36 protein-coding genes and 1 other RNA gene (1 of these 37 running past the window's edge) are annotated in these 57,671 nt (G+C 33.5%); 23 read left to right on the plus strand and 14 right to left on the minus strand.

The window, feature by feature from the left end:
- On the minus strand, positions 1-8,709 hold an 8,709-nt coding region (locus tag ACZ098_RS14555), incomplete at its 3' end, for a DUF7507 domain-containing protein (RefSeq protein WP_487312496.1).
- Between the two features lie 423 nt (positions 8,710-9,132).
- On the opposite strand from ACZ098_RS14555, the gene ACZ098_RS14560 reads away from it, so the two are divergent.
- From ACZ098_RS14560 to ACZ098_RS14575, 4 genes are all read left to right on the plus strand, one after another.
- Positions 9,133-9,615 carry a SixA phosphatase family protein gene (locus ACZ098_RS14560; protein ID WP_487312497.1) on the plus strand — a complete coding sequence of 161 codons (483 nt, stop codon included), beginning with the start codon at positions 9,133-9,135 and terminating at the stop codon, positions 9,613-9,615.
- A gap of 3 nt (positions 9,616-9,618) precedes the next feature.
- Positions 9,619-11,739 carry a polyphosphate kinase 1 gene (gene ppk1, locus ACZ098_RS14565; protein WP_487312498.1) on the plus strand — a complete coding sequence of 707 codons (2,121 nt, stop codon included), beginning with the start codon at positions 9,619-9,621 and terminating at the stop codon, positions 11,737-11,739.
- Between the two features lie 87 nt (positions 11,740-11,826).
- Positions 11,827-12,717 (plus strand): Ppx/GppA phosphatase family protein, encoded by an 891-nt coding sequence (locus tag ACZ098_RS14570; protein ID WP_487312499.1) that lies wholly within the window; start codon positions 11,827-11,829, stop codon positions 12,715-12,717.
- 27 nt (positions 12,718-12,744) lie between these two features.
- Complete coding sequence (locus ACZ098_RS14575) at positions 12,745-13,740, plus strand: proline iminopeptidase-family hydrolase (protein ID WP_487312500.1); 996 nt, start codon at positions 12,745-12,747, stop codon at positions 13,738-13,740.
- A gap of 29 nt (positions 13,741-13,769) precedes the next feature.
- Here ACZ098_RS14575 and ACZ098_RS14580 read toward each other — a convergent pair whose 3' ends face one another.
- The 3 genes from ACZ098_RS14580 to ACZ098_RS14590 all read right to left on the minus strand — a co-directional run bounded on the left by ACZ098_RS14580 (position 13,770) and on the right by ACZ098_RS14590 (position 16,149).
- Entirely contained in the window at positions 13,770-14,456 is a 687-nt protein-coding gene (locus ACZ098_RS14580; protein WP_487312501.1) for a DNA polymerase III subunit gamma/tau, read from the minus strand.
- A 38-nt stretch (positions 14,457-14,494) separates the two neighbouring features.
- A complete protein-coding gene (gene dnaX, locus ACZ098_RS14585) occupies positions 14,495-15,577 on the minus strand; it encodes a DNA polymerase III subunit gamma/tau (RefSeq protein WP_487312502.1) in 1,083 nt (360 codons plus the stop codon).
- 257 nt (positions 15,578-15,834) lie between these two features.
- Positions 15,835-16,149, minus strand: a complete 315-nt coding sequence (locus ACZ098_RS14590; RefSeq protein ID WP_487312503.1) for a hypothetical protein — start codon at positions 16,147-16,149, stop codon at positions 15,835-15,837.
- 192 nt (positions 16,150-16,341) lie between these two features.
- Here ACZ098_RS14590 and rnpB point away from each other — a divergent pair.
- Positions 16,342-16,637, plus strand: an RNA gene (gene rnpB / locus ACZ098_RS14595) — RNase P RNA component class A.
- Positions 16,638-16,651: 14 nt separating this feature from the next.
- On the opposite strand, the gene ACZ098_RS14600 is transcribed toward rnpB, so the two are convergent.
- Positions 16,652-17,236: an RsmD family RNA methyltransferase gene (locus ACZ098_RS14600; protein ID WP_487312504.1), complete on the minus strand. Its 585-nt coding sequence runs from the start codon at positions 17,234-17,236 to the stop codon at positions 16,652-16,654.
- A complete protein-coding gene (locus ACZ098_RS14605) occupies positions 17,233-18,030 on the minus strand; it encodes a DUF3822 family protein (RefSeq protein WP_487312505.1) in 798 nt (265 codons plus the stop codon). Before ACZ098_RS14605 ends, ACZ098_RS14600 begins: the two co-directional genes overlap by 4 nt.
- A 576-nt stretch (positions 18,031-18,606) precedes the next feature.
- Here ACZ098_RS14605 and ACZ098_RS14610 point away from each other — a divergent pair.
- From ACZ098_RS14610 to secDF, 6 genes are all read left to right on the plus strand, one after another.
- The gene (locus ACZ098_RS14610; protein ID WP_487312506.1) at positions 18,607-20,031 is read left to right on the plus strand and encodes an ATP-dependent DNA helicase; all 1,425 of its coding nucleotides are present in this window, start codon (positions 18,607-18,609) and stop codon (positions 20,029-20,031) included.
- Positions 20,032-20,058: 27 nt separating this feature from the next.
- On the plus strand, positions 20,059-20,346 hold the full coding sequence (locus ACZ098_RS14615; RefSeq protein ID WP_487312507.1) for a hypothetical protein: 288 nt from the start codon (positions 20,059-20,061) through the stop codon (positions 20,344-20,346).
- A 229-nt stretch (positions 20,347-20,575) separates the two neighbouring features.
- Positions 20,576-22,516 carry a DNA topoisomerase (ATP-hydrolyzing) subunit B gene (gene gyrB / locus ACZ098_RS14620; RefSeq protein WP_487312508.1) on the plus strand — a complete coding sequence of 647 codons (1,941 nt, stop codon included), beginning with the start codon at positions 20,576-20,578 and terminating at the stop codon, positions 22,514-22,516.
- A 2-nt stretch (positions 22,517-22,518) separates the two neighbouring features.
- Positions 22,519-23,511, plus strand: a complete 993-nt coding sequence (locus tag ACZ098_RS14625; protein WP_487312509.1) for a DUF6588 family protein — start codon at positions 22,519-22,521, stop codon at positions 23,509-23,511.
- Between the two features lie 33 nt (positions 23,512-23,544).
- On the plus strand, positions 23,545-24,480 hold the full coding sequence (gene mdh / locus ACZ098_RS14630) for a malate dehydrogenase (RefSeq protein ID WP_487312510.1): 936 nt from the start codon (positions 23,545-23,547) through the stop codon (positions 24,478-24,480).
- 221 nt (positions 24,481-24,701) lie between these two features.
- Positions 24,702-27,740, plus strand: a complete 3,039-nt coding sequence (gene secDF / locus ACZ098_RS14635; protein ID WP_487312511.1) for a protein translocase subunit SecDF — start codon at positions 24,702-24,704, stop codon at positions 27,738-27,740.
- 69 nt (positions 27,741-27,809) lie between these two features.
- Here secDF and coaD read toward each other — a convergent pair whose 3' ends face one another.
- Positions 27,810-28,268: a pantetheine-phosphate adenylyltransferase gene (gene coaD, locus ACZ098_RS14640; RefSeq protein WP_487312512.1), complete on the minus strand. Its 459-nt coding sequence runs from the start codon at positions 28,266-28,268 to the stop codon at positions 27,810-27,812.
- 44 nt (positions 28,269-28,312) lie between these two features.
- The gene (locus ACZ098_RS14645) at positions 28,313-29,290 is read right to left on the minus strand and encodes a D-alanine--D-alanine ligase (RefSeq protein WP_487312513.1); all 978 of its coding nucleotides are present in this window, start codon (positions 29,288-29,290) and stop codon (positions 28,313-28,315) included.
- A 103-nt stretch (positions 29,291-29,393) separates the two neighbouring features.
- Here ACZ098_RS14645 and ACZ098_RS14650 point away from each other — a divergent pair, with 103 nt between their 5' ends.
- The 3 genes from ACZ098_RS14650 to ACZ098_RS14660 all read left to right on the plus strand — a co-directional run bounded on the left by ACZ098_RS14650 (position 29,394) and on the right by ACZ098_RS14660 (position 34,339).
- Complete coding sequence (locus ACZ098_RS14650) at positions 29,394-30,017, plus strand: PASTA domain-containing protein (RefSeq protein ID WP_487312514.1); 624 nt, start codon at positions 29,394-29,396, stop codon at positions 30,015-30,017.
- Positions 30,007-31,047 carry an RluA family pseudouridine synthase gene (locus tag ACZ098_RS14655; RefSeq protein ID WP_487312515.1) on the plus strand — a complete coding sequence of 347 codons (1,041 nt, stop codon included), beginning with the start codon at positions 30,007-30,009 and terminating at the stop codon, positions 31,045-31,047. The genes ACZ098_RS14650 and ACZ098_RS14655 overlap by 11 nt, the downstream gene beginning before the upstream one ends.
- A gap of 115 nt (positions 31,048-31,162) precedes the next feature.
- On the plus strand, positions 31,163-34,339 hold the full coding sequence (locus ACZ098_RS14660) for a cytochrome c biogenesis protein (protein ID WP_487312516.1): 3,177 nt from the start codon (positions 31,163-31,165) through the stop codon (positions 34,337-34,339).
- Between the two features lie 74 nt (positions 34,340-34,413).
- On the opposite strand, the gene ACZ098_RS14665 is transcribed toward ACZ098_RS14660, so the two are convergent.
- Positions 34,414-35,631, minus strand: coding sequence for an aminotransferase class I/II-fold pyridoxal phosphate-dependent enzyme (locus tag ACZ098_RS14665; RefSeq protein WP_487312517.1), 1,218 nt, complete (start codon positions 35,629-35,631; stop codon positions 34,414-34,416).
- 191 nt (positions 35,632-35,822) lie between these two features.
- On the opposite strand from ACZ098_RS14665, the gene ACZ098_RS14670 reads away from it, so the two are divergent.
- The 7 genes from ACZ098_RS14670 to ACZ098_RS14700 all read left to right on the plus strand — a co-directional run bounded on the left by ACZ098_RS14670 (position 35,823) and on the right by ACZ098_RS14700 (position 44,804).
- Positions 35,823-36,275, plus strand: coding sequence for an Lrp/AsnC family transcriptional regulator (locus tag ACZ098_RS14670; RefSeq protein WP_487312518.1), 453 nt, complete (start codon positions 35,823-35,825; stop codon positions 36,273-36,275).
- 68 nt (positions 36,276-36,343) lie between these two features.
- Complete coding sequence (locus tag ACZ098_RS14675; RefSeq protein WP_487312519.1) at positions 36,344-36,769, plus strand: META domain-containing protein; 426 nt, start codon at positions 36,344-36,346, stop codon at positions 36,767-36,769.
- A gap of 176 nt (positions 36,770-36,945) precedes the next feature.
- Positions 36,946-38,349 (plus strand): dihydrolipoyl dehydrogenase, encoded by a 1,404-nt coding sequence (lpdA, locus tag ACZ098_RS14680; protein ID WP_487312520.1) that lies wholly within the window; start codon positions 36,946-36,948, stop codon positions 38,347-38,349.
- Positions 38,350-38,632: 283 nt separating this feature from the next.
- A complete protein-coding gene (locus tag ACZ098_RS14685) occupies positions 38,633-40,081 on the plus strand; it encodes a hypothetical protein (protein WP_487312521.1) in 1,449 nt (482 codons plus the stop codon).
- 91 nt (positions 40,082-40,172) lie between these two features.
- Positions 40,173-41,465 (plus strand): anthranilate synthase component I family protein, encoded by a 1,293-nt coding sequence (locus ACZ098_RS14690; RefSeq protein ID WP_487312608.1) that lies wholly within the window; start codon positions 40,173-40,175, stop codon positions 41,463-41,465.
- A gap of 19 nt (positions 41,466-41,484) precedes the next feature.
- Positions 41,485-42,792, plus strand: a complete 1,308-nt coding sequence (gene tilS, locus ACZ098_RS14695; RefSeq protein WP_487312522.1) for a tRNA lysidine(34) synthetase TilS — start codon at positions 41,485-41,487, stop codon at positions 42,790-42,792.
- Positions 42,792-44,804: a protein-disulfide reductase DsbD family protein gene (locus tag ACZ098_RS14700; protein ID WP_487312523.1), complete on the plus strand. Its 2,013-nt coding sequence runs from the start codon at positions 42,792-42,794 to the stop codon at positions 44,802-44,804. Before tilS ends, ACZ098_RS14700 begins: the two co-directional genes overlap by 1 nt.
- Before the next feature lie 73 nt (positions 44,805-44,877).
- On the opposite strand, the gene ACZ098_RS14705 is transcribed toward ACZ098_RS14700, so the two are convergent.
- Both ACZ098_RS14705 and ACZ098_RS14710 read right to left on the minus strand, forming a co-directional pair.
- Positions 44,878-46,176, minus strand: a complete 1,299-nt coding sequence (locus ACZ098_RS14705) for an amidohydrolase family protein (protein ID WP_487312524.1) — start codon at positions 46,174-46,176, stop codon at positions 44,878-44,880.
- A gap of 1 nt (position 46,177) precedes the next feature.
- Positions 46,178-49,171: an amidohydrolase family protein gene (locus tag ACZ098_RS14710; protein WP_487312525.1), complete on the minus strand. Its 2,994-nt coding sequence runs from the start codon at positions 49,169-49,171 to the stop codon at positions 46,178-46,180.
- Positions 49,172-49,349: 178 nt separating this feature from the next.
- Between ACZ098_RS14710 and ACZ098_RS14715 the strand changes: the two genes are divergently transcribed.
- Together ACZ098_RS14715 and ACZ098_RS14720 are read left to right on the plus strand one after the other, a co-directional pair.
- Positions 49,350-50,885, plus strand: a complete 1,536-nt coding sequence (locus ACZ098_RS14715) for a YifB family Mg chelatase-like AAA ATPase (RefSeq protein WP_487312526.1) — start codon at positions 49,350-49,352, stop codon at positions 50,883-50,885.
- A gap of 16 nt (positions 50,886-50,901) precedes the next feature.
- Positions 50,902-51,825: an alpha/beta hydrolase gene (locus ACZ098_RS14720; protein ID WP_487312527.1), complete on the plus strand. Its 924-nt coding sequence runs from the start codon at positions 50,902-50,904 to the stop codon at positions 51,823-51,825.
- Between the two features lie 10 nt (positions 51,826-51,835).
- Here the strand turns inward: ACZ098_RS14720 and ACZ098_RS14725 are convergent, their stop codons facing one another.
- The 3 genes from ACZ098_RS14725 to ACZ098_RS14735 all read right to left on the minus strand — a co-directional run.
- Positions 51,836-53,158, minus strand: a complete 1,323-nt coding sequence (locus ACZ098_RS14725) for a hydroxymethylglutaryl-CoA synthase family protein (RefSeq protein ID WP_487312528.1) — start codon at positions 53,156-53,158, stop codon at positions 51,836-51,838.
- A gap of 296 nt (positions 53,159-53,454) precedes the next feature.
- The gene (gene ypfJ, locus ACZ098_RS14730; protein WP_487312529.1) at positions 53,455-54,315 is read right to left on the minus strand and encodes a KPN_02809 family neutral zinc metallopeptidase; all 861 of its coding nucleotides are present in this window, start codon (positions 54,313-54,315) and stop codon (positions 53,455-53,457) included.
- Positions 54,316-54,339: 24 nt separating this feature from the next.
- Positions 54,340-57,671, minus strand: partial view of a PAS domain S-box protein gene (locus ACZ098_RS14735; RefSeq protein WP_487312530.1) — the 3' portion only. The gene runs 640 nt beyond the window's last position; 3,332 of the gene's 3,972 nt are visible here — the last part of the coding sequence; its start codon lies off the right edge, out of view — the gene reads right to left on this strand; its stop codon occupies positions 54,340-54,342.

A 57,671-nucleotide genomic window follows, 5' to 3' on the forward strand; every position in this document is an offset into this window, starting at 1 on the left:
AGTACAAGGCGTTGGATCAGAAGAAGTATCTGTAACGTTTGGACCAGTTGGCGGAGTTGCCGTAGCGATAGCTAAGTTGTAGACAAAACCAGCATTGATATCAGCTTGTGTAATTGTATGAACAGCAGTAAATGTAGTAGCATCGACAGCACCAACAGCAAGAGTTGCAATTGGACCACCAGTTACCACTGCATTGTTATCAGTCACAGTTACGTTAGTTAATGTTACGTTTCCAGTATTAGTTACCACAAAGTTGTAGTTGATTACATCACCTACGTTGGTGATACCGTCGTTATTAGAATCTACATATGTTCCATCTTTGGTAATTGTAACCGAAGGAGTTTGAACAAATACTGTTACTATTGCTGTATCGCAATTATTTGGATTTAATATTTCACATATTTGATATGTAACTTCATAATTTCCTCCTAATGTTCCAGGCGCAACATTCACCGAACCATCAGCAGTATTCAAAGTCACACCAGGATTGGTAGTAGACACTTGAGTTAACGTTACCATTGCAAGCGTTGCAGGATTTCCGTTTAATGTATCATTTACTAATACATTAGGGAACGATTGACCACCAGTTGCACCAATAATTGGAGCACCAGCATCGTTCACTGCATCAATATTTGCATTGTTTACCACTACCGTTACAGTAGCTGAATCACAATTGTTAGGATTTAATATTTCACAGATTTGGTAAGTTACTACGTACGAACCAGAAGGCGTACCAGGCGCAACATTCACCGAACCATCAGCAGGATTCAAAGTCACACCAGGATTGGTAGTCGACACTTGAGTTAACGTTACCGTTGCAAGCGTTGCAGGATTACCGTTAAGTGTATCATTTACTAATACATTCGGGAACGATTGACCACCAGTTGCACCGATAATTGGAGCACCAGCATCGTTCACTGCATCGATTACAGCATTGTTCACCACTACCGTTACAGTAGCTGTATCACAATTGTTAGGATTTAAGATTTCACAGATTTGGTAAGTCACTACATACGAACCAGAAGGCGTATCAGGCGCAACATTCACCGAACCATCGGTAGTATTCAAAGTCACACCAGGATTGGTAGTAGACACTTGAGTTAACGTTACCGTTGCAAGCGTTGCAGGATTTCCATTAAGTGTATCATTAACTAATACATTCGGGAACGATTGACCACCAGTTGCACCAATAATTGGAGCACCAGCATCATTTACTGCATCGATATTTGCATTGTTTACCACTACCGTTACAGTAGCTGTATCACAATTGGTTGGATTTAAGATTTCACAGATTTGGTAAGTCACTACATACGAACCAGAAGGCGTATCAGGCGCAACATTCACCGAACCATCGGTAGTATTCAAAGTCACACCAGGATTGGTAGTAGACACTTGAGTTAACGTTACCGTTGCAAGCGTTGCAGGATTTCCATTAAGTGTATCATTTACCAATACATTCGGAACTGATTGACCACCAGTTGCACCAATAATTGGAGCACCAGCATCGTTCACTGCATCAATATTTGCATTGTTTACCACTACCGTTACAGTAGCTGAATCACAATTGTTAGGATTTAATATTTCACAGATTTGGTATGTTACTACATACGAACCAGAAGGCGTACCAGGAGCAACATTCACCGAACCATTAGTAGTATTCAAAGTCACACCAGGATTGGTAGTAGACACTTGAGTTAACGTTACCGTTGCAAGCGTTGCAGGGTTTCCGTTAAGTGTATCATTTACCAATACATTCGGGAACGATTGACCACCAGTTGCACCGATAATTGGAGCACCAGCATCGTTCACTGCATCGATTACAGCATTGTTCACCACTACCGTTACAGTAGCTGTATCACAATTGTTAGGATTTAAGATTTCACAGATTTGGTAAGTCACTACATACGAACCAGAAGGCGTATCAGGCGCAACATTCACCGAACCATCAGCAGTATTCAAAGTCACATTAGGATTGGTAGTAGACACTTGAGTTAACGTTACTGTTGCAAGCGTTGCAGGATTTCCGTTTAATGTATCATTAACTAATACATTTGGAACTGATTGACCACCAGTAGCACCAATAATTGGAGCACCAGCATCGTTTACTGCATCGATATTTGCATTGTTTACCACTACCGTTACAGTAGCCGAATCACAATTGTTAGGATTTAAGATTTCACAGATTTGGTAAGTCACTACATACGAACCAGAAGGCGTACCAGGAGCAACATTCACCGAACCATCAGCAGTGTTCAAAGTCACACCAGGATTGGTAGTAGACACTTGAGTTAACGTTACCGTTGCAAGCGTTGCAGGATTTCCGTTTAATGTATCATTAACTAATACATTTGGAACTGATTGACCACCAGTAGCACCAATAATTGGAGCACCAGCATCATTCACTGCATCAATCACAGCATTGTTTACCACTACCGTTACAGTAGCTGAATCACAATTGTTAGGATTTAATATTTCACAGATTTGGTATGTTACTACGTACGAACCAGAAGGCGTACCAGGCGCAACATTCACTGAACCATCAGCAGGATTCAAAGTCACACCAGGATTGGTAGTCGACACTTGAGTTAACGTTACCGTTGCAAGCGTTGCAGGGTTACCGTTAAGTGTATCATTAACTAATACATTTGGAACTGATTGACCACCAGTAGCACCAATAATTGGAGCACCAGCATCGTTTACTGCATCGATATTTGCATTGTTCACCACTACCGTTACAGTAGCCGAATCACAATTGTTAGGATTTAAGATTTCACAGATTTGGTAAGTCACTACATACGAACCAGAAGGCGTACCAGGAGCAACATTCACCGAACCATCAGCAGTGTTCAAAGTCACACCAGGATTGGTAGTAGACACTTGAGTTAACGTTACCGTTGCAAGCGTTGCAGGATTTCCGTTAAGTGTATCATTTACCAATACATTTGGAACTGATTGACCACCAGTTGCACCAATAATTGGAGCACCAGCATCATTCACTGCATCAATCACCGCATTGTTTACCACTACCGTTACAGTAGCCGAATCACAATTGTTAGGATTTAAGATTTCACAGATTTGGTAAGTCACTACATACGAACCAGAAGGCGTACCAGGAGCAACATTCACCGAACCATCAGCAGTGTTCAAAGTCACACCAGGATTGGTAGTAGACACTTGAGTTAACGTTACCGTTGCAAGCGTTGCAGGATTTCCGTTAAGTGTATCATTTACCAATACATTTGGAACTGATTGACCACCAGTTGCACCAATAATTGGAGCACCAGCATCATTCACTGCATCAATCACCGCATTGTTTACCACTACCGTTACAGTAGCTGAATCACAATTGTTAGGATTTAATATTTCACAGATTTGGTAAGTCACTACATACGAACCAGAAGGCGTACCAGGAGCAACATTCACCGAACCATCAGCAGTATTCAAAGTCACATTAGGATTGGTAGTAGACACTTGAGTTAACGTTACCGTTGCAAGCGTTGCAGGATTTCCGTTTAATGTATCATTAACTAATACATTTGGAACTGATTGACCACCAGTAGCACCAATAATTGGAGCACCAGCATCGTTTACTGCATCGATATTTGCATTGTTCACCACTACCGTTACAGTAGCCGAATCACAATTGTTAGGATTTAAGATTTCACAGATTTGGTAAGTCACTACATACGAACCAGAAGGCGTACCAGGAGCAACATTCACCGAACCATCAGCAGTGTTCAAAGTCACACCAGGATTGGTAGTCGACACTTGAGTTAACGTTACCGTTGCAAGCGTTGCAGGGTTACCGTTAAGTGTATCATTAACTAATACATTTGGAACTGATTGACCACCAGTTGCACCAATAATTGGAGCACCAGCATCGTTCACTGCGTCGATTACATTTACAGGTAGTGGTGTAGATGTAGAAGTATTGTTATTTAAATTTGGGTCGGGTTGACTACCACTGATAACAGCAGTATTAGCATAATTACCAGTAGCTTTAACAATACAAGTGATAGTTAATGTAGCATTTGCACCACTATTTAAATTTCCAATTGTCCAAACTCCTGAAGTACTGTTATAGGTTCCAGTTGATGCACTAGAATTAGATAGTGTATATCCAGATGGTAAAATATCGTTAACAACAACATTAGTTGCATCGGTTGGACCCGCATTTGAAGCCAATATTGTAAATGTTACAGTAGAACCAACAAATGGTGTTGCATTATTAACAGTTTTTACAATGCTCAAATCAGAGCTTGCACAAGATAAAGAACCTGTTCCACCATCGTTACTATCTTTAGTATTTACAAATGCACCAAATACATTAATATTATTTATTACACTTGCTAAAGATCCAACTCTAATTCGAATTTCATCAAAAGGTAAAGTTGCTTTAAATCCTACGTTGTAAATTCCTGCCGTTTGGTTAATATAAATTATACCAAGTGCTGATAAGTTTAATAATTGCGAACCACCTCTTGTTTCTTGAAGAACTCCGTTGTTATAAGTTGATATACTAAGTGAATTGAATAAATTTAATTCTATTAAACCGTTTAAATCACGAATTGTGAACCCAGCATAAGTTCCAGCTGGATAAGTAAATAATTGATCAGCAACTGCTATTGATCCTGAAGCTAATACTCCAGCAGTTATAGAAATATTTGCGAAGTCAGCAGTATTGGCAGTTAGAACGTTGTTAGTATTGCTAACAGCACAGGCAACGCAAGCTACTCCACTAATACCAGAATTTGAACCATTAATTACTACTGGGAACGTTGGATTAGTTAATTGATACGTGGTATTACATGAAACTGTTGTAGGGCAAAATTTTTGGAATACTGCATTGTATACTTTAGTTGTACCTAAATTAACAGATACTAGATTCGTTAATTTAATTTGAACTTCATCAAATGCTAATGTAGAAACGAACCCAATTGTTTGTCTACCATTTCCATTCAATAAATTTGTGTTTAGAGAAATCAAAGCACTATTGCCTGACTTGCTTTCTCTTTGCACACCGTTTAAGTAAGTAGTAATTGTTATTGCATCAAATGCATTTACGTTTAAAAGTGATAAATTTTCAATTTCATAACCAGCAAATGTTCCAGCAGGATAGTCCGTTATTTGATCTTTAACAGCTATTTTTCCACTTGTACCTACACTTGCAGTTAAATTTATTTGAGCAAAATTAGTTGCATTTGTATCAATTAAATTTTCAGTAGCACTTACATTACATAAGGCACATACTAATCCATCGATTCCTGTATTTACTCCATTTATAAAAACTGGATAGGTAGGAGCTGTTGGAGCAAAAGCTGTATTACAAGGTAAATCTGGACCAGCGCAAAATTTCTCAAATACTGCATTATAAACTCTCGTAGTTCCTAGATTTATTCCAACAGTTTGATTGATTGAAATTTGAACTTCATCAAATGCTTGCGTAGAAACAAATCCAATTTTATATCGTCCAGTTGTATTAAGTAATGTTCCGTTTACTAATAAATTAGAACCAGAAAATTGCTCTTTTAAAACTCCATTTAAATACGTTTTAATTTGTATGTTTCCTAATGCAGATACACTGACTAAATTAGTATTTTCAATTTCAAATCCTGCATAAGTTCCTGCTGGATAATCGGTTACTTGGTCTTTTACAGCTAAACTTGCAGATCCTAAAACACCTACAAGTAAATTTAATGAAGCAAAATCTGAACTACTAGCCGAAATAACATTTTCTGCATTACTAACACTTCCAACGCTTACTCCGCTTAAACCAGTATGCGTGTATTGAATTGTTGTTGGAAAAGCAGGATAGTTCATCGCAGTTGGTACATTACAATCTAATGCTGGACCAGCACAATAAGTAGAAATTACTGGATAGAAAATATTTGTAGAAGTTAAGGCACCAACTAAACTATTTAACGAAATTTCAATTGCGTCAAAAGTTTGATTTGTATTAAATCCAATAACATAACTACCAGCATTTCCTAATAAACTTACATTAACTAAAGAACTTCCAGAAAAAGTTTCTTTAATAGCACCATTTAAAAATGTTCTAATTGTAACACTATTTAATAAATCGGCAGATAACAACCCTCCATTTGGAGCAATTCGGTATCCAGCAAAAGTTCCAGCAGGATAGGTTGTGTTTCCATCAGTTACTCTAAGATTGTGCGTAACGCCAACTCCAATAGATGTTGATGCAGTGGCAAAATTGGTTAAATTATTGTCTATAAGTCGTGAAGAATTTGAAATTCCACAACCTAAAACACATAATCCTGATGTAGATGTTGTAACATTTAGATTATCAAATACTGCAGAAGTAAACGGCATTACATCTGGAGTGTTACAAGGTATATTTCCATCATTTACTGATATTGTAACTACTGCTGTATCGCAGTTTGTTGGATTAACAGTTTCACAAATTTGGTAAGTTAAACTGTAAACTCCGTTTGGAGTTCCTGGTAAAACATTTACAGAACCATTAGCATTTAAGACTAAATACTGGTTTGGTGTAACCGTAGTAAGGATTACTGATGAATTTGTTGGTGCAGTTCCGTTTAAAGTGTCATTTGTGAAGACATTTAATACATTGTTTAATCCAGATATTCCGTTAATCGGTCCAGCACTATCATTGTTGGCATTAATAATTGCATTTACTGGTGATGGAGTGGATGTCGAACTATTATTATTCAAATTCACATCAAAATTGCTTCCAGTTATCGTTGCAGTATTGGCATAATTTCCAGTTGATTTAACAGTAGCAACAATTGTCAAAGTTAAAGACGCTCCAACATTTAAATTTCCAATTGTCCAAGTCGAACCAGATACTGTTCCAGCAGAAACGTTAGCAGATACTAAGGTATAACCAGAAGGTAAAACATCAGTAACGACAACATCACGAGCAATGCTTTGTCCAAGATTTTCCGCCACGACAGTAAAAGTAACGTTTGTGCCAATTATTGGATTTTGATTATTATTTGTTTTAATTATATTTAAATCGCTACAACCTCTTAATTGTATTGAAGTCATGGCAGTACAGCCATTAGAAGTAAAGGTAAAATTATAGGTACCAATAGTAGCGCTATCTGCAAAAGTTACTGTAGCATTTCCATTACTAGATGTACCCAAATTTGCTCCAACAGGATTACCCGAATTTTGCGACCATATGCCAGAATTATTATTCCCATTTAAAACAAAAGAAGTACCAGCGCAAATATTTGTTTGAGAACTAGTAACGATAGGAGCAGTTTTAGGCATCGCTACAACGCTAGACGGTGCGCTTGTGCAGCCATTTGATGCGGTTTGAGTAGCAGTATACGTTCCAGCAGAATTGACTGTTATAGATGGCGTTGAAGCGCCTGTACTCCATAATAAAGTTCCAGTATAATTCGAAGCTGTTAATGTAGAAGTGCCATCACAATTATTGATTACTGTTAAGGTTGGACTTGCTGGAGTTACTGGTTGTGGATTTATAGTTGCAGAAGTTGCAGTAGAGATACAACCATCACTATTTCTAACCGTTACTGAATACGTTCCAGGTGCAACAGAATTAAATATTCCTGTCGTATTAGTATATGTAGAGCCATTTATGCTATAACTTAGACCCGATCCCGTAGGAGAAGATACAGTAATAGTCCCAGTTGAAACTGCACAAGTTGTTTGTGTTATCAATACAACTGGTGTAGCAGGCTTATATTTAATAGTAACAAGTGCTTGATTTGAAATTAATGAAGTAGTATCGTTAATCGTATAGGAAATTGGTGTTGGATTACCTGTAAAACCTGACGCAGGTGTAAAAGTTACTACACCTTGAGTATTTACAGTCCATACTCCTTGACCTGATACAACTAGTGAGTTTTGAATACCAGATACAGATTGATTTAAGTCAACAGTACTTACATTAATATTACTATTAGGATCTACATCATTTGTGGTGACGTTTAAACTCACTACTCCGGGATTATTACATAAACTAGAATCATTGTTAGCTATAGGTGGTTTAGGAACGTTAAAAGTAACTTCACCAAAACTGATAGAGCTTTGTCTGTTTGAAGAAACATTTGCATTTCCTAGTCTGAAACGTAACGTGTTAATGTTTGAATAAAATACTGCAGCTATATAACGAGTATTTGCAACACTAATTGGATCAACAGAATTACTCGGTCCTTGAAATCTCGTGAAAGGATTTATATTTTGAACCGTTAAAAAAGAGTTAGCCTCAATAGCATAATTTTCATTGTTTGGTCTACGTACATCAAAAAATTCTGTCCCATCGATATCTAATGCTTCTATGGTTAATTGTTCTAATGCAATTTGAAGTGGTGTTGATGTATTGTAAGTTCCAGCAACATAAAAACTGAATTCAAATTCAACATTCCCTCCTGCAGATAAAGAGTTGATTACAGGTTGAAAACGGTTGATCAAACCACCATTGAATGGATTATCAACATCAACAACTGTTGCACTATTTATTGCAAAAATTGTTAGAATGGCATCAACACTAGTTCCGTTTACAGTGGTCACATTTGAGTAACGATATCGAGCCCCAACTTGTTTATCGACCCCAGAAATTAAAGTAGGTGTCGTAAAAATTGGTGCCTGTTGTGAATAAATATTTAACGAAACAAAAATTAAAAAAAACGAGAGTAAAAACTTCAAATTATTCATAATTTTATTATTTACTGATGATTGCATAATTTTTCTCATGCTTATATTTTTTTATTTGGATATTTGATATCTTATACATAAAATGTCATTTTAACAAAAGTTTGACATGATATAGTAAACAAAAGTAGATACCAATTTTTATTTAAAATCATATAATCTACCAATTACATTAATACTCGATTAAATGCTATTTTTAGTATATTTTTTGCGGTATGTCTTGATATAATTGGATTTAGCGCAAAGAAATAAATTATAAATAATCGAAATACAACTTTCATTTTATTCATCTATTTTTGAAATAAATTTTAACTTTTAATTTGTAAAATAGTAAACAAAACTAAATACTTTATTTAAAGCTTCCAAATAAATAATCGATTAAATGCAATATTTTGACGATTAATGACATAATTAGGTTTTTATTGTAAGTTTAATAATACAAAATAACTACTAATTCAATTAAAAATGAAAAATTTAGTTCTTATTCGACATGGAAAATCCAGTTGGGAACATCAAGTTGCGGATTTCGAGAGAGTATTAATTCCGAAAGGTGTGAGAAATTCTAATAAAGTTGGTTCGTACACTTCGAAATATATTCATGAAAATGCTCAAATTTGGTCTAGCTTCGCGACAAGAGCATTCGAAACGTCAAAAATTTTTATCAACGCTTGGCATTTGCACGAGGATAAAATTAAAGTAAAAGCAGATTTATATACTTTCAACGTACAGCAACTTGAAGAAATTGTTAAATCTGCGCCAAATGATTGCAATCAGCTAATTATTTTTGGTCACAATGGTGCTATTACCGATTTTGTTAATAAATTTGGAGATGTTTACATTGACAATGTTCCAACGTCTGGGTTTGTTTCTTTACAACTCAAAATCCAAGATTGGAAAACAATAGAAAAAGGAAAAACGGATAAAATTATTTTTCCCAGCCATTTATAAATTATGAATTTAGATAAAAAATACCGTTACATCGATAGAGAAAAAAGTTGGTTAGCCTTTAATGCAAGAGTACTTCAAGAAGCTGCAGATGAGTCAGTTCCATTACTTGACAGGCTAAGGTTTTTAGGAATTTTTTCAAACAACTTAGATGAGTTTTTTAGAGTACGTTTCGCTGCAATAAGACGACTAAGTCTTTCTGGAGTTTCTGGTGAGAAAATTTTAGGCGGTATATCTTCACAACAACTGGTAAAAGATATTACAGATATTGTTATAAAACAACAAGATGAAAGTTTGAACATCTTGAAAATAATTGAGGAAAAATTAAAAACTGAAAACATTTTAATGATTAACGAGAAGCAACTCTCCATGGATCATCAAAATTTTATTCACGATTATTTTATTCAAACAGTTAGTCCTGCACTTGTTACAATTATCCTAAATGATTTAGCAGAATTTCCATTACTAAAAGATACTTCCGGTTATTTAGCGGTAAAATTAGTAATGAAAACCGATGAAAAACCCAAAATGTTGGGCTTGGTAAAACCCAAAAAAGAAGTGCGTTATGCCGTAATTGAAATACCAAATACTATCAACAGGTTTGTTGTTTTACCATCCAATGATGAAAAACAATATATTATTTTTCTTGACGATGTTATCCGATTTTCATTAAGTAGTATTTTCAATATTTTCGATTACGAAAGCATCTCAGCGCACATGATTAAAATTACTCGTGATGCGCAACTCGATATCGATTCTGATATGAGTAAAAGTATGTTAGAAAAAATTGCATCATCTGTAAAAGACCGAAGAATTGGCGAGCCAGTTCGATTTGTATACGATCAAGAAATAGGAAAAGATACACTTAAATTTTTTCTAGAAAATATGGGTATTGAATCGACTGATGGTATAATTCCTGGTGGACGCTACCACAACCGTCGTGATTATATGAACTTTCCGAGCCTTGGCAGATTCGATTTATTATACCAACAGAAAACCCCATTACCAGTTCCTGGATTGTCGTTAGACGGAAGTATTCTTAATAAAATTGCCCAAAAAGATTATTTAAATTGCGCACCATACCAGTCATTTTCCTATCTTATTAAGTTTTTAAGAGAAGCTGCTTTAGATCCAAAGGTAACCTCAATAAAAATTACGTTATACCGATTGGCTAAGAATTCTCAAATTATTAGTTCGCTCATCAATGCAGCAAAAAATGGTAAAAAAGTTGTGGTACAAATAGAGCTTCAAGCCCGATTTGATGAAGCCAGTAACATTTCATATGCCGAACAAATGCAAACGGAAGGCATTCAACTCATTTTCGGAATTAAAGGGCTAAAAGTTCACAGTAAAATATGTGTAATTGATCGTATGGAAAACGGTAAACTAAAACGCTACGGTTTCATTTCGACTGGAAATTTTAATGAATCTACTGCCAAAGTATATACCGATGTAACTCTTTTTACCTCGCATCAGCAAATCTTAAAAGACGTTACCAAAATTTTCGAATTTTTCGACATTAACTACCGTTTACACCGCTACAAACACCTAATTGTTTCACCACATTATTCTAGATCAAGAATTTATAAATTAATTGATAGAGAGATTCACAATGCTAATGCCGAACGCCCAGCATTTATAAAACTTAAAATGAACAGTTTGTCCGATTTTGCCATGATTGATAAATTGTACGACGCGAGCAATGCTGGAGTAAAAATTCAACTTCAGGTTCGAGGTATATGCTCTTTAATCCCAGGAGTAAAAGGCATGTCAGAAAACATTGAAGCAATTAGTATTGTCGATAACTTTCTTGAACATTCGCGCATTTTCATTTTTGGTAACGACAACAATCCTGAGGTTTACATTTCATCAGCCGATTTTCTTACTAGAAACCTCGATGGTAGAGTAGAGGTAAGCTGTCCTATTTACGATGAAGATATAAAAAAACAATTGCTTGATAATTTTGAATGCGGCTGGAAAGGCAACGTAAAAGCTCGATTTCATTCCGAAAAGCTAGACAATAAGTACCGAAAACGAAAAGAAAATGAGCCAGTTTTTCGTGCACAATTAGAAACTTATAATTATTACAAAAATAATCTCGAAGAAAACCACGAAAATAATTTGTAATTTTATCATGTTTTACAACAGTTTTTGGTTGATGTCTTTAATTCAATCTGATACAAGATGCACTAAACTAAAATTCAATACCAATTAATGATTTCAATAAAAAAATACGCAGCAATAGATATTGGTTCCAACGCCATGCGATTACTAATATCAAATGTTGTCGAACAAGACGATAAAGAAACTCAATTCAATAAATCGGCACTTATTCGTGTTCCTATTCGATTAGGTCAAGATGCCTTTACTGTAGGTGAAATTTCTCAAGAAAATATCGACAGAATGGTCGATGCCATGGAAGCGTTTCGATTATTAATGAAAGTTTACAAGGTCGAAAAATACAAAGCTTGCGCCACATCAGCCATGCGCGAAGCCTACAATGGTAAAGAAGTTGTTGAAATAATCAAAGAAAAATCACAAATCGATATTGATATTATTGACGGAAAAATTGAAGCATCAATCATTGCATCTTCTGATTTGCACGGATTATTATCTACAGACAAAACCTATCTTTATGTTGACGTTGGTGGCGGTAGTACTGAATTTTCAATATTTTCAAATGGAAAAATGTTGCAATCCAAATCGTTTAAAAATGGAACCGTTCGATTGCTAAACAATATGGTAAACGATGTCGTTTGGCATGAAATCGAAAAATGGATTAAAACCAATACCGAAGATTTTGAAAATATTACATTAATTGGTTCTGGTGGAAACATCAACAAATTATTTAAAATGTCGGGTAAGCAGCAAGACAAACCTTTATCATACATGTATTTAAATGCACAATACCAACATTTAAACTCCCTAACTTACGAGCAAAGAATTGCCGAACTAGGTTTGAACACTGATAGAGCAGACGTAATAATTCCAGCAACACGAATTTATCTTAATGCCATGAAATGGAGTGGTGCAAGACACATTTATGTTCCAAAAATTGGACTTTCAGATGGTATTGTAAAAGCAATGTATTTCGGAACAATCTAACTAGTTATAATAATAATTTAAAGAAACATGAAAAAATTATTCTGCATAATTGCAACTTTACTAACATTAGTTTCTTGTAAAAAAGAAGGTACGGTTAACGAATATTTTCAAAATGCCAGTTCAGAAATTCAAAATGGCGGTGTCAAACAAGTAACGATTAAAACTCCCAAAGGTGATTTTAAAGTTTGGACAAAGCGTATTGGAAACAATCCTAAAATTAAACTGTTGTTACTAAACGGTGGTCCAGGAATGAGCCATGAATATTTCGAATGTATGGAAAGTTTTCTTCCAAAAGAAGGAATTGAATTTATTTATTACGATCAGTTAGGAACTGGTTTTTCCGACAATCCTAACGATACTACAATGTGGGATTTGCCTAGATATGTTGAAGAGTTAGAGCAAGTTCGAGTGGCTTTAAATTTAAATAAAGACAATTTCTATTTATTAGGTCATTCTTGGGGCGGAATTTTAGGAATGCAATATGCTTTAAAATATCAAGATAATCTAAAAGGATTAATAGTTTCCAACATGATGGCAAGTTGTCCTAAATATGGAGAATATTCTAAAGTTTTAGCTAAACAAATGAATCCAGAAATCTTAAAAACTATCAAAGATTTAGAGGCAAAAAAAGATTATAATAATCCAAAGTATATGGAATTGCTAATGGCCAATTTTTATAATCAACACATTTTGAGAAAGCCTGTTAATGAATGGCCAGAGCCAGTTAACAGAGCGTCAAGTAGATTGAATCAGTCACTTTACATCACAATGCAAGGTCCAAGCGAACTTGGAATTTCAGGAAAATTAACCAATTGGGATGTTTCTAAAGAATTAAAAAATATTACAATTCCGACCTTAGTGATCGGTGCAAAATATGATACAATGGATCCTGAATACATGAAATGGATGGCAACTCAGTTTACAAAAGGTTCGTACTTATTTTGTGAAAAAGGCAGTCATATGAGCATGTATGATGACCAACAAACCTACATGAACGGTTTGATAAAATTCTTAAAAAAATAATTTATAAAACGTTCGATTTGGAGTATTGTTTAAAATTCCAAATCGAATAATTTTTTAAAAATTTCTAAATTCGGATTTATCTCGTTCAATCGGTTGAACTTGTCTTGAGGTGTAAAAGCTACTTTACTTTTCACATTTTCATTTACAATTACATCAATTGTGATGTCATGATTGTGTAAATGTCCTCTCAAATATCCAAGAAGTTCTGGTTTTTCCTTTTCAAAGTCTATTTTGGAACCTTCATTAGGCAATTCATAAGAGATTTTGAATCCGTCTAACTTTGGATCACTAATTCGTAAAAGCGATGCCATAATCATCAAACCTTTATCGGTTAATCGTTGGGCGTATTTAAACCAAAACTCTAGCATTTCTGTTTCTGTAAATGTTTCGGTTGGAAACTTAACCTCTTCTTTTACAATGCCTTTTTGAGATTCTAACAGTTCTTTTTTGGCTCGAATACTAGCCATAGAAAGTGCATTTACCTTTCCTGTTGAAAGTTCTGAATTTCTCGTTTCGCTGCTTATCGGAGTTTCAGATTTTGCGTTTTGGGTTATGGGTTTAATTTCCGTTTCTGATTCCGAGTTTGGTGTTTTGTTTTGAGTCTCATTAACAGAGGTATTCAATGTACTATCCGAAGTCACAACTTCGAATTCCGAAGTTGAAATTAATTTTTCCGAATTTGGAATTTGAGTTTCCGGTTTTGGAACTGTTTCCACAATCGAGTAACTCGAATTTCTAAAATAAGTTGGAGGAATTATAAAGTCAACTTTTTTTTTTCTCCATCAAAGTTGATAGAGCAAAGTTGCATTAGTGTAAGTTCTACTAATAAGCGTTGGTTTTGAGAAACCTTGTATTTTAAATCACAATCGTTAGCAATTTCAATTGATTTTAGTAAAAAATCGTAGTTGCATTTTTGTGCTTGTTGTCCGTAAAGTAGTTGCGCTTGTTCACCTGCTTCCAATAAAACTAAAGTTGCCGGATTTTTGCAAACCATCAAATCTCTAAAGTGCGATGCCAATCCAGATACAAAATGATGACCATCAAATCCTTTAGATAAAATATCATTATACGTAACTAAAATCTGTGGAATATTATTTTCCAAAATTAAATCGGTAACTTTAATATACGTTTCATAATCTAAAACGTTCAAGTTTTCAGTTACTGCTTGTCGAGTTAAGTTAGTTCCACAATACGAAACTACTCGATCAAAAATAGACAAAGCATCACGCATTGCACCATCAGCCTTTTGAGCAATAATGTGCAAAGCATCGTCTTCAAATTGTACACCTTGACTTTGAGCTACTTCTGCCAAATGTTCTTTAGCATCTTTAACCGTAATTCGTTTAAAATCAAATATCTGACAACGTGATAATATCGTTGGAATAATTTTGTGTTTTTCTGTAGTTGCTAAAATAAAAATAGCATGTTTTGGTGGTTCTTCTAATGTTTTCAAAAACGCATTGAAAGCCGCCGATGATAACATATGAACCTCGTCTATAATATAAACTTTATACTGACCAGTTTGTGGTGGAATTCGAACCTGATCAATCAAACTGCGAATATCATCTACAGAATTGTTTGAAGCAGCATCCAATTCGAATACATTAAAAGCGAAATCCTCATTCGGGTCATCATAACCTGATTGATTGATTTTTCGCGCCAAAATTCTAGCACAAGTAGTTTTTCCAACACCTCTTGGACCAGTAAATAATAGGGCAGAAGCCAAGTGATTGGTTTCTATAGCATTCAACAAAGTGTTCGTAATAGCTTGTTGACCCACTACGTCTTTAAACGTTTGCGGGCGATACTTACGAGCAGATACTACAAATTGTTCCATAGAATTATATTGGTTTACAAATATAGATTTAAAAAAATCAATTTCAAAAATCAAATGCAATAACAATTCAAAAAAACAAATTCTTTTTTCTAGAAGCAACTTCCAGCTTTTCATTCCAAGATTTTTTGCAAAAAACTTTTTTTGTAAGCCATAAAAAGAGCTTCTAGGGTCGCTTTTTTATACCAACAAAAAATAGTTTTTTACTAAAAAATGCTTTCCATTGCAATCTGGGCTAGGCAAGTACTAACGTTCAAGTTCTAGTTGTTTTCAGAACTTTCATGACCTTTAATAGTCAATTCATGTAAAACCATAGCGGCACTTTTTTCAGTATAAGCCGATAATCCTGCAACAAAAACACCTTTCTCGCCAGTACTAGATTTTATTCCATAAACCGTTGCTTCATCTCCAGGATCACTTTCGCCTTCGTACCTATACAAGTGTACAATTTCAAAATCATCGGGACTATCAATAATTCTTTTCTCCTGAATGTTAAAATCTACAGTAAATCCTTTTTTGTTCAATTCCTCGAGAGCTTTAGTAACTGTTGCGTAGTGGTACATTTTAGAATCCATTTTGTTTATTTTTAAATTGATTTATAAATTTACAACTGTTTAAAAAATAATACATTACACAATTATTACTTAAAGTTGTAATTTTATGAGCCAATTTCTAGTTACTAATTGAGTACATTTGCACCGCAGACCGCCTTATCGCTTTATGCTGAACTTGTTTCAGCATCTTATGTTTTTAGTTTAAAATTCATGAGATTCCGAATCAAGTTCGGAATTAAGAGGAAAGTCCGGACACCAAAGAGTAGCATAGCGGATAACATCCGTCAATTCAATAAATTGGATTAGGACAAGTGCAACAGAAAGTATGTACAGGTAATGCTGTAGTGAAACCAGGTAAACTCTATGCGGTGAAATTTCAAGTATATCGACATTTAAGGATTACTCGTCCGTTGTCGAAGGGTAGAAAGATGGAACTTGTGAGTAATTGCAAGTCTAGATAAATGATAAGGCATCTTTTAGATGACAGAATCCGGCTTACAGGTCTGCTTTTTTTTAGTTTAATTTATTCTTCTTCAGCATCTTCGAGGTCGTCCTCATCTTCGTTTTCATTTTCAAATTCAAAGAATGAAAATACAGAGCCTCCATAGTTTTTTTGAAATGAAAAATTTGCAAGGTGATTCAGTTTGGTATGTTTAGAATGTTCTATAACCATCATTCCTTCTTCATCCAACAATTCATTTTCAAATACTAAACCTACAATTTTTTCAAACTCCTTCTGATCAATATTATAGGGCGGATCGGCAAAAATAATATCGTAACTGGCTTTGTGTTTCTCTAAAAATTTAAAAACATCACTTTTTATTGCTGTAATATCAAACTGAAATTCGTCTGCTGTTTGCTTTATAAATTTTACACAACCAAAATCGCCATCTACTGAAGTAATCGGGCCAGAACCTCGAGAACCAAACTCAAAACTTATGTTTCCTGTTCCAGAAAATAAATCTAAAATACGTAACTCATCAAAGTTGAAGTGGTTGTTCAATACGTTAAACAACGCTTCTTTACTCATGTCGGTCGTTGGACGAACGGGCAGATTTTTTGGCGGACTGATGCGACGACCTTTGTATTTTCCAGATATTATTCTCACGTGTTAAGTAGTATAAAATGTTCACGATATTGCGAAGCACTATAGGTTGAATCATGCTCTTGATTGAACAAGCTCACGTTGCGTATGTATTTAAATGCAATTTTGAAAAAGGCATCGTCCTCTGAAATTTTCCCTAATAACTCCAATTTGAAATTCTCAGGATTCAACTGCAATTGTTCTGCAGTAAAAAGAATGCAGTAAATAAAGTCTTCAGGAGTTTTATAATCAAATGAATTGTATAAATGCAGCTTCTGATTTTGAACTACCACAATTTCAAAATGACTTTCAGTAAGATGAACAAACATTTTTCGTTCGTCGTTATTTTTAGAAAACACCAATAATTTATCGACTAAAATAGTGCTCGAGTGTTTGTAGGTAAAAGAACCAAATTGATCTATGAAAAAGTTATTCATATTCACATAAGGTATGTAAACCGAAACCATTTCATGATTTGGTAACGCATCATGTGTGAAAAAATCGGTTTCAAAAACTTTAGTGTTGAATTGAAGAAAACTACCAATATATTCTTCATCAAAAAGTGCAATCGGTACAAATGTGGATAAATTATTACTATGAACTATTTGAATCTCATCATATTTATCGCTTAGTTCTCTATTTTCTCTAAAAACTTCAGTAAATAAATCTTCAATCTTAGCACTCTTTTGAAAAGTATCAAATGGAATATTTTTTAACGAAATTACCTTTCCCGACAAAGTATCAAAACTACTAAAAGACAAACCATTCAAAGAAACTTGAATAGCTAATTTTTTATAAGTTTTGTCTGTAATACTCATTTTTTATCCCATTTTAACACCGCAAACTTACGAAGAAAAAGCGCAATTTCAATATCAAAAAGCAACTTCAAAAGTCAATATCAAAAATCAATATCAAAAATCAATTTCAAAAAGCAATATCAAAAATCAACTTCAAAAATCAATATCAAAAATCAATATCAAAAATCAATATCAAAAATCAATTTCAAAAAGCAATATCAAAAATCAACTTCAAAAATCAATTTTAAAAATCAATTTTAAAAATCTACACTAAAACTTCAATTCACACTAACGTCACTTCGAGTGATTTTTTAAAAATTGCGATAAACTATTTTAAAAAATTGTATCGAGAACTTTTGAAAACTAATTTGTCTTAAATGAGTTCTAAGTACATTTTATATAAAGCTAAACATATTTTTATGAAAATATTTAAATAAAATATAATGAAAATCAATATCAAAAGTATAATGTAATTTGGATAGGTAAGTTTTAGAATTGATTTAATTTTTTTGATATAATTTAATAGGAAACATTTATCTTTACAATTAATATTTGATTTTTGAAATTACCATTGATTTTTGAAGTTGAAATTGATTTTTGCCCTTGAAAAACTTCTATTCCATTCTGTCCCAAAATTTTCCGTTTAATCCTACGATTAAACAAGATGCTTTCTTTCAAAAGATTGCAGTTTTCATTACCAATGTCAACAACGACAGCATTTTTGTTCTAAAAGGTTATGCAGGAACCGGAAAAACTACCGTAATATCTACTATTGTAAACAATTTAATCGAAGTCAATAAAAAATACGTTTTGTTGGCTCCAACAGGTCGCGCTGCCAAAGTCATTGCCAATTATTCCAATAAGCCGGCTTTCACGATTCATAAGAAGATCTATTTTCCAAAGAAGTCGAGTGGTGGCGGAGTGGCTTTTACCATGCAACAGAACAAACATAAAAACACCATTTTCATCGTAGATGAAGCCTCTATGATTTCGGATGTTGCTGCCGAAAGTAAACTCTACGAAAACGGAAGCTTACTAGATGATTTAATATCTTATATCTATAGTGGTGAAAATTGCAAAATGATTTTGTTAGGAGATACAGCGCAGCTTCCGCCAGTGAATTTAGATATTTCACCAGCTTTGAATACCGATACTTTAGAACTCAATTACGACAAAAAAGTAGATTGGATTGAACTCGACGAAGTAATGCGTCAGGAACTCAATTCCGGAATTCTCTACAACGCAACCGAATTGCGTGAATTGTTGAAAGAAAGTTTCATAACTGAATTCAAATTCAAATTAAGAGGTTTCAAAGACATCGTACGACTTACTGATGGTTACGATATTCAAGATGCTATTAATCAAGCTTACAGCAATTATTCTATAGAAGATACGGCTTTTATTGTGCGTTCCAACAAAAGAGCCAACCAATACAACGAGCAAATTAGAACTAAAATTCTAGACAAAGAAAGCGATTTGTCTACGGGCGATTTCTTAATGGTCGTGAAGAATAATTATTTTTGGTTGAAAGAAAAAGACGAAGCGGGTTTTATTGCCAATGGCGACATCATTGAAGTTTTGGAAATTTACAGTTTCAAAGAATTATACGGATTCAAATTTGCCAAAGTCAAAATACGAATGGTAGATTATCCCAATCAAATTCCGTTCGAAACCGTTTTGATTTTAGATACCATTAAAAGCGAATCACCATCTTTAACCTTCGAGCAATCCAATCAATTGTATGAAGAAGTGATGAAAGATTATGAGCATTTGACGAGTAAATACGCTAAATTTCAAAAAGTAAAAGAAAACGAATACTTCAATGGGTTGCAAGTAAAATTTTCTTACGCAATTACGTGTCACAAATCGCAAGGAGGTCAATGGAATACCGTATTTATAGAACAACCTTATTTGCCCGATGGCATTGATCGAGATTACATACGATGGTTGTATACGGCAATAACACGTGCCAAGGATAAACTATATCTTATCGGATTTAAAGAGGAGAGTTTTTTGGAATAAATAAGTAGATTCAATTAAAATTATTTTATGGATACATTTTTTACAGCTTTTGTAGTTTTTTTTACAGCAGTAGTCATTTATATAGTGATTAAAAAAATTCTTGGTTCAGATCAAGTTGCAACTGATAAAAAATCGAAAGGAGTTGATTTGCAAAATCCTTTATTTATGCAACATAGCAGCAATCAACCTAATAATCACGATTTTTTTTCAAATAATTTTATGAATGATTTGACACAGAGTTCGCATTCCACTGATGTTAGTTCTAGTACAAACGACGATTCTATTTCTTCAAATCACTCCTCAAGTGATTTTTAATTTTAATTCATTTTAATAGTTTGTAGCTTCGAAATACCAATGTTTTTAAAAATTAAAGTAATATAATTTCTTATAAAATTTAACAACTGTAACATATTAACAATTGATGTCATTTATAACTTAAAATGTTGATAACTTCATTTTCAAAATACAAGATTAAAAGGGTTATTCTCTTTCAAATTTGTATATTTGCCTGTTAGACAAAAATCATACTTACGATACAAATTATATGAGCGACGAGATTAAAAAAAATAATTATTCAGCCGATAGTATTCAAGCATTAGAAGGAATGGAGCATGTTAGAATGCGTCCTTCCATGTACATCGGAGATACAGGAGTTAGAGGTTTACATCATCTTGTTTATGAAGTAGTTGACAACTCTATTGATGAAGCATTAGCGGGTCATTGTGACACCATTTCATTGTTTATAAACGAAGACAATTCGATTACCGTAGAAGATAACGGTCGTGGTATTCCTGTTGATATGCACAAAAAAGAAGGCGTTTCTGCTCTTGAGGTAGTTATGACCAAAATTGGTGCCGGAGGAAAATTTGATAAAGATTCTTATAAAGTTTCTGGAGGACTTCACGGTGTTGGAGTTTCTTGTGTAAATGCACTTTCTAATCATTTGCGTGCAACTGTTTTTAGAGAAGGAAAAGTTTACGAGCAAGAGTACGAAAAAGGAAAAGCAATGTATCCTGTAAAGCAAATCGGCGAAACCGACAAGCGTGGTACAATGGTAACTTTTAAGCCAGATGATACTATTTTCACACAGACTACAGAGTACAGTTATGATACTATTGCAGGTCGTATGAGAGAATTGGCATTTCTTAACAAAGGAATTACAATTACACTTACAGATAAAAGAGATGTAAACGATAAAGGTGAATTTGCTTCAGAAATTTTTCACTCTGATGAAGGTTTAAAAGAGTTTGTTCGCTTCTTAGATAAAGGTCGTGAAGCCATTATTTCTCATGTAATAAGCATGGAACACGAGAAAAGTGAAATTCCAGTTGAAGTTGCCTTGATATACAATACAAGTTACTCTGAAAATATTTTCTCTTACGTAAATAATATCAATACGCACGAAGGAGGAACGCATTTGCAAGGTTTCCGTATGGGATTAACGCGTACGTTGAAGAAATATGCCGATGCTTCTGGACTTTTAGATAAGTTAAAATTTGAAATCACTGGTGATGATTTTCGTGAAGGTTTAACAGCTATTATTTCTGTTAAAGTTCAAGAGCCACAATTTGAAGGTCAAACGAAAACGAAATTAGGAAATAGAGAAGTAGTGTCTCCTGTATCTCAGGCGGTTTCTGAAATGCTAGAAAACTACCTTGAAGAAAACCCTAATGATGCTAAAATCATCGTTCAAAAAGTAATTCTTGCTGCACAAGCACGTCACGCTGCTAAAAAAGCACGTGAGATGGTTCAGCGCAAGACTGTTCTTGGTGGTGGTGGTTTGCCAGGTAAATTATCCGATTGTTCTGAACAAGATCCAGCGAAATGCGAAGTATATCTTGTCGAAGGAGATTCGGCTGGTGGTACTGCAAAACAAGGTCGCGATCGAAATTTTCAAGCAATTTTGCCATTAAGAGGTAAAATCTTGAACGTTGAAAAAGCAATGCATCATAAAGTTTTTGAAAACGAAGAAATTAGAAATATATTTACAGCTCTTGGCGTAACTATTGGAACCGAAGAGGATTCTAAAGCTCTTAACCTTGAAAAATTACGCTACCATAAAGTAATTATTATGTGTGATGCCGATGTCGACGGAAGTCACATTTCAACATTAATTCTTACATTCTTCTTCAGATTTATGAGAGAATTAATTGAAGGCGGACACGTATATATTGCTGCACCACCTTTATATTTAGTGAAAAAAGGAAACAAAAAAGAATATGCGTGGACAGATGATCAGCGCGATATTGCTAACGAAAAAATGGGCGGAAGCGCTGCAATTCAACGTTATAAAGGTCTTGGAGAGATGAATGCCGAACAATTATGGGAAACCACAATGGATCCAGAATTCAGAACGCTTCGTCAAGTTACTATTGACAGTTTAGCTGAAGCCGATAGAGTATTTTCTATGCTTATGGGTGATGAAGTTCCACCAAGAAGAGAGTTTATTGAGAAAAATGCAGTGTATGCAAATATTGATGCGTAGTAATGAGGAAGTATTTAGCTTTAGTATTACTATTTTCAAATCTTTCATTTTCTCAATCTGAAGAATTATTACAACAATTAGGGTATCTTATAAACGATGCCCTATTTTTTTCGGATAAATACATAACTCCGGCTACCGATGCTGCGGTGTATCAAGCATCTTCAGGTTGGGTTGATACTCCAAAAAAGAAGAAGTTGTGGGATGTTAGCTTTAGTCTTCATACAAATTTGTTTTTTGTTCCAAATGAAGATCAAAGTTTTCAAATTAAGAATTCTGATTTTTCTTTTTTTCAAATAGAAAATGGAACTACTGCAACGGTTCCGACAGCGATAGGAAATAAAGATCAGGTATTTTTGGTTGGAGAAATTGATAATAACCCTGTGCGATTAGAAACGCCTCAAGGAATTAATCAAGAAACTGTAATTTATCCCTACATTCAAGCAGGTCTTGGTTTGTGGAAAGGTTCAGAATTAGTTGTTAAATACTCCTCAAGAGTAAAACTTAAAAAAGGAGAGTATCAAGTTTACGGAATCGGTGTACAGCACAATTTAGATCAATACTTCCCATCTTTAAAGAAAGCAAATTTTAACCTAGGAACGCTTTTAGCCTATTCTAAGGAAGACATTAGTTTTGATTTTTTAGATGTATCAACATCCTACGGAACTTTGGGAATCAATAGATTATCAGGTTTGGTAGATACTTGGCAAGGTCAAATTTCTGCTTCCAAAGGTTATCATAAATTTGAATTTATAACTAGTTTTATATCCAATGTGAGTAATTTCAAATATAAATTAACAGGTAAACGTGGTGGAATTGAAGATGTGCTTCCGTTTCAACAATTACTGAATGAACGATTGAAAGAAATTTATAAAACCAAAATCAATTTTCTAGGTGAACTTTCTTGTAGATATCAAATTAGCAAATTATATTTACAAACTACATTAGGATTTGGTAAATTTGTAAATTCGAATTTTTCAGTTCAATATAATTTTTAAAAATATTTTTAACAAACAAATAAACACAATACAATGAAAGTAACAATAGTAGGCGCAGGTAATGTTGGCGCTACTTGTGCAGATGTTATTTCTTACAGAGGAATTGCAAGCGAAGTAGTATTATTAGACATCAGAGAAGGTTTTGCAGAAGGAAAAGCATTAGATATTATGCAATGTGCAACCACTACAGGTTTTAATACCAAAGTAACAGGAGTAACTAATGATTATTCTAAAACTGCTGGAAGCGAAGTAGTAGTTATAACTTCGGGAATTCCTAGAAAGCCAGGAATGACACGTGAGGAACTTATTGGTATTAATGCAGGAATTGTAAAATCGGTTGTTGAAAATTTATTGCAGCATTCACCAAATGCTATCGTAGTAGTAGTTTCAAATCCAATGGATACGATGACCTATTTAGCGTTAAAAGCTACTGGATTACCTAAAAACAGAATTATAGGAATGGGTGGAACTTTAGATAGTTCTCGTTTTAAAACTTACTTGTCGTTAGCTTTAGACAAACCTGCTAATGATATTTCTGGAATGGTTATAGGTGGTCATGGAGATACAACTATGATTCCTTTAACACGATTAGCTTCTTATAACGGAATTCCAGTTTCTCAGTTTTTAACTGAAGAGCAATTGTCGAAAGTAGCAGCCGATACTATGGTTGGAGGCGCAACTTTAACAGGTTTGTTAGGTACTTCAGCGTGGTATGCACCTGGAGCTTCTGTAGCATATTTAGTAGATAGTATCCTGAACGATCAAAAGAAATTAATTCCATGTTCTGTTTATGTTGAAGGAGAATACGGACAAAATGATATCTGTATCGGAGTTCCATGTATTATTGGGAAAAATGGTGTTGAGGAAATTGTTGATATCAAGCTAAACGATGCCGAAAAAGCATTGTTTGCTAAAAGTGCAGATGCTGTAAGAAGTATGAATGACGCTTTAAAATCAATATTAGAATAAGATAATAGTTAAACTCATAAAAAGACTGCAAGTTTGCAGTCTTTTTTTTGATATTAATGTGTAAATAATTTGTTAATCTTTCGGTTAATTATATATTTGCACGTTTCAAAAAATGCGCAATTCAATAAACTAATGCTTTTTCCTTGAAAATCAATAGTTTACTGATATTTTCGCTTTTTTTTAATCCAAACCAAACAAAAATTAATTAATTTTTAGTAATAATGCAGAATAAAGGACTTATTAAATTTTTTGCAATTCTATTTGCACTGGTAAGTATTTACCAACTCTCTTTCACATTTGTTGCCAACAACATAAAAGATGATGCCAAAGCATTTGCAACAAAAAAACTTGGAGAATTAAAATCTAAAGGAATTACTGGTGATAATTTGCCAGAAGTCAACGAATTAGAAGTTAAATACCTAGACTCTCTTAAGAAAGTTGAAGTTTTTAATATGGGTTTTACAAGTTTCAACTATGAAGAAGTTAGTAACAAACAAATCAATAAAGGTCTTGACCTTGAAGGTGGTATTAACGTAACACTTCAAATTTCTGTAAAAGACGTGTTGATTGGACTTTCTAACAAATCAAAGAATCCTGTTTTCAACAAAGCTTTGGCCGATGCTAAAACTATTCAAAAAGGAAATCAATCGTATTTAGATGCTTTTTTTGAGGCATTTGATGCTGCTTCTGCTGGAACTAGTACTAAATTAGCTTCTCCAGATATTTTTGCTAATAGAAATTTTGATGATAAAGAAATCAATTTCAATTCAACTAACGACCAAGTTAAAAAAGTTCTTAGAGCTAAAGTTGACGAGTCGGTAGAAAGTGCTTTTGGAGTATTGAGAAGTCGTATAGATAAATTTGGTGTAACACAGCCAAACATTGCTAAACTTGGACAAACAGGAAGAATTCTTATCGAATTACCAGGTGCTAAAGATGAAAACCGTATCAAAAAATTAGTTTCTGCTAAGGCGGAACTAGAATTTTGGGAAACATATAAAGTAGAAGAGGTTGGAAATTTCTTGTTAGCTGCTAACAATTTATTAAAAACAACTGAGAAAAGCGTTAAAGAAGTTGCTGCTGCAAAGCCTACCGATACATTAAGTAATTTGATTACAGATAAATCTAAAGATTCTGTTGCTGCTAAAGAAGCTGGAGCTGGACCATTATTAGATAAATTTGTAGGTCAAGGTGGTGGACCAATATTAGGAATAGTTGCTGTAAAAGATACGGCAAAAATTAATTCTTATTTGAAAAGACAAGATGTTCGTGCATTGATTACGCCAGACATTCGTTATGCTAAATTCGTATGGGGTAAAGCAACTGAAACTGTTGACGAGAAAACTAAAAAAGCAACAGAAACTGTAGAACTTTATGCATTAAAAAGCAATAAAGATGACGCTGCGCCATTAAGTGGAGGTGTAATTACAGATGCTAGAGATACATTTGATCAAGGTGGTAAACCAGCTGTTTCAATGCAAATGAACAGTCAAGGTGCTAAAGCTTGGGAAGATTTGACAGGTAACGCATACAAAACTAAAGGATATATTGCAATTGCTCTTGATGATGTAGTGTATTCTGCACCAGGAGTAACTAGCGGTCCAATTGCTGGTGGTAGATCTGAAATTTCTGGAAACTTTATCGTTTCTGAAACTAAAGATTTAGCTAACGTTTTAAGAGCTGGTAAATTACCTGCAACTGCTGAAATTGTTCAATCGGAAGTTGTTGGACCATCTTTAGGAGAAAAAGCAATTCACGCGGGTTTAATTTCTTCAATTGTTGGATTTTTACTAGTTTGTTTATGGATGGTTTTCTACTATGGAAAAGCTGGTTGGTATGCTAACATCGCTTTATTAGTAAACTTACTTTTCTTATTCGGAATTTTAGCAAGTTTAGGTGCTGTATTAACATTGCCTGGGATTGCTGGTATCGTGTTAACTCTAGGTACTGCAGTGGATGCGAACATTATTATTTATGAACGAGCAAAAGAAGAATTGCGCGAAGGAAAATCATTAGGCGAAGCAGTAAAAGCTTCTTATGGTTGGCACGGTGCAATGCGTTCTATTATTGATGCTAACGTGACGCACGTTTTAACTGGTGCGATTTTATTTATATTTGGTACTGGACCAATTCAAGGTTTTGCGACTACATTATTAATAGGTATTTTTACTTCATTATTCACGTCAATCTTTATCGCAAGAATTTTTATTGATAAAGATGTGGCTAACAATAAAGAGTTGACTTTCTCTACTCCAGTTACTAAAAATTGGTTTACCAATTTCCATTTTGACTTCTTAGGTGCTAAAAAATGGACTTATGCAATCTCTTCTATAGTTGTAATTGTAAGTTTTATTTCATTTTTCACAAATGGTTTAGACGAAGGTGTTGATTTCGTAGGAGGTAGAACGTTCCAAATTAAATTTGAAAAACCAGTTGAAGCTACTCAAGTTTCAGAAGAATTATCAAATGCATTTGGTACAACTGTTGAAGCGAAAATCTTTGGTGACGATGATCAATTGAAAATTACAACCAAGTACAAAATTGAAGAAGAAGGTGCTGCCGTAGATAAAGAAGTTAACGATAAGTTATATGTAGCTTTAAAAAAATATTTTGCTCCAAGTTTAACTAACGAGCAATTTATTAATTCATATGATGGTAAAAAAATTGGAGTATTGCAATCTACCAAAGTTGGTGCTGCAATCTCTGAAGATATCAAAACCAATTCATATTGGGCGGTTTTAGGTGCAATGGGTGTAATATTTTTATACTTAATGATATCGTTCCGTAAATGGCAGTATTCTCTTGGAGCAATAGCAGCCGTTGCACACGACGTTATTTTCGTATTAGGTATCTATTCTCTTTGCTATAAATTTATGCCATTCCACATGGAAATGGACCAACATTTTATCGCTGCGATACTTACCGTTATTGGATACTCAATGAACGATACAGTAATTGTATTCGATAGAATTAGAGAGTTTGTTGCTGGTCAAAGAAAAGGAACTTTCAAAGACGTTGTAAATGCGTCAATTAATACAACTTTATCAAGAACTATCAATACGTCATTAATGATGATTTTAGTATTACTTACAATGTTCTTGTTTGGAGGAGAATCAATTAGAGGATTTATCTTCGCAATGTTGATTGGTATTATAGTAGGTACTTATTCTTCATTGTTCATTGCAACACCAGTTTTAGTTGATTCGATGAGTAAAAAAGATATTGCAGAAATTGAAAAACGCCACGCTGACGCTGTTTAATTTCTGATTAAAATCTATAAAAAAACCACCTTAGCGATAAGGTGGTTTTTTATTTTTATAACTTTTTTTTTAAATTTTAACGCGAACCGATTCTGGAACTAACATTTCATATTCGCCTCCGTTGCGAATTACATCACGAACTATACTTGATGAAATATAAGAGGTTTTAGCCGCGGTCAATAAAAACACAGTTTCAATTTTAGACAATCTTCTGTTGGTATGGGCTATTGCTTTTTCAAATTCAAAGTCGGCAGGATTTCGCAATCCACGAAGTATAAATTGTGCCTTTTCTTTTTTGCATAAATCTATAGTCAATCCTTCATAAGTAATAACCGAAACATTGGGTTCGTCTGCAAAAGCTTCTTCAATAAAGCGCTTACGTTCTTCTAATGAAAACATGTATTTTTTCTCTGCATTGATACCTATTGCAACTATTATTTCATCAAACAAGGGTAAACTTCTTTTAATGATATCGAAATGACCAAGGGTAATAGGATCAAACGAACCTGGGAATATTGCTTTTCTCATGAATTACTTTTTTAGCGAGATGATTTTTTATAGTTAATACCAAACTAGCGTTTGTTCAAAGCCAATTCAATTGCATTTGTAAATAAGTCTTGTAAAGAAATTCCAGCTTCTTTAGCTTGTTGCGGAATTAAACTCTCCGTTGTTAAACCCGGAATGGTGTTCATTTCTAACATATAAGGTTCATCGTTTACTAAAATAAATTCACTACGAGAAAACCCATCCATTTTTAAAATGGTATAGGCTTTTTTAGCTACAGTTCTAACTTTTTCTGCTAGTTCTTCAGATATTCTTGCAGGTGTAATTTCTTGAGATTTCCCTAAATATTTGGCTTCATAATCAAAGAAATCATTTTCTGAAACAATTTCGGTAATTGGTAAAACAATAATTTCACCTTGATAGTTAATTACTCCAACAGATACTTCTGTGCCGTCAAGAAAGCTTTCAATAATTATTTCATTGTCTTCTTTATAAGCATTTGCAATAGCATACAACAATTCGTCTTGTGTTTTTACTTTAGAAATTCCAAAACTTGAACCCGACTTATTTGGCTTAACAAAACAAGGCAAACCTACTGTGGCTAGTATAGCATCTTGATTTATTTCATCACCTAAATTCAGATAATATGAGGTTGCCGATTTTATGCCGTAGGGTTTCAAAACCGATAACAAATCTCGTTTATTGAATGTTAACGCTGCTTGATAGTAATTACAAGATGTCTGCGGAATATGTAACAATTCAAAATAGGCTTGCATAAGTCCGTCTTCACCTGGAGTGCCATGAATTGCATTGAAAACTGCATCAAAAACAATTTTTTCGCCATTAACGGTTATAGAAAAATCATTTTTGTCAATTGGAAATTCAATATCGTTAGTATCTACATAAACCCATTTTTCTTTTAAAATATGAATACGATAACCTTGGTACTGAGCTGAATCTAAATTATTAAAAACCACATTTCCACTGGTTAAAGAGATTTTATATTCGCTAGAATAACCTCCCATAATTATCGCAATTTTTTTCATCTATTCTTTATTTTAGTTTTGATTAGGATAAAACAAAATTATCATTTTTTTTCAAACCAAATACCTTTAGGAATTTATATCTTTGCGTTAAATATAATTTAGTATGAGTTTTACAAAATATATAACAAGTAGAGTATTTTTCGCTCAAGTGTTAGCAGCAATTGCTATTGTTGCTGTGGTAACTTATTTGTTTTTCCATTGGATCACATTTATAACCAACCACGGTGCCGAGATTACAGTTCCTGATTTAGCTAGATTAACTCCAGAACAAATTGAAGAAAAACTAGATGCTCTAGATTTATCTTACGAGATTATTGATACCGTTGATTATCAATCTGATTTTCCAAAACTAACCATTGTGCAGCAAGAGCCAACAGCAGGTTCTAAAGTAAAAGGCGGAAGAACAATTTATATAAAATTAAATGCTTCGACTTTTACTAAGGTTGCAATACCTGATTTAATTGAAAAAACATACCGTCAAGCTGTACCTACTTTAAAGGCAGCTGGTCTTGAAGAAGGAACCATAACTTACGTTCCTTATTTAGGAAAAGATATGGTTTTAAAAATGATGATGGATGGAAAGGAAGTTAAACCTGGTCAAAAAGTATTAAAAGCATCCAAAATTGATCTAGTTCTTGGTGACGGAAAAGTAGTATTTGACGAAACAGAAATTGATTCGATAATTGAAAGTGAAACGCCTACAGACACAATTCCAAATGAACAATAACGCCGAATCACAAGATCTTGAAGAAGATTTATTTGAACACTTTAAAGTAGAAGTTCCCAAAGGCCAAGCGCTGTTAAGAATCGATAAATTTTTAATGGGATTTATTCAAAATGCAACACGAAACAAAATTCAAAATGCTGCAACCAATGGTGATATTTATGTAAATGATGTACCAGTAAAATCAAATTACAAAGTAAAACCACTTGATGTTGTGCGAATTATGTTATCGCATCCTCCATATGACAATACTGTTTTACCTGAAAACATTCCGTTAAACATTGTATATGAAGACGATGCCCTTTTGGTGATTAATAAACCGCCAAACTTTGTTGTGCATCCAGGTCACGGAAATTATACAGGAACTTTAGTTAATGCTTTAGCTTATCATTTTGAAAATCTTCCAATGAACAGCTCTGAACGTCCTGGATTGGTGCATCGAATTGATAAAGATACTTCTGGACTTTTGGTAGTTGCTAAAACCGAAGCTGCAATGACGCATCTTGCTAAACAGTTTGAAGCCAAAACTTCAGAACGAGAATATATTGCTCTAGTGTGGGGAAATGTTAAGGATGATGAAGGAACGATTGAAGGAAATATTGCACGTCATGTAAAAGACCGAATGCAAATGGCGGTTTTTGCCGATCCTGAAATAGGAAAACCAGCAATTACACACTATAAAGTTCTTGAACGATTGGGTTATGTAACTTTAATTTCTTGTAAGTTAGAAACTGGTAGAACACATCAAATTCGTGTACACTTAAAACACATTGGTCATACATTATTTAATGATGAACGATATGGAGGAAATCTTATTTTGAAAGGTACTACGTTTACTAAGTACAAACAATTTATTGACAATTGTTTTAAAACGCTGCCAAGGCAAGCGCTTCATGCTAAAACACTAGGTTTTGAACATCCAACTACCAAAGAGTTTATGCGATTTGATACCGAAATTCCAGCCGACATTGCAGAATGTATTGAAAAATGGAGAAATTATACTAAATCTCATGATGTTGAAGAAGAAGAATAACAATTAATATTCAAGTCAACACGTCTTAAAAAACACTTAAAAACGGTACAATTACACGATTTTCATTTGCAATATCTGTACTTTTGTACAACTTAAAAAATACCATTCCTTTATCATGGAAAAAAAGATACTTTCGATTTTATTCTCAACACGTTTAATGGCAATATTATTTCTGGTTTATGCAACTGCAATGGGAATCGGAACTTTTATAGAAAGCGAATACAATACAGATACGGCTCGAATACTTATTTACAATTCGTGGTGGTTTGAAGCAATTCACATTTTTTTTCTAATCAATTTTTTCGGAAATATCAAGCGTTATCAGTTGCATAAAAAGGCGAAATGGGCAACCTTGCTTCTGCATCTATCTTTTATTTTTATTTTAATTGGAGCGGGTATCACAAGGTATATCAGTTACGAAGGAATGATGCCTATTAGAGAAGGTGAAAGTTCCAATCAATTTTTTTCTGAAAAAAGTTACCTTACTATTTTTATTGATGGAGAATACAAAGGTCAAATGCGCCGCAAGATTATTGAAAAACCATTACTATTATCGCAAGCAACTTCTAACAATTTTAACATAGCGCAACAATTTGATCAAACTCCATTTGAAATTAACTATAAGAATTTTGTGATGGATGTTAAAGAAACTGTCAAGAAAACAGCCGACGGTAAGTTGTACTTAAAAATGGTTGAATCTAGTGATGGCGAACGACATGAACATTATCTTATAGAAGGTGAAATTCAAAACATTCATAATATTTTAATGGCATTTAATAAACCTACTAAAGGTGCTATAAACATTACTTCGGATGGGAATGTTACCACAATCGATGCTCCATTTGAAGGAAGTTTTATGAGAATGGCAGACAAGTTACAAGGTAAAGTTGTAAAAGATGCGCAACAACCCTTGATGTTTAGATCGTTATATAATCTTGGTGGTGCACAATTTGTATTTCCAGATCAGCCTATAAAAGGTGCTAAAGATTACAAATCAAGTGGCGATTATAAAAATAAAAATGGCGAAGATGCTTTAACCGTAACTGTTCAATCTGAAGGTAATTCAAAAGAAATTACACTTTTAGGATCTAAAGGAAAGCAAGGAGAACCGCAAGTTTTTAAATTAGGAAAATTGGAGTTTACCGTGTTTTTTGGAAGCAAAATTTACAAGTTGCCATTCAGTATAAAGTTGAATGATTTTATTGCTAATAAATATCCTGGAACCGAAAAAAGTTATTCGTCTTACGAAAGTAAAGTAACAATTCAGGAAAAAGGAAAAAATGCAGATGCCGAAATTTATATGAATCATATTTTAGATAAAGAAGGATATCGATTTTTTCAAGCTTCATTTAGTCCTGACGAAAAAGGAACAGTTCTATCTGTGAACCATGATTTTTGGGGAACTTTAATTACGTATATTGGATATTTCATGTTGTTTTTCGCTATGATGGCAATTTTGTTTACTAAAAATACTCGATTTGATGATTTAAAACGAAAATTAGAAGTAATCAAGCAGAAGAAAGCAAAGCTTATCACAATAGTAGTATTCTTTTTATCGTTTAGCGGATTGGCACAAACTCATGATGAGCACGATGGTCACAATCATGGTGAAATTATTCCGCAACACGCCAAGCCAATAGCAAAACCAAAATTTAATTTTCTAGATTCAATTATCAAATATAAAGTTCCGGAACAGCAAGCCGAAAAATTTGGTCGTTTGGTTATTCAAGATGCTGGCGGACGAATGAAACCCATCAACACATTTTCGTCTGAGTTGCTTAGAAAAGTAAGTAAAAGCGATACTTTTAACGGAATGAATTCGGATCAAGTTTTTCTATCTATGAAGCAATTTCCTTTTGCATGGATGGAAGTTCCGCTTGTTTATTTAAAACCGGGTAACGACAGTATTCGAAAAATTATTGGCATCAAGCCAGAAGATAAATATGCACCTTTTAAAAACTTTTTTGACAGCAAAGGAAATTATAAACTTTCTAAATTTCTTGAAGACGCTGCAAGATCGGCAGTAAAAGATAATTTTCAGAAAGATTTTATAGAAGCTGATCGAAAAATTGTATTATTAAATTCTGCTTTGTTTGGCGATATTTTAAAAATTTATCCAATTCCAAATGATAAAAATAATAAATGGCTTTCTAACCTTGAACTAAGTCAGCCAACTAGAAGTGCATTAGATACAATTAAAACCGCTTTTCCAGTTTATTTAGATGCATTAGTGCGTGCTAACAAAAGTAACGATTATACCATGGCCAACACAATGCTGTTGGGAATCGAAAATTTTCAGAAAAAATTCGGAAGTTCGGTAAGACCATCAGATGAAAAGATTAACTCTGAAATACTGTACAATAAGTACGATGTATTCAAGAATTTATTTTGGTTGTACATGACTTTTGGGTGCACAATGTTATTGCTTGCAATTGTAAACATCTTTTTTGAAAGTAAAAAAGTTCATTTTGTGATCAACATTTTTCATGCAATAATTGCTTTATTATTTGGGATTCATACACTTGGATTGATTGCGCGTTGGTACATTTCAGGTCATGCTCCTTGGAGTGATGCTTACGAAAGTATGATTTATGTTGCTTGGGCAACCATGTTTTTTACATTAGCATTTGATAAAAAATCTAAACTTACAGTTGCTTCTGGTACTTTTGTAGCTTCCATGATTTTGATGATTGCGCATTGGAATTGGATGGATCCAGCAATTGCCAACCTACAACCAGTTTTAAATTCTTATTGGTTGATGATTCACGTTGCCGTAATTGTTGCAAGTTATGGTCCATTTGCCTTAGGAATGGTACTCGGAATTGTTGCTTTAATCTTAATAATTTGTTCAAATGATAAGAACAAGGTCAAAATGGATTTGCATATAAAAGAAATTACCTATATCAATGAAATGGCATTGACTATTGGTCTTGTGATGCTTACAATTGGAAATTTCCTCGGCGGACAATGGGCAAACGAATCTTGGGGTAGGTATTGGGGTTGGGATCCAAAAGAAACTTGGGCATTAATTAGTATTATGGTTTATGCTTTTGTAATTCATGCTCGTTTTGTTCCTGCTTTGCGTGGTAAATGGATTTATAATTTAATGAGTATTATGGCTTTTTATTCTATTATGATGACTTATTTTGGAGTGAATTTTTACCTCACCGGATTGCATTCTTATGCTTCTGGTGATAAAGTTGTAACTCCAAACGAGTTTTATTACTCACTAGTTATTCTCACAATTTTGGCAGTTATATCGTTTGTAAAGAACAAAAAAGTATATAAATAAATTAAATATCAAAAGTAAAAAATCCGTTAAAGAAGTTCTCTAACGGATTTTTTTTTTTATAAAATAGTTTACATCTAGCTCATCACATTTTCCAAAACTCCCAATTCCATCATACAACCTTTCATCATTTGATACGTACGTTCAATATCATTGTCCAAACCAATTGAAAAACGAATCAATCCATCGGTCAATCCCATTGCTTTTTGCTCTTCCAAAGGAATTTCGCTAGATGTAGATGTTCCAGGTGCCGAAAACAAGGTTTTATAGAATCCTAAACTCACGGCCAAATATCCCAAATTGCGTTCTTGCATCAATTCCATCAATTCGTTGGCTTTGTCAATCGAACCTACATCAACCGTCATCATTCCGCCAAAACCATATTCGTGATTAATCATGCTAGCATATAAGTCATGACTCGGATGGCTTGCTAAACCTGGATAAACGACTTTCAATCCGTCGTTTTCAAATTTAGTAGCCAAATACATTGCATTGAAACTGTGTTGTTTCATTCTAATGTGCAATGTTCTTAAGTTTTTCATCACCGAAGCACTGCGCAAACTGTCCATGGTTGGTCCAAGTAACATACTCGCACCACTATTAACGTCTTTTAAACTATTGATGAATTCTCTCGATGCACAAGTTACGCCACCAACCGTATCGCTACTTCCATTGATGTATTTCGTCAAACTGTGAATTACAATATCGGCACCTAATTTTGCTGGAGCAACACTCAAAGGCGAAAACGTATTGTCTACAACCAATTTCAAATTATGTTTTTTTGCAATTTTTGCCAAACCAGCAATATCAGCCACTTCCAACAACGGATTACTTACTGTTTCACAATATAAAACTTTCGTTTTATCAGTAATTGCAGCTTCGACAATATCCAATTTTGTTATGTCTACAAACGATGTTTTGATGCCAAATCTTGGTGTGAAATTCTTCAAAAAAGCATACGTACCACCATAAATTGTGCGACTCGAAACGATGTGATCGCCGTGACTGCACAATTGCAAAAGAGTAGGGGTAATGGCTCCCATTCCCGAAGCCGAAACATTCGCAGTTTCTGTTCCTTCCATTGCAGCCAAAGCTTGATCCAAATATAAATTACTTGGCGACGAATGTCTCGAATACAAATAACAGCCTTCGGCATTGCCTTCGAACGTATCAAACATAGTTTTAGCCGAAAGAAACGTATAAGTTGAACTGTCTGAAATAGATGGGTTAACACCACCGAATTCACCAAAATATTGTAAGTCTTGAATTTTATCTGCAGGATTGAAGTTTTTCATAGGTTTATTGTTTAATAAAGTTCAAAGTTGTTCAAATTGGTTTATATTTTCAATACATTTGAATAAAATTAGATTTTAAAATTAGTATTACTATATTTTGTAGATTTTTAATCTAAAATAGATTTAGAATTATCAATTTTTACTAACTATTTTAAACTTTAAAACATATTTAACTTTTAAGCACTTTTATAATGGATTTAATTGATAAAAAACTTCTTCATCTTCTTCAAACGGATACAAAAAAAACGACAAAAGAGTTGTCTTTGAAACTTAATTTATCTGTTACAGCAGTATACGAACGCATCAAAAAATTAGAGCGTGAAGGAATAATAGATAAATATGTAGCACTTTTAAATCGAAATAAAATCAATAAAGGGTTTGTTGTTTTCTGTCATTTGAAATTGTTACAACACACCAAAGAATTCATAAACCAATTTGAGAAAGAAGTAGTCAAACTAAACGAAGTTCTGGAATGTTTTCACGTTAGTGGCGATTACGATTATATTCTAAAAATTTGCGTAAAAGATATGGAAGAATACCGCGAGTTTATGGTTACAAAGCTTACAACTTTACAACACATTGGTAGCACGCACAGTACATTTATGATTGGTGAGGTTAAGAATACTACAGTTTTTACAGTTTAGTTTAATTACGTTTTTTATAATTAATTTGAGGAAATTTGTGAAATTTGTGTTTAAAAAATAATTCCATCATGAAAAAGCTATCAATCCTAATTTTAGCATCAATCCTATCATTATCATGTGCTTGCACAAAGAATATTACAGAAACTCCAACTCAAATCATCAATAGAGTTTGGATGTTAGTAGAATTCAAAGACTTCAAAAAAGAGTATTTTGTTGAGAAAAAAGCATTTTTAGACATGACAAATCCTGAAAGCGCAACCTCTATAATGGGTTGTAATAATTTATCTTTTTCGTATTCCATTAAAGAGGGAAAATTAATTCAATTTTCTCAAGGAACTGCAACAAGAATGTATTGCCAAGACAATATGAAATTGGAAACTGAATTTTTAGCATCAATTATAACGATGAATTCATTTTCTATAAATGCACACAAGTTAATCTTAACTACATCAAATGGTGAAAAGATGGTTTTTGTGGCTCAAGATTGGGATTAAAGTTTTGAAATTGAATTTTGAAATTGAATTTTGAAGTTGAACTTGATTTTTGAAATTGAATTTGATTTTTGACATTGAATTTGATTTTTGACATTGAATTTGATTTTTGATATTATAATTGAAATTGAATTCGTAAATTTGTGCAACTTTTATAAACACACACAAAAAGATATAACATGAGTTCATTTGACGTAGTCATTATAGGTTCAGGTCCAGGCGGATATGTTTCGGCAATTCGTTGTGCACAATTAGGTTTTAAAACCGCAATTATAGAAAAATATTCAACACTTGGTGGAACTTGCCTTAATGTAGGTTGTATTCCGTCAAAAGCACTATTAGCATCATCGCATCATTATGAAGAATTACAACATTTTGCTGATCACGGAATAGAAGTTTCGGGCGAAGTGAAAGTAAATCTTGAGAAAATGATTGCTCGTAAGCAGGCTGTTGTTGATCAAACATCTGGTGGAGTAAAGTTTTTAATGGATAAAAACAAAATCGCGGTTTTTGAAGGATTAGGTTCTTTTGAAGACGCAACTCACGTTAAAATTACAAAAGCCGACGGAACTGCTGAAGTTATCGAAGCTAAAAATATCATTATTGCAACGGGTTCTAAACCATCAAATCTGCCTTTTATCAAAATCGATAAAGAACGAATTATAACATCAACCGAAGCATTAAAATTGCCAGAAGTTCCTAAACATTTAGTAATTATTGGTGGTGGCGTTATCGGAATTGAATTAGGACAAGTGTATTTAAGATTGGGTGCTCAAGTTTCGGTAGTAGAATTTATGGACCGAATTATTCCTGGAATGGATGCTGCTTTGTCGAAAGAATTGACCAAAGTATTGAAAAAACAAGGAATGAAATTCTACACATCTCACAAAGTTCAATCGGTTGAGCGAAAAGGTGATGTAGTAACCGTTCAAGCAGAAAATGCAAAAGGTGAAACTATTACATTAGAAGGAGATTATTCGTTGGTTTCTGTGGGTCGTCGTCCTTATACTGACGGACTTTCGGCTGATAAAGCTGGTGTAAAAATCACCGATAGAGGAATGGTAGAAGTAAACGACCACTTGCAAACTACTGTTTCTAATATTTATGCAATTGGCGATGTAGTTCGTGGAGCAATGTTAGCACACAAAGCCGAAGAAGAAGGTGTACTAGTTGCCGAAATTTTAGCAGGTCAAAAACCACATATCGATTATAATTTGATTCCTGGAGTTGTGTACACATGGCCAGAAGTTGCTGCTGTTGGTAAAACGGAAGAACAATTAAAAGCAGATGGAGTAGCGTACAAAGCAGGAAGTTTTCCATTTAAAGCGTTAGGAAGAGCAAGAGCTGGTGGAGATACTGATGGATTCGTAAAAATCTTAGCTGATGCAAAAACAGATGAAGTTCTTGGTGTGCACATGATTGGTGCAAGATGTGCCGATTTAATTGCAGAAGCCGTTACAGCAATGGAATTTAGAGCATCTGCTGAAGATATTTCTAGAATGTCACATGCACATCCAACATTTGCAGAAGCTATAAAAGAAGCAGCTTTGGCGGCTACAGATAATAGAGCGTTACACGTATAAAATATGTTAAAATATTTAACAAAAAAACTCGTTACTCAACGAGTTTTTTTGTTTTTTGTCGGTTTTGTTGATTTCGTTATTATTTAGTATATATAGTAATGATTCTATTTTTTTTTATATTAAAAAATAAAAGTATCTATTTTTTATTGTTTAATTTATGCAAATATTTTGGTGATTTTTAGTTGTTTTCGGGTGTTTTTAAAGTCTAAATAAAACCAGTCTAGGATCTAGTTCGTATTGTTACTTGTTAACAATATTAATTTTGTCCCAAACTTATTTTATTATGATGACTAAAAAATTACTAGCCTTATTTTTATTATTATTCCAATTTTCATTTGCTCAAGTGGGAATTGGTACAACAACTCCAAGTGCTTCATCAGCATTAGAAATTAAAAGCGCCAATTCGGGATTATTAATTCCAAGAGTTGCATTAAATTCGACTACAGACATTACTACAATTGTAAATCCGGCTACGAGTTTGTTAGTTTACAATACCAATGCAACTAATGATGTTACGCCAGGTTTTTATTATTGGGAAGGTAGTTGGAAAACCTTAAAAGGTACTGCTACGAATAATTCAGGTGGCTGGAATTTGACAGGTAATACAACAACTGCAACCGATTATTTAGGAACTAACAATTACAATTCACTAGTTTTTAAAGTAAATAATAATCAATTCTCAAAATATCATCCAAACGGTGGGATTTCAATTGGAAATTCAGCTAGTGGAAATGATAATAATTCAGTTGCAATTGGAACTTCTGCAAATGCTTCTGCCAGTAATCAAGCAACTGCAATTGGTCCAAATACAACGGCATCGGGATTTCAATCAACGGCTTTAGGATATTTAGCGACAGCTAGCAATAACAGTACTATAGCTATGGGAATATCATCTAATGTTTCTGGTTTTCAATCAATCGGAATTGGTGTAAACGCTACTTCTAATACAAATAATTCGCTAGCTTTAGGAAATAATACGAGAGCATCAGGACAACAAGCTACGGCGTTAGGTTTTAATGCACAAGCTTCAGGACAAAATGCAACAGCTTTGGGAGTGGAATCGAATGCTTCTGCTGCAAATGCAACTGCAGTTGGATATCAGGCATCTGCAAGTCAAGTCAACTCTATCATACTTGGAAATTCTGCTAACAATAATAACAAAATTGGAATTGGTACAAATACACCAGACGAACGTTTGCATGTTGCAGGTTCTGTTAAAATTGTAGATGGTACACAAGGTACTGGTAAAGTGCTGACATCAGATGCAAATGGTCGCGCTACATGGCAAACACCATCAATCGTAAAGTCGTATGCAGATATTTATTTTTCAGGAAATAATGCGCAAACATTAGCACATAATGGAACAGTAATCTTTGGTACTACTGGAGTTGCCGTAAATAATACAGTGACAAATACAACTATTCAAGTTCTTACAGCCGGAAGATATAGAATTTCGTATAAAATTACTTTTTATGAAGGTAACGAAGACAATGCTTTTAGATTTAATTTATTTAGAGGTACTACAGTAATACCTGGAACCTTAACAAGTACTGGTAGACTTAATAATAATAATGCAGCCGATAGAGCATTGTCTATCTCTAATAGTTCAATAGTAGTACTAAACGCCAATGATGTTATATCAGTTAGATGTCAAAGTACAGATAATGAAAACAGTGATAATATAATTTTGTTGCCAAACGGTTGTTCTTTATCTTTAGAACTTATCGATTAATAATTTAATAATTTAGATTCACAACCCATTCTTAGTAATGGGTTTTTCGTTTTATAAATTTATCGTATTTTTGGATTCTTATTACATACAATTGAGAACTTCTAGTACCAAATCAATTCTTAACGTTTCTGAATTTAAAAATCAACTGTTAAATTGGTCCAATCAATTTAGGGAAGTTGTTTTTTTAGATAGTAATTCCAATCAGAATGGAAACCAGAAATACGCCAGTTACGATTGTATAGTAGCGGTCGACGCTTTTACATCTATAAAAACCGATTACAGCAATGCTTTTCAAGATTTGCATCAATATCAAAGTCAAACAAAAGATTGGTTGTTTGGCTATTTATCCTACGATTTAAAGAATAATGTCGAAGATTTAAAGTCCAATAATTTTGATGGATTACAGTTTCCTGATTTGTTTTTCTTTCAACCGAAAAAACTTTTTTTACTGAAAGATAATCAAGTAGAAATTTGTTATTTGAAAATGTGCGATGACGAGATTGATTTTGATTATGAAGAAATTACACAAGGTTCGATTACCGATATTGAACATTCTGGTGCTACAATTGAACAGCGAATTTCAAAACAAGATTATATTTATAAAGTATCAAAAATTCTACAACACATTCATCAAGGCGATATTTATGAAGCCAACTTTTGTATGGAATTTTATACCGAAAACGCCAAAATAAATCCATTAGAAGTTTATAAAAAACTTAATAAAATCTCAGAACCTCCATTTGCAGTATATTTCAAGAACGATTTCCATTTTTTAATGTGTGCTTCACCCGAACGCTATTTAAAAAAAGAAAATTTAAAAATAATTTCGCAACCTATAAAAGGAACTTCAAAACGATTTACCAACGAAATTGAAGATAATTTATCTAAATCCAATTTAGAAAATGATCCTAAAGAACGTTCAGAAAACATCATGATTGTTGATTTGGTTCGAAATGATTTATCTCGTACTGCAACCAAAAATTCGGTACAGGTCGAAGAGTTATGCGCTATTTATTCGTTCAAGCAAGTGCATCAAATGATCTCAACAATAGTATCTGAAGTCGAAAATACTACAGCTGCAGTGGCAATTTTACAAACTACCTTTCCTATGGGAAGCATGACTGGCGCACCCAAAATTGCAGCTATGCAAATTATGGAAACAATGGAAGAAACCAAACGTGGATTATACAGTGGCGCAGTAGGCTATTTTACGCCAAATGGTGATTTCGATTTTAATGTTGTCATCCGAAGTATTTTGTATAATTCTAAAAATAAGTATCTTTCTTTTTCAGTTGGTAGTGCTATAACGTCATTATCGACTCCTGAAAATGAATACGAAGAGTGTTTATTGAAAGCTAAAGCGATGTTTGAAGTTTTGAGTTAAATATTTCTTACTTTTGAAAATGCTTACAAAATTCGAAAATCATCTTAACCAAAATTTTTCTTTTCTTCGCGATAAGAAGATTTTTCTTGCCGTAAGCGGCGGAATTGATAGCCTAGTTTTGCTTGAACTGTTTTATCAATTAAAATATGAGATTGCAGTTCTTCATTGTAATTTTTCATTGCGTGATTCCGAAAGTGATGGCGATGAAAATTTTGTAATTGCATCTTGTAAAAGTAAAAATATTCCAATAGTTGTTCAAAAATTTGATACGAAGCAATTTGCTTCCGATTATAAATTGTCGATTCAATTGGCTGCAAGAAAGTTACGTTACGATTGGTTTTACGAGCAACTGCGTGAGCAAAATTTCGATTATATAATTACCGCACATCATCTTGATGATAGCTTGGAAACGTTTCTTATAAACCTAACTCGTGGCACCGGAATCGACGGATTAACAGGAATTCCAAATCAGAATGATAAAATAGTTCGTCCGTTATTGTCTTTTTCAAGAGAGCAAATTGAAGTCTTCGCAAAAGAAAATGATATCCTTTGGCGCGAAGATTCAAGTAACTCTTCTAACAAATACCTCCGAAATAAATTACGCCATGATGTAATTCCTATTTTAAAAGAAGTACAACCCAATTTACTTTCATCGTTTGAAAATACGTTAGAAAATTTAAAGAAAGCACAGTCTTTGATTTACGATGCATCGCGAATTATATATAAAGATGTTGTAGCAGAAGTTGATAATCAGATTAAAATTAATAGTAAAAAATTATTGCAATTACCCAATTACCAAGCCTATTTGTACCAATGGTTAAAGCCTTATAATTTTTCTGCTTGGAACGATATTTATGATTTGGTGCATGCTCAATCTGGGAAACAAATATTTTCTGAAAACTATATTTTACTTAAAGATAGAGATTTTTTAATCCTTTACCACAATGAAAACGTAAATGATGAGAAGGAGTTTCTACTTGAGAAGAATCAGTTAGAAGTTAAAATTCCCTTAAATCTTTCGATTTGCAAGGTTGCCGACATTTCTCAAATGACTTCTAATTGTATCTTTGTTGATGAAAATAAATTACAATTTCCGTTGACACTTAGAAAGTGGAAGGAAGGAGATTATTTTTATCCATTCGGAATGCAAGGAAAAAAGAAGTTGAGTAAATTTTTTAAAGATGAAAAGTTTAGTATAATCGATAAATCTTCAACTTGGCTTTTGTGTTCTAATAATGAAATAGTGTGGGTTATTAATAAACGATTGGATGATCGATTTAAAGTAACCACCGAAACAACTAATATTTTAAAAATTTCAGTACCATAATGAAAAAAATCATAACCCTATTTTTAGTATTTATTTCAATTGCAAGTGCATCAGCTCAGATATTAAAACCTGCAAAATGGAAAACCAAAGTTGAAAAATTATCGGACACCGAATTCAATTTAATAATCACAGGAACTATTGAAGACGGTTGGCATGTATACAGTCAATATACTCCCGAAGGCGGTTCGCTTCCTATGGTTTTGACTTTTAAGGACAGTAAAGATAATTATCAATTACTAGGTAAAGCAACCGAAAGCAAGTACAAGAAAGAGTTTAGTGAAGTGTTTGAGGTTGACGAGTATTTCTTTGAAAAATCAGTAACCATAAAGCAAAAAGTTAAGGTCATAAATCCGAAAACTACTTCGATAAAACTACGATTTGAATATCAGGTTTGTAAAGATGCTTGTATTAATGATTTTGAAAATTTTACATTTCCAATTCCTGCAATTCCAGTTACAGCAAGCGCTACTGTTGAAAAGGATACCGCAGCAGTTGTTACTGCTACAACACCAATGGATACAAGTAAGGTAGAAGAAAAAGCTCAAGTTAAAGTAGATAATGCTCCAGTTAAAGTTTTGGAAGATACCTCTGAAAAAAAGGGCTTATTGACTATATTTTTTCTTGCTTTTCTTGGTGGTTTTGCAGCATTATTAACGCCTTGCGTGTTTCCAATGATTCCTATGACGGTTAGTTTTTTTACAAAACAAAGTAAAACTAAAGCACAAGGGCAGAAGAATGCTATTATTTATGGATTTTCAATTATTGCAATATATGTGGTTTTAGGATTAGCAGTGACTGGAATTTTTGGTGCTGATGCCTTGAATGCACTCTCGACGAACGTTTGGTTTAATATAATTTTCTTCGGATTACTAGTAGTTTTTGCTGCTTCATTTTTGGGAGCTTTCGAAATCATGTTGCCTAATTCTTGGGCAAATAAAGTCGACAGACAAGCCGATAGAGGTGGAATCATCGGTATATTATTCATGGCTTTAGCTTTAGCAATTGTATCTTTTTCATGTACTGGACCAATTGTGGGAACGCTTTTAGTTCAGGCTGCATCTAGTGGTGGAATTGCTCCAGTTGTGGGAATGTTAGGATTTTCATCTGCATTAGCGTTACCATTTATGTTATTCGCAATGTTTCCGGGTTGGTTGAATTCGTTGCCTAAATCGGGTGGATGGTTGAATACAGTTAAAGTTTCTCTTGGATTTTTGGAATTGGCTTTAGCATTCAAATTTTTATCCAATGCCGATTTGGTTTTGCAATTGCATTGGTTGGAACGCGAAACATTTTTAGCAATTTGGATTGCCGTTTTTGGCACTTGGGGAATTTATCTGTTAGGTAAAATAACTTTACCACACGATAGTCCATTAACCCATATTTCAGTGGGAAGATTGTCTCTTGCTTTAGTTGTTTTAGCCTTTACATTCTATATGATTCCAGGATTATTTGGTGCGCCTTTAAAATTGATTAGTGCTTTTCCTCCGCCACAAACGTATAGCGAAAGTCCAAACGGTTTTTTTGGAAATAGTGGAACATCTGTAAAAGAAAATTTACCTGAAGGTGCTGAATCTGGACCACACGGAATTACTGTTTTTACAGATTATGATAAAGGTTTTGCTTACGCTAAAAAAGTAAATAAACCTGTTATGCTTGATTTCACGGGTTATGCTTGTGTAAATTGTCGTAAAATGGAAAACAATGTTTGGTCGGATGAACGAGTTTTAAAGCTATTAAAAAATGACGTTGTATTAATTTCTCTATATGTTGATGACAAACGTGAATTACCGAAAAGTGAGCAATTTGTTTCAAAATCTACTGGTTCAGAAATAGAAACAGTTGGCGATAAATGGACTGATTTTGTAATTACACGATACAAAACCAATACACAACCTTATTATGTTCTTACTGATTTGAACGAACAAAATTTGAATAAAGCGGTTAGTTACACACCAAATGTAGAAGATTATTTGGCTTGGCTAAAAGAAGGAATTTCAAATTTTAAAAAGTAAATTTGTAATTTGTAGGTAAAAAAAATCCCATCAAAAAAATATTTTTCTGATGGGATTTTTAATTTATTAGTAATTACTTCTGATTGTGTTTTTCCTTATAAATAGTATTCAATTGGCTTTGATGGTTTTCAAAATCAATTTTTCTACCTTGAATGAAAGTTTCATTTAATTTGTTTGTTCTCATATCCAAAGCATCGCCATCAGAAATAAATAACGTGGCGTCTTTTCCAGTTTCTAATGTGCCGCACAACGAATCTATGCCTAAAATTTTAGCGGTGTTCGATGTGATTAACTGAAGCGCTTGTTCTTTTTCCATTCCAAAAGCAACACAAGTTCCTGCAAGAAAGGGAAGATTTCTAGTGTTCATACGTTCCATATCACCACTATTTTCTAAACCTACCAGAATACCTTTGTCAGTTAATAATTTGGCTAATTTAAAAGGTAAATCATAATCTTGATCATCATTTACAGGCATGCTGTGCACACGTTTTAATAAAACAGAAATATTGTTTTTCGCCAATAAATCGGAAGTTTTAAAAGCTTCGTAACCACCAACTAGTACAATTTTTTTGATTCCTTTTTCTACAAATAATTGTACTGCGTCGATAATTTGTTTTTCTTCATCGGCATGAACAAAAAGTGTTTGCGAACCATCAAATAAGCCTTTCATACTTTCTAAAACTAAATTTCGTTCCTTAGAAATTTCGCTGTTATAAGCCTTAGCATTTGCTATGAATACACTTATTTCTTCAATCTGTTTGATGTAGTCTTTGTTGGCTTCGATGATTCCATTTTCTGCACCACGACCTGTTCTAAAACTGTTAGGAAAGTTAAGATGTATTCCGTCATTTTCTTTTATCACCGCATCTTTCCACGTCCAAGCATCCAATTGTACGACCGATGATGTTCCAGAAATTCGACCGCCACGAGGCGTAATTTGCGCTGTTAATATTCCGTTAGAAAGTACAGTTTGTGTAACCGCCGATTCCGAATTATAAGCAATTAAACTGTGAATATTTGGATTAAAACTTCCAATTTCATCTTCATCATCAGACGATTTTACGGCATCAATTTCTACTAAACCTAAAGTAGAATTAGGAGCAATAAATCCAGGATAAACGTGCTTTCCTGTTGCATCAATTTTGATGTCATAGGCTGTCATATCGATTCGTACTAAAGTGGCATCTGCAACTAAAACAATTTTTCCATCTTTAAAGCTAACAACGCTATTTTCAATAACTTTACCATTTCCTAAATGCGCAGTTGCATTCATTATGATAACCGATTTAGTTTGCTTTGCAGCTGGTTTATGTTGGGCATTTAAGCTTATCGAAAAACTTAAAAATACGGTAATTATAAATAAATTTTTCATATTAATTTTCTTCTAAAGTATCACAGTGGTATTCTTTTTTCTCTTTCTTTTTAGGCTCTTGTGTAACAATTCCTTTGTTTTTTTCTTGTAACAGTTGACCTATTAATTCGTTTTTTTCATTGTTAATTGCCAAGCGTTGTTGTGCGTCTTTTACGCTATCAAAATATACAACTCCTTCGATAAGTGTTTTTTCTGCTTTGGCATAAACCGATAATGGATTGTTGTTCCAAAGCACTAAATCGGCATCTTTACCCACTTTTACACTTCCAACTTTATCATCAATATGAAGTAATTTCGCCGGATTTAAGGTTACAAATTTCCAAGCTTCTTCTTCAGAAATGTTACCATATTTTACAGCTTTTGCAGCTTCTTGATTCAATCGTCTAGACATTTCGGCGTCGTCAGAATTGTAAGCAACTAATACTCCAGCATTGTGCATAATTGGTCCGTTGTAAGGAATGGCATCGTTGACTTCAAATTTGTACGCCCACCAATCTGAAAAAGTAGATGCACCAACACCATGTTCCTTCATTTTATCGGCAACTTTATAACCTTCCAAAATATGAGTAAACGTATTCATTTTGAAATTGAATTTTTCAGCTACATTCATCATCATTAAAATCTCGGATTGAACGTAGGAATGACAGGTGATAAATCGCTCTTTATTGAGTATTTCGGCTAAGGTTTGTAACTCTAAATCAATTCGTGGCGCTTTCGATTTTTTAGTATTTGATTTATAATTTTTCCATGCCAAATCATATTCTTTAGCACGTTGAAAGTAATCGGTAAAAACCTGTTCAACACCCATTCTTGTTTGCGGAAAACGCGTCGGATTATCAATTCCCCAATTGGCTTGTTTTACATTTTCACCCAAAGCAAATTTGATAAATTTTGGTTGGTCTTTGTATAACATTTCGTCTGGAGATAATCCCCATTTCCATTTCACAATGGCCGATCTTCCTCCAATTGGATTTGCCGATCCGTGAAGCAATTGTGAGGTTGTAACTCCACCAGCTAAATCTCTGTAAATGTTTATATCATCCGAATTTACTACATCTTCAATCGTAACTTCTGCTGTTGAGTTATGTCCAGATTCATTCACACCGCGTGAAATTGCAATATGCGAATGCTCGTCAATAATACCCGAAGTTAAATGTTTTCCTTTCGCGTCAATTATTGTAGCATTGGCATCAGAAAGATTTTTAGCAATAGCAACAATTTTTCCATTCTTAACTAATACATCTGTTTCTTCTAGAATTCCTTCTTTTTCATTGGTCCAAACCGTTGCATTTTTAAATAACAACGTTTGCTGAACTAATTTTTGATTGTTTCCAAAAGGTAAATTTGGATAAGTTACTGGAAAAATTTTAAGTGGTTTTTCTACTTCAACAGTATCCTTTTTTATTTCAAATGGAGTAGTTTTTTTTGCAGTCCATCGTACTTCATCACCATTATTTTGAATGGCTTTACCATATAAATTGTCAACGTTTTCAATATAACCTGATAACCTACTTATAGAAGGATTTACTGTATCTTTCGATCGAATCATTAAAGTAAGCCAATTGTTCGAAATCGTTAATTTGGAATTTACTTTCTTTTCGTTTGCCGATTTTATTTCAACTTTAGGCGAGGCAATTTTGCCATCAATTTTCATTTTATAGACATCGTTATCGATTGTCAAATCATAACTTCCTCTAATATCTTTAACATTAAGGTCATTTACAACGTACTTTGTTCCTTGTACCCAATTTTCAAATAAGGTAGTTTCTTCGTCAAATAGTTCACCAGAAGTAATTACAAAATTAGCATAACTACCTACTTTCAGACTTCCAATTTCATTACTTTTTCCTAGAATTGAAGCCGGAATTGTGGTTAACGATTCTAATGCTTTGGTTTTATCGAATCCTAGTTTTATTGCTTTTAGCAAATTGGTTCTAAAATCTTCAATTTTTTTCAATTTATCAGTAGTCAAAGCAAATACGATTCCGTTTTCAGATAGAATTTTTGGATTTGTTGGTGCTTGATTCCAAAAACGTAAATCGCTCAATTCCATTTGACTGGCCTGATAACTGTTGGAAACATCGTAGGCTTCTGGAAAGTTAATCGGAATTATGAATTTTGCATTGGTTTTTTTGATTTCGTCAATGCGTTCAAATTCATCTCCTGAACCTTTTAAAATGTAATTAATCCCGAATTCTTTTCCAATTTTTGCTGCACGTAAACTGTTTAATTTGTCTTCGGTTGCAAAAATCTGAATTAGTTTTTCGTTCTTTGTTAAGGCTTCCAATGATAAATCGGTAGTTTCAGAATTTCCTTTTTTATACCAATCCAAATCGTAATACATTTGGCGTAACAATGCCATCATTCCCATTAACGAACTAGGATAGGATTGATCTGAAGCTACACTTCGGGTAAATCCAAAATGATTAGAAACCGAGTTGGTTATAATTTTACTATTTTCAGATGAATTATTTAACGCAATAAGCGAACCTGTTCCTCTAGCCACACCGTCTTGAACATGTGTTCCAACCACTCCAAAACCAAGTTTTAAAAACTCCTCGGCTTTTTTAGAGTCATATTTAAATGATTCGAATGCATTCACTTCTGTTCTAATGTGCTCATTCCAGTAAAATCCTTTCCGTTTGGAATCGTATAGCGGACTTGAATCGGAGCTATTGGCTGACTTAGGTTTGTCCACTCCAAAATTGGTGTAAATATCAATAAACGATGGATAAATTGATTTTCCATCAAGATTTACTGTAATACAATTTTTAGGAATTGTGACCGAAGTTCCAACTGCAATTACTTTTCCGTCTTGAACGAGTAAAGTAGCTTTTTCTAGCACTTGTGTTGGAGTTACAAAAATTTTAGCGTTCGTAAAAGCGGTAAAATTTTTGCTTTTGTTTTTGATACTTTCATTATTTGGAAAGTATTCTTGAGCTGCAATTTTAGGAATAAAAAGGCTCAGAAAAATTAGAAATAGAAATTTTTTCATAAATTGGTTGGTATAATTGATAAAAGTAAAAAAGGTTTTAAGAATAAAAAATTTTTATGAGTTGTTTTTGCTATTTCAATTTTAATTTTTACTGCAATGAATTGAAAATGAATTAAATTAAGCTTATTTATTTGATAATTTATTTTTTTTTAGATATTTGTAAAATAAAATATAAGCCATGTTAGTAAAAGTATTTGGAAGTGCCGTTTTCGGTGTAGAAGCCACAACCATAACCGTAGAAGTGAATATTGATAAAGGTGTTGGTTATCATCTTGTAGGATTGCCAGACAACGCCATAAAAGAAAGTAGTTATCGTATTGCGGCTGCTTTAAAAAATAATGGTTATAGTTTACCAGTTAAAAAAATAACTATAAACATGGCGCCAGCCGATTTACGAAAAGAAGGTTCTGCCTACGATTTAACTCTTGCAGTAGGAATTTTGATTGCTTCTGGACAAATAAAGGGCGATGATTTAGACCAATACATGATTATGGGTGAGCTCTCGCTCGACGGTGGATTGCAACCGATAAAAGGTGCTTTATCTATTGCAATAAAAGCTAAAGAAGAAGGATTTAAAGGTTTTTTTCTTCCGAAGCAAAATGTGAAAGAAGCCGCAATCGTATCGGGATTGGATGTTTACGGAATTGAAAATGTAACCGAGGTCATTGATTTTTTTGAAGGAAAAGGAACATTAGAACCAACGGTAATTGATACTCGAGAAGAATTTTATAAGGAATTGGATTTTCCAGAATTTGATTTTTCAGATGTAAAAGGTCAAGAATCTATTAAGCGATGTATGGAAATTGCGGCTGCTGGAGGACATAATATTATTTTAATTGGTCCGCCAGGTTCTGGCAAAACTATGTTAGCCAAACGATTGCCAAGTATTTTACCGCCAATGACATTGAAAGAAGCATTAGAAACAACTAAAATTCACAGTGTTGCTGGAAAAATTAAAGACGCCGGATTGATGAGTCAACGACCTTTCCGAAGTCCGCATCATACCGCTTCCAGTGTGGCGCTCGTTGGTGGTGGAAGTTATCCGCAGCCCGGAGAAATTTCGTTATCGCACAACGGAGTTTTATTTTTAGATGAGTTACCAGAGTTTAAACGAGAAGTACTTGAAGTAATGCGACAACCTTTGGAAGATAGAGAGGTTACTATTTCTCGAGCCAAATTTACTATTACGTATCCATCATCTTTCATGTTGGTTGCAAGTATGAATCCGAGTCCCGGTGGTTATTTTAATGATCCAGATGCGCCTGTAAGTTCCTCTCCAGCCGAAATGCAACGTTATTTGAGCAAAATTTCTGGACCACTTTTAGATCGAATTGATATTCATATTGAAGTTACTCCAGTTCCATTTGATAAACTCACCGAGACCAGAAAAGCCGAAAGTAGTGTAGATATTAGAAAACGTGTAACAGCAGCAAGAGAAATTCAATCCAAAAGATTTGAAGAGTTTGAAAACATTCATTATAATGCTCAAATGAGTTCGAAACAAATTAGAGAGTTTTGTGCCTTAGACGAAGCTTCTTTGCAACTATTAAAAACTGCAATGGAAAAATTGAATTTGTCAGCAAGGGCTTTTGATAGAATTTTAAAGGTAGCTAGAACGATTGCCGATTTAGAAGTTGCAGATGTTGTAGTTGCTCATCATATCGCTGAAGCCATTCAGTACCGAAGCTTGGATAGAGATGGTTGGATGGGATAATTATTAAATCTGTTTTATGAGATATGTTATTTTTAATTTATTTTTTGTATTGACTTCAATTTGTGTTTTTGCACAAAATATACCAGCGGTAAGTTCGGGGAAAATTGAACGTATCGAGAATTTTAATTCGAAATTTGTTTCCAATAGAAATATCGATATTTGGTTACCTGAAGGTTATTCTGAAAATAAAAAATATTCTGTTTTGTACATGCACGACGGACAAATGCTCTTTGATGCGGCAACAACTTGGAATAAGCAAGCATGGGAAGTTGATGCGGTTGTTTCAAAACTTATATCAGAAAATGCAATTGAAGAGCTTATTGTAGTTGGTATATGGAACGGAGATAAAACAAGACATATTGATTATTTTCCGCAGAAGCCTTTTGAAAGTCTACCTAAAAGTGAGCAAGATTCTTTGTACAATGCTAATAGAAGTAATGGCTCTAGCGTTTTTAATGGTAAAGTAAAGTCGGATGATTATTTGCAATTTATTGTTAAAGAATTAAAACCATATATAGACAAGAACTTTTCAGTTTATAAAGATAGAAAACACACCTATATTGCCGGAAGTAGTATGGGCGGATTGATATCACTCTACGCTATTTGTGAATATCCTACAATTTTTGGTGGTGCAGCTTGCATTTCTACGCATTGGCCTGGAATTTTTTCTTTAAAAAACAATCCAATTCCTAATGCTTTCTATGCTTACCTTACATCAAATCTTCCTAATCCTAAAAATCACCGTATTTATTTTGATTATGGCACAGCAACTTTAGATGCAATGTACGAACCATTGCAATTAAAAATTGATGAAATCATGAAGTCTAAAGGTTTTGATGACACTAATTGGATTACTAAAAAATTTGAAGGTGAAGAACACAGTGAAAAAGCTTGGCGTAAACGTCTACACGTTCCAATTGAGTTTTTGTTGAAAAAATAGTGACCTACTTTTAAGAAAATTTATAATATCGTGCACCGACTAATACTGGATTTTCATTTTCAATAAAATCTAAATAAAATTCATTTTTAGGTTGAAGTACCGATTCTTTTCGTTCTTTTTTGTGCAATGAAATGTAGGTTCCAAAATCAATTTCGTGACTGTTATTTAATGTTTCAAATAATGGAACTTTGGCAATGGCTTCTTGCCAATTTTCTTGAATTTTAGCTTCAAATACTTTGGCTTTTGATCCGCTACCGTATGCAATAAAACCAAACATTTTGTTATTAATATTGGTTTCGTTTTGATAATGATAGCAAAGCGTAGACAACATTCCTAAGAAGATAGAGCCCGTATACATATTTCCAATTTGTCCCGAAGCTATCTCTGATGGAAAAATAGTTTTGTTTACAAAATCTAGATATTCTGTCGATTTTGAAATTACTTTTACATCGTCGGTAAGTTGATTTTCTTTTGCAAATATCTCTACAAATGTGCGTCTTGCCTGAAAACAATAGGGTAGATGCATCAAAATGTTTTCCCAAGATTGGTATAGCTTATCGGTAGTATTGGTTATTTCTTTGTAATGATTGTAGGCTTCTGTTATTCTGTTGATGTAGCATTGGTTGGAATATTGACCGTCAAAAACAGGTTGTTCTTTGTAAAATGCAATTTCGTTTTCTAAAATTCCGAACCATTCTGGATTTTCTGAGGTATTTAATATGTCGTTTTTAGCAACATATCTGCGTGGTTTAAAAAAGTCGAAAACACCTTGTGTTGCAACGCCAACTTCTTGTGAAAATGCTAAAATTTTTGGATTAGAAGTTAGTAACATGGCAATTGCTCCAGCGCCTTGGGTATATTCACCAGTTGAATTTAGATCATATTTAGCATTGTCTGTAGCAACTACTATGGCTTTTTTTGTTGGATTTAATCGGATGAAATCTAGATTAACCTGAAGTGCATCTACAGCGCCAATGCACGCAAATGTCATATCAACCACATCGCAATTGCGAAATGCTGCTTCACCAAATTGCTGTTCTAAAAGTTGAACGATGTAAGAGGCAATTGGTTTGGAAGCGTCTAAACCACTTTCTGAACCCACATATATTCTTGAAATATCTTTTGGTTGTAAATTTTCTTGTTGAATGAGTTTGTAAACGGCATTGGCGGCAAAAGTTACTACATCTTGATGAACGTCAGGGAAACTCATTTTGTGAAGTCCTAAACCTTTAATGAGTTTTTCGGGTTCAATATTTCTATTTTGTGCAAGAGTTGTTATAGGTAGATGTAATTTTGGTATGTCAAATGCTATGCTGCTTATTCCTACTTTCATTAGTTTTTTTCAAATTGGTTCACACAAATTTATAAATTGGTTTTCTAATTATGATTTAACAATTTATAAATATTGACTTCCCGCAGTCGATTTACGAATGTGATAAAAAAATGTCGATGAAATTTCAGATTTTGTATTTTTAGCACTTTTTTTAGCCCAGATAGAAGTGAAAAGCAAAAGTTCAAGAAAGAATAATTTTGCATAAAAAAAGAGCGACCAACGGAAGCTCCTTTTTTTATATTTTGCAAAATATTCTTTCTTGAACTTTTCCTGTAACGGATAGCTGGAAGTTGCTCCTAAAGATCTAAACCGTATTCTTGAAATGTATTTCCTTGATTTATATCGCCTGAAGCGTAACCTTTTTTGAACCAATATTTACGCTGTTCTGATGTGCCGTGAGTAAAAGTATCGGGTTGTACGTGTCCTTGCATTTTACTTTGAATAGCATCGTCACCAACGGCATGCGCAGCCGAAAGTGCTTCATCGATATCGCCTTCTTCAATATATTTTTGATTGTATTTTGCCCAAACTCCTGCATAAAAATCGGCTTGTAGTTCTAAACATACCGATAGTTTATTGGCATCGGCTTCGGACAGTCCTTGTTGAGCTTGACGCATCTTACGAGATGTACCTAATATGGTTTGTATGTGATGTCCAACTTCATGTGCTATTACATATGCCGTGGCAAAATCGCCTCCTTTGGCACCAAAACGCGTTTTTAATTCTTTAAAAAATTCTAAGTCCATGTATACTTTTTGATCTCCTGGACAATAAAAAGGTCCTGATGCCGCTGTGGCACTTCCACAAGCTGTTTCTACAGCGTCTGAAAACAAAACCATTTTTGGTTGTTCATAAGTCATGTTGTTTTCTTGAAAAATTTGGTTCCAAGTATCTTCGGTGTAAGCGAAAACGGTTTTGGCAAAATCGCCAGTTTCTTTTTGTTCGGCAGTAAGTTCTATGGGTTCGCCAGATTGCTGTGATTGTTGGCTTTGTTGATTTTGAAGTGTATCTACAAATGGTGCTGCTTCGGGGAAAAATGCTTTAACAAGTAGAAAAACAATGGCTATAAGACCACCACCTACTACTGTTTTTCCTCCGCCAGACATGCCGCGTCTGTCTTCTACGTTATCACTTTGTCGGTTTCCTATCCATTTCATAATTTGTTGTTTTTAGGGTTTAACTTAAATTTTTAACCATTTGGTTATTATTTTTTCTAGGGTTTCTTTAATAATTGGTTTTGAGGTGTAATCGTTCATGCCGCTTTCAATGCATTTTTCTTTTTCGCCAATAACGGTTCCAGCGGTAATTGCAATTATAGGTATGTGTTTGCCTTTTTTAGTTTTTCTAATTTTTACTGTCGCCTCATATCCATTCATTTCGGGCATTTGCACATCCATCAATATTAAGTCGGGTTGTATTATTTCAAATTTTTCAACTGCCTCTTTACCATTATTTGCTAAATATATTGAACAATTTGGAATAATTTGCTTGACTAAAGTCTTGGCAAGAAGCATGTTTATTTTGTTGTCTTCAACTACTAGAATTTTATAATTTTCTTGCCCAAAATTATTTTGTACTTCTTTAATTTCACTTGAATTGGGTTGTGATGTTGTTTCGTCAGAACTTTCGTTAGATGTTTTTAATAATATATCAAAATAAAACTGACTTCCTTTATTTTCCTCACTAATTAGTTTCAATTTGCTGTTCATTACAGCAAGTAATTTATTGGAAATTGTTAAACCTAATCCGGTTCCTCCAAAGCGTCTTGTTGTGGAATTATCACCTTGCGAAAAAGCATCAAAAATGATGTTTTGAAATTCTTTTTTTATTCCGATTCCGGTATCGGTTACAGAGAAACGAATGGTACTGTGATTATCGTCTTGGTGTTCCAACAGCTCTATTGATAGTTTTACAGAACCTTCGATTGTAAATTTGATGGCATTACTCAATAAATTTACAAGTACTTGCTTAATTCTAACAATATCAAACCAGGCGAAAGTTGGAACTTGCGAATCGATATAAATCTCTATTTGTAATTGACGTGTATTGGAATCATATTTGATCAATTCAATGACTTGATTCGCCAATTGCGAAACGTTGTATTTTTTAATATCTAAAACAAGTTTTCCTGATTCTATTTTAGAAAAATCTAAAATGTCGTTTATAATTTCCATCAAAGTATTGGCCGATTGGTTGATGGTATTCATGTAACTTTTTTGGATTTCTTCTAATTTTGTATTTTTCAATAAGTTAGTAAATCCTATTATTCCGTTCAAAGGTGTTTTAATTTCGTGACTCATGTTGGCTAGGAATTCTGATTTAGCTTTGTTTGCAGCTTCAGCATATTCCTTAGCTTTTATAGCATCATCGGTTGCTTTCTTTTGAGTGATATCAATAAAAATTCCTTCAATATAATCAATTTTGTCACCGTTGTAAATGGTATCTCCAAACTCTTCAACCCATACTATTGAACCATTTTTATGAATGATTCGGTATTCTGAATGAATTTTTTGTTTGGTTAAAACAGCATTATTGATTTCATTTTTTAATCGGGTGTAATCGTCGGGATGTATTAAATCGGAAAAGAATATTTCATTTTGTAAAAATGCTTCTTTAGGGTAACCTGTCAAATTTACTATTTCGTCATTAAGATATAGTTTTGTCCATTTTTCATCATAATTAGATAAATATACCGTGCCTGGAATGTTGTCGGCAAGTAACCTAAATCTTTTTTCGCTTTCTAATACTGTTTTTTCATTTTCATTACGTTCTATCGCTGAAGAAAGGTTATTTATTAAGATTTGAAGAATACTAATTTCGTCTTCTGTCCAAATTCGCTCAATTGTTGAATCGTCGAAAACTACAATACCATAAAGATTTTGATTGATGTATATTGGAAAAAAAAGTATCGATTTTATTTTTAATTCGTCTAGAAAAGCTTTCAACGGTTGTGATGAAATTTCGGAAACTAAGGAAGCAAAATATTTCTTTTCATCAAATGCTTCCAGTACTAGTTTTATTACGCCATGCGGTACCAATTTCAATTTTTCATTAGGCTCGGTAAGTCCGTTGATGGTTTTGAGCCAACGAAATTTTTGAGTCAAAACATTTTGATTTTCTTGGTTTTCAAAAAACGATAGTCGGTCAACATTTATAAAATGACCAATAGAGTTCAAAGTATCTTTAATTATTTGGTCGGTACTTTTATTATTTAAAAATTGAGAACTGTTTCTTGCAATTATCGAAAGCATTTCGTTTTTATAAGCAAGTCGCGCTTCGGCTTGTACTCTTTGACTAGTTTCTATAGCTATTGCAATAAAATCGGATATTGATCTGGCAAAATTGATGTCTTCATTATCCCAATACTTGATTTTGGTTGTTGATTCGATACACAATACACCAATAAGTCTTCCGTTAAGATATATTGGAGTGTCAAGTAAGGATAATGCTTTTTCTGTTTTGAAATAGTTTTTGAAAAATTCTTGGAATGCATTGTCAGCAAATAAATCTGATATTACAATTTGATGTACACTTTGTATTTTTTCAAAATAGTTAGGATATTCCTGCTTATCTAATGTAAAACCGTTTTCAAAAAGATTTTTATTGGAAATATATTGATTTTGACATACTAGTTTTTCGTTTTGATATTCCCAAAAACCAACTCGATTGACATCAATTTTTTGGGCTACATTTTCAAGTATATAAGGTAAAATGCTTTCAAAGCTGTTGTTGTTATTGTAACTTTTTGCTGTAAGTGTTTTGATGAAGTCGTTATATTTTCGTATCTTTTTTTCTTTTCGAGCCGTGTCAATTTCGATTTGTTTGATCAAGGTGATGTCTCTAGCAATTGCTGAATAACCGATTATTTCGTTAAACTGATTTACTTTAATACTAATGTTTTGCGACAGCCAAACCGTTTCTCCAGATTTGTTTACTGCTGGAAAAATTAGTGTTGAAAACTCATTTATGGCAATACTATGGTTGTAAAAATCTAAAACTCTTTTTTTGTAATCTTTACGTATTAAATCTTTAAAGTGAAGCTGATACAGTTCATTTAAAGTATATCCTAATATTTTTTCAGAATATTTATTAATGTAGGTGTATTTTCCTTGTAAATCGGTTTCAAAAATAATGTCTGTTGCGTTTTCAATTAAATTTTTATATCGATTTTGGATTTGAACCTGTTGTGTAACGTCTTGACCGATACTAATTATTAAGTTATTTGAAAATTTTTTATCTTTCCATTGTATGTGTTTATACTCACCATTTTTGCACCTTAAAATCTGAGTATGTAAATTGTTTTCTGAAATGTTTTCATCACTAAAATCGATAAATGGTTTGTTTTGAGTGAGTTTCCAAAAATTGCTACCTAAAACTTCCCCAGGATTATACCCAAGAATTTCTAGAATAGATTCACTACAAAATGTTACTTCACCAGATTTATTTATCGCGATTGTTAATGAATTTCCTTTGTTTACAATTTCATCGGCAAAAATAAATTTATTTTTTTCGT

The organism is Flavobacterium sp. SP2 (genome assembly GCF_057626655.1).

Bases quoted from the DNA above. Each gene is read 5' to 3' on its own strand.
- secDF (WP_487312511.1), top strand. From the start codon at position 24,702: ATGCAGAATAAAGGACTTATTAAATTTTTTGCAATTCTATTTGCACTG.
- ACZ098_RS14705 (WP_487312524.1), bottom strand. From the start codon at position 46,176: ATGAAAAATTTATTTATAATTACCGTATTTTTAAGTTTTTCGATAAGC.
- ACZ098_RS14655 (WP_487312515.1), top strand. From the start codon at position 30,007: ATGAACAATAACGCCGAATCACAAGATCTTGAAGAAGATTTATTTGAA.
- ACZ098_RS14570 (WP_487312499.1), top strand. From the start codon at position 11,827: ATGATTTCAATAAAAAAATACGCAGCAATAGATATTGGTTCCAACGCC.
- ypfJ (WP_487312529.1), bottom strand. From the start codon at position 54,315: ATGAAATGGATAGGAAACCGACAAAGTGATAACGTAGAAGACAGACGC.
- coaD (WP_487312512.1), bottom strand. From the start codon at position 28,268: ATGAGAAAAGCAATATTCCCAGGTTCGTTTGATCCTATTACCCTTGGT.
- ACZ098_RS14675 (WP_487312519.1), top strand. From the start codon at position 36,344: ATGAAAAAGCTATCAATCCTAATTTTAGCATCAATCCTATCATTATCA.
- ACZ098_RS14605 (WP_487312505.1), bottom strand. From the start codon at position 18,030: ATGAGTATTACAGACAAAACTTATAAAAAATTAGCTATTCAAGTTTCT.
- tilS (WP_487312522.1), top strand. From the start codon at position 41,485: ATGCTTACAAAATTCGAAAATCATCTTAACCAAAATTTTTCTTTTCTT.
- ACZ098_RS14715 (WP_487312526.1), top strand. From the start codon at position 49,350: ATGTTAGTAAAAGTATTTGGAAGTGCCGTTTTCGGTGTAGAAGCCACA.
- ACZ098_RS14575 (WP_487312500.1), top strand. From the start codon at position 12,745: ATGAAAAAATTATTCTGCATAATTGCAACTTTACTAACATTAGTTTCT.
- ACZ098_RS14560 (WP_487312497.1), top strand. From the start codon at position 9,133: ATGAAAAATTTAGTTCTTATTCGACATGGAAAATCCAGTTGGGAACAT.
- lpdA (WP_487312520.1), top strand. From the start codon at position 36,946: ATGAGTTCATTTGACGTAGTCATTATAGGTTCAGGTCCAGGCGGATAT.
- ACZ098_RS14650 (WP_487312514.1), top strand. From the start codon at position 29,394: ATGAGTTTTACAAAATATATAACAAGTAGAGTATTTTTCGCTCAAGTG.
- ACZ098_RS14720 (WP_487312527.1), top strand. From the start codon at position 50,902: ATGAGATATGTTATTTTTAATTTATTTTTTGTATTGACTTCAATTTGT.
- ACZ098_RS14725 (WP_487312528.1), bottom strand. From the start codon at position 53,158: ATGAAAGTAGGAATAAGCAGCATAGCATTTGACATACCAAAATTACAT.
- ACZ098_RS14670 (WP_487312518.1), top strand. From the start codon at position 35,823: ATGGATTTAATTGATAAAAAACTTCTTCATCTTCTTCAAACGGATACA.
- ACZ098_RS14660 (WP_487312516.1), top strand. From the start codon at position 31,163: ATGGAAAAAAAGATACTTTCGATTTTATTCTCAACACGTTTAATGGCA.
- ppk1 (WP_487312498.1), top strand. From the start codon at position 9,619: ATGAATTTAGATAAAAAATACCGTTACATCGATAGAGAAAAAAGTTGG.
- ACZ098_RS14590 (WP_487312503.1), bottom strand. From the start codon at position 16,149: ATGGATTCTAAAATGTACCACTACGCAACAGTTACTAAAGCTCTCGAG.
- ACZ098_RS14625 (WP_487312509.1), top strand. From the start codon at position 22,519: ATGAGGAAGTATTTAGCTTTAGTATTACTATTTTCAAATCTTTCATTT.
- ACZ098_RS14685 (WP_487312521.1), top strand. From the start codon at position 38,633: ATGATGACTAAAAAATTACTAGCCTTATTTTTATTATTATTCCAATTT.
- dnaX (WP_487312502.1), bottom strand. From the start codon at position 15,577: ATGGAACAATTTGTAGTATCTGCTCGTAAGTATCGCCCGCAAACGTTT.
- ACZ098_RS14665 (WP_487312517.1), bottom strand. From the start codon at position 35,631: ATGAAAAACTTCAATCCTGCAGATAAAATTCAAGACTTACAATATTTT.
- mdh (WP_487312510.1), top strand. From the start codon at position 23,545: ATGAAAGTAACAATAGTAGGCGCAGGTAATGTTGGCGCTACTTGTGCA.
- ACZ098_RS14615 (WP_487312507.1), top strand. From the start codon at position 20,059: ATGGATACATTTTTTACAGCTTTTGTAGTTTTTTTTACAGCAGTAGTC.
- ACZ098_RS14710 (WP_487312525.1), bottom strand. From the start codon at position 49,171: ATGAAAAAATTTCTATTTCTAATTTTTCTGAGCCTTTTTATTCCTAAA.
- gyrB (WP_487312508.1), top strand. From the start codon at position 20,576: ATGAGCGACGAGATTAAAAAAAATAATTATTCAGCCGATAGTATTCAA.
- ACZ098_RS14645 (WP_487312513.1), bottom strand. From the start codon at position 29,290: ATGAAAAAAATTGCGATAATTATGGGAGGTTATTCTAGCGAATATAAA.
- ACZ098_RS14700 (WP_487312523.1), top strand. From the start codon at position 42,792: ATGAAAAAAATCATAACCCTATTTTTAGTATTTATTTCAATTGCAAGT.